Genomic DNA, 56523 nt, shown 5'->3' with positions numbered 1-56523 from the left:
ATGTAGATGCGGTAGACGGCGATGCTGGGGATCAGCTGCAGGAAGCCCGACAGGGTCTGCAGCACGATCTCCGGCACCGCGGCCTCGGCGAAATGCCGGGTGATCCAGGCGTCGAGCAGCCAGGCCGGCAGGACCGTGGCCAGGATGCACGCCAGCAGGGTGAAGAAATGCCCGCGGCTCAGCCGGAAGCTGCCGCGCAGGGCGTCCAGCGGCGCCCGTCCCTCCAGGACCAGCAGGTTCTCGGCAAAGGCCAGCTTGGCCATGATCAGAAAGCCCGGCACGATCAACAGCGAAAAGCCCAGCATCACCAGCCCCGAGGTCACGGCTGCGAGGACGGCGAAGCGCGGCCAGAGCAGCAGGGCGGCGCCCCACACGCCGCTCAGGCGCGGGGTGTTGCCCTGGGTGCGCGCCTCCAGAAAGATCAGCAGTGCGGCGGTGTAGAGCGGATAGCAGAGCAGACTGACCAGCATGTCCCACAGGCCGCCGTTGGCGCCGAAGCGCTCCAGCACCTGATAGCGCAGCAGGGCTTCGAGCAGCAGCCAGGGCAGGGTGAGGACGGCCAGGGGGCGCAGATTGCGGGCAAAGAAGGACAGCGAGTCGCGCAGGATATCGACAGGGTTCATGCAACGCTTCCAGACGGGCAGGGGGGCAGTCTAGCAGGGCGACCCGCTCGCTCGCAGGCGTTCGAGCATGGCCGCGGTGGAGGTGACGGTGGCGTACTCGCCGTGCAGGTTGGCCATGGCCATCGCATGGACCTCCTCGGCACTGCGGGGCCGCCCGGCGAAGTCGGTCTTGGCAAAGGTGTAGCAGGCGTCTTCGGCGACCCAGGTGGTGAAGTCCAGATTGCCGGCGCTGCGGGCCGTGGCCTCCACCGAATTCTCGCTGGCCACGCCGCAGATCAGCAGCGACGCGATGCCGCGCTGGTGCAGCCAGCGCTCCAGCCCGCTGTTGGCGAAGGCGTCGGGGACCTGCTTGTCGAACACCGGCTCGCCGGGCAGGGGCGCCAGGGCCGGCTGGAACTCCACGCCGGGCTGCCCTGGCCAGAACACTGAATGCGGATTGCGCGACAGGTGCCGGACATGCAGCAGGGGCGCCCGGGCCTGGCGCCAGGCCGCCAGTAGCTCGGCCAGGCGCTGCTCGGCTTCGGGGTGGTTGCGTGGGCCCAGGTGCGGGGCGCGGATGCCCTGTTGCTGGTCGATCAGGATGAGCAGGGGCGGCATGCGCAGGCCTCGCGGGCAAAGACTCAGACTCCCGCAGCGCCGGCCGGTTGTCCAGTCCTGGACGCCACCCGGAACTCCCTGGCAGGGCCGCTCTTCAGATGGGAAGGGCGCCAGTGGACCTCTGGCTGAACCTGTGCTGAATGCCGTGCGAACGCAACTTGAAAAGCAACCGCTGCGCCTTTATCTGGCATAACAGTGCGCAGCCTTGCGCCTTTCGACATCCAGGCCGTTCCCCGGGGAAGGCCGCCAGTAGACCGTCTGCGGGAGGGTCATCATGCAACGCGAAGAAAGCCAGCTGATCGAAGGTCTGTTCGACCGTCTCAAGACCACGGAAGCCCAGACCGCGCCCCGTGACCGGGAAGCCGAGGCGCTGATCCAGCAGCGCCTGCGCGAGCAGCCCGCGGCGCCCTATTACATGGCCCAGGCGATGCTGATCCAGGAAGCCGCCATCAAGCGGCTGGACCAGCGCGTCCGGGAACTGGAAAGCCAGATGGCCCAGGTCCAGCAGAATCGCCCAAGCAGCGGTGGCTTCCTGTCCAGCCTCTTCGGTGGCGGTAGCAGCCAGCCAGCGGGCGGTCAGGCAGCGGCCAACGCGGCGCCGTCGCGTGGCTGGAATGATCCGGGTCCGGCGGCGTCGCGGCCTGCCAATCCGGGGTATGCCCAGCCTAATCCCGGCTATGCCCAGCCCGCGCCCGGCTATGCCCAGCCCGCGCCCGGCTATGGCGCACCCCAGGCAGCGCCCTCGCGCATGGGCGGTTTCATGGGCGGTGCGCTGCAGACGGCGGCCGGGGTAGCCGGTGGCGTGCTGGCGGCTCAGGCGATTTCGGGCCTGTTTCACCATTCGCAACCCGAGGAGATCGTCAACGTCATCAATGAGACCCCGGCTGCCGACCAGGGCCTGGCCGATGCCGGCTCTCAGGGAGGCTGGGCGGACAACGCCAGCTACGACAATGGCGGCGGATTCCAGGACGCCGGTGGCTATCAGGATAACGGGGGCTTCCAGGACGCTGCCGACTATGGCGATACCGGCGGCGGTGGCGGCTTCTTCGACGACAGTGGCGACGACGACTCCTTCATCTGACGGGGCGTCGCTCCGCCAGCCCTGGTGCCGCGAGGCGCCGGGGCTTTTTTCTGCGTGCCGTCAGCCGGGCAGGAGCGGCAGGGGGCGCTCGAAGGGCGTCGACAGCACAACCACGGTACGGCTCATGCCGAACTGGTTCAGCTGATCGATGAGGCTCTCCAGTTCACCCATGTCGCGTACGGCGACGCGCAGCATCAGGCAGTCTTCACCCGTGACCCGGTGGCAGGCGAGCAGCTGGGGCAGGGCCTCCAGCTTCTTCAATACCGGGCCCTGACTGGTGCTGTGCAGGCGCAGGGAGATCAGGCATTCGGTGCCATAGCCCAGGGCGCGGCGATCGATACGGGCGCCATAGCCGGTGATGATCCCGGCGTCTTCCAGCTCGGCGATGGCTGGCGCGGAGAGTCCCAGCCGGCGACCCAGGTCCGCGTAGCTGGCGCGGCCCTCCACCAGCAGCAGGTCGATGAGACGGCGATCGATATGGTCCATGTCCGTTCCCCTGCCTTCGAATCGAAGGTCCTTGCTCCTAAAGTCTGCTGAATCAAAGCCTGATCGGCCCTTTATCCCCTGACTGTATCTTAGCCGTCCCGGCGTGCGCTCTTACAATGGCTGCCTGACCCCTCAGGAATCCCTCGCGCATGGACACCTCCGCCTCGCCCTGCCTCGCGCCGCGCCTACCCAGCTGGCTGCCCCTGCTGGCGGCCTTTTTCGCGCTCTATGTGGTCTGGGGTTCCACCTATCTGGTGATCCGCATCGGCGTGGCCCATTGGCCACCGCTGCTGATGGCGGGGCTGAGGTTCCTGATCGCCGGAAGCCTGCTGCTGGGCTGGCTGCGCCTGCGCGGGACCCCCTGGCCGACGGCGCGCGAGACCGCCGCGGCCGCGGTGATCGGCATCCTGCTGCTGGGTATCGGCAACGGCGGCGTGACTCTGGCCGAGCACTGGGGCGTGACCTCCGGCATCGCGGCCTTGTCGATCGCCACGGTGCCGCTGTTCACCCTGCTGTTCGGTCTGCTCTGGGGACAGCGCAATACCCTGCTGGAATGGGCCGGCATCGCCCTGGGTCTGGTGGGGATCGCCCTGCTCAACCTGGGCGATACCATGAGCGCCACGCCCCTGGGGGCGGCGGTGATCCTGCTCGCCGCGGCGGCCTGGGCCTTCGGCTCGATCTGGAGTCGCTACCTGCCGTTGCCGCGCGGAGCCATGGCCAGCGCCGTGGAGATGCTGGTGGCCGGTGCGGCGCTGCTCGGCGCCAGCTACCTCAGCGGTGAGCGCCTGCAGCACTGGCCGGCCCTGGGCGGCTGGCTGGCACTGGGCTATCTGGTGGTGTTCGGCTCCCTGATCGCCTTCAGCGCCTATCTCTATCTGCTGGGGCGGGTACGACCGGCGGCCGCTACCAGCTATGCCTACGTCAATCCGGTGGTGGCGGTGCTGCTGGGCACCCTGTTCGTCGGTGAACGGATCGGGCCGGCGGAGATGCTGGCCATGCTGGTCATCGTCGGCGCCGTGGTGCTGATTGGGCTGCCGCAGTGGCGACGGCGCTGAGAGCCTGATCAAAGTCTGCTGCGCGTCGGCCAAACTGCGTTGAAAATGGCCTGGAAGGCCAGCCCCGTCGGAATGCTCATTTACCGCTCGTAAACTCCGCTTCCTCAGCCATTTTCGCCTTGCTTGGCTCTAGCTCGCGAGACGTTGAACAGGCTCGGAGGGCAGGCTAGGCTGGCGCGTCATCCAAGCGGAGTCCGCCATGAGCCAAGCAGTCACCCCCGCCTTTGCCGAAGAGCCGCTGGAGGCCAACGAGATCCGCGTTCTCGGCAGCCTCATCGAAAAGCAGCTGACCACGCCGGAAAGCTATCCCCTGACCCTCAATGCGCTGGTGCTGGCCTGCAACCAGAAGACCAGTCGCGAGCCGGTGCTCAATCTGACCCCGGGCGAGGTGGGACAGGGGCTGCGGCGCCTGGAAGAACGCGGTCTGGCGCGCCTGGTGATGGGTAGTCGGGCGGATCGCTGGGAACAGCGGCTGGACAAGGCCCTGGAGCTTCCGCCACCCCAGTGGGTGCTCTGCGCGCTGCTGTTCCTGCGCGGACCCCAGACCCTGGGGGAATTGCTGGCCCGCAGCGGCCGGATGCATGCCTTCGACGACACCGAGCAGGTGCGTCACCACCTGGAGCGGTTGATCGCCCGTGGCCTGGCCACCGGTCTGGGGCGGCAACCCGGCCAGCGCGAAGAGCGCTATCTGCATCTGTTCGGCAACGCCGCGGAACGCGATGCCCAGGTCGCGCAACTGGGTAGCGCCGCCGAAGCCGGTGCGCCCGCGGGTGGACGCGAAGGACGGCTGGAGGCGCTGGAAGCCCGGCTCGCCGCGCTCGAAGAGCGGCTGGCGCGCCTGGAGGAAGGCGCTCAGCGCGGATAGAGCGGCGGCAGGGTGTCGTGCACGGCCGCGGGCGTCAGCGGCGGCAGGGCATTGATCGCCTGCCACAGCGTCTCGCCCTGCCAGCGCTGACCGGCTTCGCTGTAGAGCGCGCCGTTGAGGTCATCGAGGGCCGCGGCCAGGGGTTCGAAGCGCGCGCCCATGGCCGCCAGGGTCTCCGGCTGCTGTCGCGCCCAGGCGTCCAGGGCGTGACGGGTCGCGTGGGGGTCGTTGCTCTGGCAGGCGCGGCGCAGCTCTTCGCGCTGCAGGCGGCTGTCGAGATCGGGCACCGTCGGCAGGACCGCCGGCTGCCGGCGGGCACGCCACCAGAGGCCGAAGCCGAGCAGGGTGGTCAGGGCGAAAAAGGCCGTGGCCAGCTGCCAGCGCCAGAGGCCGCGGTCATTGCCGCTTATCTTGGCCGCGGCGGTCGCCACCGGCTGCAGCGTCGGATCCTCGGCGACCACCAGGGTCTGGGCGGGCAGGGTGGCGCGTTCGAGGGTGTCGGTCTCGGTGTTCCACCAGACCACCTCCACTGGCGGCAGGACCTTGTCCCCCGTGGAGGTGGGAATCAGGGCGACACGCTCTTCGCGTTGCCCGACCAGCCCACGCGCCTGGGTCTGCATGGACAGCCGCGGCTGTTCGGCATAGCGCTTCACCCCCTCGGTCTCGGGCAGCACCAGTGGGGGCAGCTGGCCAGGCGCCAGGCCTTCGGCACGCACCTGCAGGGTGCGGGTCAGGGCACTGCCTTCGCGAGCCTCTGCCGGTGCGGGATTCCATTGCTGCGTCAGGGTCAGGTTGCGCGCCGGCACCCAGGGCGTCTGTGGCGGATAGCTGGCGGGCTGTGGCAGGACGTCCAGGGTCAGGGCCGGCGTGCGCAGCTGGATCGGCTGGCCGGCCCTGGAGCTGTCGTCGAGACCGCCGGCCAGGGTGGCGCTGAAGGTCTGGGGCGGCAATACCAGGGTGCCGCTCTGCAACGGATGGATGGCGTAGCGCCACTCGATCACGCCATGGCGTACGCCCTCGACGTCACGTTCGTAGACCTGCGGCGTACCGAGCAGATCCACCCGCGCCTCGCTGGGATTGGGCGGGGTGAGCACATGATCGTCATAGAGCGCCACGGCGTGGTAGAGGCGAATGGTCAGGATGGTTTCCGCCTGCACATAGAGCCGGGTGCGCTCCACCGAGGCTTCCAGATAGACCGGCTCACGGGCCTGGCGTTTGGCGGCGCTGGCCTCCACGGTGACGGTCAGCGGCTGGCTGCGGGCGCCGTCGAGGGTCAGGGCGGGAATGGTCAGGGCACCGCTGGCCTTGGGTTGCAGGGTGACGTTCCAGCGGGTGGTCACCCGCTCGCCGGGCGGCAGGCTGTTCTGGCGGACCCCGAGCACCCGGAAGTCCTGCTCCAGCGGGCCGAGATCGGGCTTGCCGAACTGCGCGGGATCGGTGGTTTCGAGAATGAGTTCGAGCGTCTCGTTCTGGCTGAGCTGAGTGCGCTCCAGGCGGGCGCTGAGGTCCGCCGCCTGCACCAGGGGCGCGAGCAGCGCGAGGGGCAGCAGCAAGGGATAGGCCTTCATTGCAGCGCGTTCTCCTCGCGTTGTTGTTGCTGGTACCAGAACTTGCGGCGCAGCAGCTCGGCCGGGTTGTCGGGAATCTCGCGCAGCCACTGTTCGGCCGCCTGACGCTGTTCCTCCGCCAGGGGATCTTCGGCGTAGGACGGACTGACGAGCCAGTCCGCGCCGGCCTGGGCCTGCTGCTGCGGGCTGGCCGCAGCGGCAGCGGTGGACGGCGGGGTACTGCTGCTGGCCGGCTCGTCCGCCTGGGCGCTGCTCTGACTGGCGCTCTGGGCCTGGCGACTGCGGGCGGCGGCCTCGGCCTGGGCCGCGGCGCGCTGGGCGAGCAGGCGTTCGAGGCGGTTGCGATTGCGCAGGGCGGGGGTCAGATCCGGACGCAGCACCAGCGCCGCCCGGTAGGCGCGCAGGGCCTCGTCCAGGCGTCCGGCCATGGCCAGGGCATTGCCGCGATTGTAGTGGCCGTCCGCCGAGGGATCCCGGGCGAAGGCCGCGGCGGCGCCGCTGAAGTCGCCGGCGCGATAGAGCGCCACGCCGCGCCAGCGCTCGTCGGTAAAGAGGTCGGCGGCCGCGCCAGCCTGGTCGTCGGCCAGCAGCTGAAGGGCCTGCTGGTCGCGACGCAGCCAGAGATCGTCCCAGCTGCCGGCCTGCGCCGGAGGCGGCGTCAGCAAGAGGCAGAAGGGCAGACATAGCAGCCAGCCGCGGCGTGCGCCACAGGCGACCAGGACCAGCAGGGGCAGGAGCAGCAGGTAACCCTGGTCGCGCCAGTCGGAAGGTCCCTGACCCTCGCTGGCCCGCACATCGTCGGGTCGCTCCAGCAGACCGAGGCGACGCAGGTCGCTGTCATCGCGTTGCAGGCGCTGATAGCGGCCACCCAGCTCGCGGGCGACGTCCTGCAGGCGGCCTTCGGCCAGGCGGGCGATGCGGATGCCGCCGGCGGCGTCGCTCAGGTAGTTGCCGGTCTCGGCGGCCACCGGGGCGCCCTGGGGCGTACCCGGGCCGAGGATCGCCAGCTGGCGCAGCCGACCCTGCAGCTGGCGCTCGAGGCCCAGCCGCTCGCGGTCGTCCAGGTCGCTGGCGATGAGCAGCAGCCGGGCGCTGGCGCTGGGCGCCGGGCCGAGCAGCTCCAGGGCCTGGGCGATACCCAGGTCGGCGCGCTGGCCGGGCACCGGCATGATCGACGGCCGCAACGCCTTGAGCAGGTTGTCCATGGTCGGCAGGTCGTCGGTCAGGGGCACCAGGGTATGGGCGCTGCCGGCATAGACGACGATGGCGGTCTCGCCGTCCTGGCGCGCCTTGAGCAGGTCCTGCAGCTTGCGCTGCACGGCCAGCAGGCGATTGGGGATGACATCGGTGGCGAGCAGATCGGGCGTCAGCGCCAAGACCACCACCAGCGGATCGTTGCGCCGAAAGTTCTGCGCTTCGCCCTGCTGCCAGCTGGGACCGGCCAGGGCCAGACAGGCCAGCACCCCGGCCAGACCCAGCAGCACCAGCCCGAGGGGCGAGCGCTGGCGATCGCTGTCGCTGAGCAGCCAGGGTTGCAGCGCCGGGGGCAGCAGCGCCTGCCAGCGCCCGTGGCGATGCCGGCGCCGACGCAGCGAGCCGATCACCAGGGCGACCGGCACCAGGGCCAGCAGCCACCAGGGACGCAGGAGCAGCGGCAGCCAGTCGCTCATCGGGCCTTGCCTCCACGCTGCCAGCGTGTCGGCCACGGCAGGCGGCCAAGCGCCAGGGCCAAGCCGAGCAGCAGTGCCCCGGCCAGCGGCCAGGCATAGAGTTCGCGGGTGGGGCGGGCCTGGTCCGGTTGCTGGCGGATGGGTTCGAGACGATCGAGCTGGCGTGACACGGCGGCCAGCTCGGTACTGGATCTCACCCGGAAATAGGCGCCGTTGGTGACCTCGGCGAGGTGGCGCAGCATGGGTTCGTCGAGATCGCTGGGCGTCGCGCCGGCGCCCAGGGTGTCCGGATCGGCGCCGATGCCCAGGGTATAGACGCGGACCCGCTCGCTGGCCGCCAGGCTGGCCGCCACCTCGGGCGTCACCACGCCGCCGTTGCTGGCGCCGTCGGTGACCAGGATCAGGGTGCGACTGTTGTCCGGGCGCTTGCGCAGGTGCTTGACCGCCAGGCCCACGGCGTCGCCCACCGCGGTGTTGCGCCCGGCCAGGCCGATCTGGGCTTCTTCCAAGAGCGCATGCACGGTGCGCCGGTCGGCGGTCAGCGGTGCCTGCAGATAGGCCTGGGAACCGAACAGGATCAGGCCGACGCGATCGCCCTGGCGACTGTCGATGAAGCGGCCGAGCAGTTGCTTGACCAGGCTCAGGCGGCTGACGTTCTCGTCGCCCAGTTGCATGTCCGGGGTGTCCATCGAGCCGGAGACATCCACCGCCAGCAACAGATCGCGCCCGCTCACGTCCAGCGGCTGGGGTGGCCCCACCCACTGCGGACGCGCCGCGGCGGCCAGGATCAGCAGCCAGCCCAGCAGAAAGGGCAGCAGACGGCGGGCGCCGCTCAGGCCGCCGGTGTGGCGGGTGCGCCCACCCAGGTGTTCGAGTTCAGCGAGGAATTCCACCCGTAGGGCCGCCTGGCCGCTGTCGGCCGCCGGCAGGAGCACGCGCAGCGCCCAGGGCAGCGGCAGCAGCAGCCACAACCAGGGCCAGGCGAATTCAAACATGCTTGCGGATCCAGGTGGCGACGGCGTCCTGCAGGCCGTCGATGGCGCGGTCATCCAGCCGGCAATCCGGGCGATAGCCGCCGTCGACCAGGATCATGTAGCGCGTCAGGCCGGCCGCCGGACAGCGCGAATCGAGAAAGGCCAGCCAGTCGCGGCCGCTCAGGGTCTGGCTGAGCTGATCCGGATAGCTGGCGCGGCAGAGGCGCTTGAGCAGGGCGTTGAGCGCCTGCAACCAGGGTCCGGCCGGCGCGCCATAGGGGCGCGGCAGGCGGGCCAGTTCGGCCAGGGCAGTGGTGCGCAGATCCTCTTCGGTGGTCGCCTCGGCGAGGGGCGCGCTGACCAGCGGCCGCCGGCCATGGCGATGGCGCAGAAAGAAGCCCAGCGCCACCACTACCAGCAGCAGCAGCCACCAGCCCGGCGCCGGTGGCCAGAGGGTCGGCTCCGGCGGCAACCGCAGCGGCTCCAGATTCGGCAGGCCGGGGGTCACGAGGTGTACCCCGGACGGTGCTGGCGCAGAAGGTGCCGCAACTGCTCGACCAGGTCGTCCGCTGTGGACAGCGGCAGCAGCGGAATACCCAGGCGCAGGCTGAGTTCGGTCCAGCGTTCGCGGCGCTGCGCGGCCTGCTCGGCGTAGCCCTGGCGCACGTCGGCGCGGTCGGTGTCCAGTTCCACTTCCGCCGGACCGCTGGTGAAGCGCAGCAGGCCGGCCTGGGGCAATTCGTGATCCAGCGGATCGGAAAGCGGCAGCAGGACCAGGTCGCTGTGCCGCGAAAGCAGCGTGAGGTGCTGCTCGGTGGCCACGTCCAGGCTGCGCTCGTCGCAGATTACCAGGGCCAGGCTGCCGGGACGCAGCACCTCGCGGGCGCGGCGCAGGACCTGGTTGAAGGTGATGCGCGGCACCTGGGCCAGGGCCGGATCCTGCAGCGCCCGATTGGCGTTGATCAGGTGATCGAAGAAACGCAGCAGATTCTGCTTGCTGCGCCGTGGCCGTACCTCGTGCAGGCGTTCGCCGCCAAAGATCATGCCGCCGATGCGGTCGTTGTGCTCCAGCACCGCCCAGCCGATCAGCGCGGCCAGGCGCCCGGCCAGCACCGACTTGAATTGCTGGCGGGTGCCGAAGAAGGTGCGCGGACTCTGTTCCAGCAGGAGATAGACCGGCCGCTCGCGTTCTTCGTGGAACAGCTTGGTATGGGGCTCGCGGGTGCGGGCGGTGACGCGCCAGTCGATGGCGCGCACGTCATCGCCGGGCTGGTAGGCGCGCACCTGGTCGAAGTCCACGCCGCGCCCGCGCAGGCGCGAGTGGTGCAGGCCGATCAGCGGACTGCGCCGTCCGGCGGCGGAAAACAGCTGCACCTCGACCACCCGGTGGCGCATCTCGATGAGCTCGGCCAGGCCCAGGGTCACGCCGTTGCGCTCGGCCATCTCAGGCCACGGCCACCAGATCGAGGATGCGCTGCACCACCCGGTCGTGGTCGATGCCGGCGGCTTCCGCCTCGAAGGACAGGATGATGCGGTGGCGCAGGACATCGAAGACCACCGCCTGGATATCCTCCGGGCTGACGAAATCCCGCCCGGCCAGCCAGGCGTGGGCGCGGGCGCAGCGATCCAGGGCGATGGAACCGCGCGGACTGGCGCCGTAGGTGATCCAGTGCGCCAGGTCCTGATCGAAGCGCCCCGGGGTGCGGGTCGCCATGATCAGCTGGACCAGGTATTCCTCCACGGCGTCGGCCATGTACAGCCCGAGCACCTCGCGCCGGGCCGCATTGATCGCCGCCTGGGTGACCCGCTCGGTCGGCAGGGTCTCGCCGTCCAGGGCTTCGCCACGGGCCTGGGCGAGGATGCGGCGTTCCACCGAGGCGTCGGGGTAGCCGATCTTGACGTGCATCAGGAAGCGGTCGAGCTGGGCCTCGGGCAGGGGATAGGTGCCTTCCTGCTCGATGGGATTCTGGGTGGCCATCACCAGGAAGAGGTCGGGCAGGGCATAGGAGGTGCGACCGATGCTCACCTGGCGTTCGGCCATGGCTTCCAGCAGCGCGGATTGCACCTTGGCCGGCGCCCGGTTGATCTCGTCGGCCAGCACCAGGTTGTGGAAGATCGGTCCCTGCTGGAAGGAGAAGGTCGCCGTGTCGGGACGATAGATCTCGGTGCCGGTGATGTCGGCCGGCAGCAGGTCGGGGGTGAACTGGATGCGGTGGAAATCCGCTTCCAGGCCTTCCGCCAGGTCCTTGATGGCCTTGGTCTTGGCCAGCCCGGGGGCGCCTTCCACCAGCAGATGACCGTCCGCCAGCACCGCGATGAGCAGGCGCTCCACCAGGGTTTCCTGGCCAAGGATCTGGCTGGTGAGGTAGGTGCGAAGCACCTGCAGAGCGTCACGGTGAGCCATGGGGCATCCTGAATACGGCGCTGGAACGGTCGAGGGTGCTGGATTTTACTGCAAGCGGCGGCTGCCGCCCATGCCTGCGCTGACGTCGCATCCAGAGCAGTCCTTGACGAAATTTTGACGAGCTCCTGCTCAGGCTGGGCGCTGGTCGGCGCGGCAGAGGTCTCGCTTCGCCCACGTTGCGGAGGCCAGGACTGGCGCGATCGTGCCGGATGGTTAAACTCCCACGCCTGCCGACCGCGCCCGAGGCCTCTGCGTGGCCGATCCCGAGCCGCTGGCCACGCGCCGCGAATCCCTGCTGCTTTTGACAAGGTGTTTTCATGTCGCAAACGGAAGTCCCCCACACCCCGCGCGCCGCTGGCATCCGACCGGTGCCGACGCTGGGCAGCCACCTCAGCTTCGTGCTGGGTTGCGCCCTGGCGCTGATGGTCATGTTCACCCTGCTGCGCTTGGCGCTGCTGGGCTACAACACCGATCTGATCGGCGACTCGCCCTTCGCCACCTTTGCCGAGGCCTTCTTCAACGGCGCTCGCTTCGACCTGCGCCTGGTGGTCTATATCTGCGTGCCCTCGCTGCTCTGCCTGCTCAGCGCCAGAGCCATGGCCGCCCGCCGCCTGCAGGCCGGCTGGTTCACCCTGGCCGCCAGCCTCTGTCTGCTGCTGGGTGTCGGCGAGCTGAATTTCTACCGCGAATTCCACCAGCGCCTGAACAGCCTGGTGTTCCAGTACATGCAGGAAGACCTGCACACCGTCACCAGCATGATCTGGAACGGCTTTCCGGTGCTGCGGCTGCTCCTGGCCTGGGCGGTGGCGACCCTGCTGCTGGGCCTGGTGTTCTTTGGCGTGGAGCGAGCCACCCGCCGGTATGCCGCGGCGCGGCCGGCCGCCTGGTATCGCCGGGGCGCGGTGTTCCTGCTCTGCCTGGTGGTGGCCGTCATCGCCGCCCGCGGCACCCTGAGATCCGGGCCGCCGCTGCGCTGGGGCGACGCCTACACCACCGATTCCATGTTCGCCAACCACCTCGGTCTGAACGGCACCCTGACCCTGATCAATGCCGCCGAGAACAGCTTCTCCGACCATCGCGACAACAGCTGGAAGGCCACCATGCCGGCCGCCGACGCCCTGGCGGTGACCCGGCAACTGCTGCTGACCCCGCGTGACGAGCTGATCGACGCCGACAAGGCCGCCATCCGCCGGATCTACACCCCGCCCACCGATGGCCAGTTGCCCAAGGTGCGCAACGTCGTGGTGATCCTCATGGAAAGCATGGCCGGTCGCTATATCGGCGCCCTCGGCAACGAAGACGGCATCACCCCGAACTTCGACGCCCTGGCCAAGCAGGGCACGCTGTTCACCCGCTTCTTCTCCAACGGCACCCATACCCACCAGGGCATGTTCGCCACCATGGCCTGCTTCCCCAACCTGCCGGCCTTCGAGTACCTGATGCGCATGCCCGAGGGCGCGCACCAGTTCTCCGGTCTGCCGCAACTGCTCAGCACCCGCGGCTTCGACGACGTCTACGTCTACAACGGCAACTTCCAGTGGGACAACCAGTCCGGCTTCTTCAGCAACCAGGGCATGACCCGCTTCGTCGGCCGCGAGGACTTCGTGAATCCGGTGTTCATGGATCCGACCTGGGGCGTTTCCGACCAGGACATGTTCGACCGCTCGGTGCAGGAGCTGGACAAGCTGGCCAAGGCGCCGGACGGCAAGCCCTTCTATGCGCTGCTGCAGACCCTGTCCAACCACACCCCCTATGCGCTGCCCAAGGACCTGCCGGTCACCCCGGTCACCGGTCACGGCTCGCTCGACGAACACCTCACCGCCATGCGCTACGCCGACTGGTCGCTGGGTCAGTTCTTCGCCAAGGTCAAGAACGAGCCCTGGTACCAGGACACCCTGTTCGTCATCGTCGGTGACCACGGCTTCGGCAACAACGAGCAGATCACCGAGATGGACCTGTCGCGCTTCAACGTACCGCTCCTGCTGATCGGTCCGGGCGTGCAGGAAACCTTTGGCGCCCGTCGTGACACCGTGGGTAGCCAGATCGACGTGGTGCCCACGGTGCTGGCCCGCTTCGGCAAGCCGACCCAGCACCAGTGCTGGGGCCGTGATCTGCTGGGTCTGCCCCAGGGCGATCCGGGCGTCGCGGTGATCAAGCCGTCGGGCAGCGACCAGACCGTGGCCCTGGTCACGGGCGATCGCATCCTGGTCAAGCCGCGCGACCGCGACGCCGTGCTCTATCGCTATCACCTGGGCACCCAGGCCGGTGGCGAGGTGCTCAAGGGCGACGCCAGCGCGCCCGAGCTGCAGAAGCGCCTGGAGGCCTTCATCCAGACCGCGACCGCCAGCCTGCTGGGTAATACCACCGGCATGACTGACAGCAAGGCCGCCGAGGCTCAGCGGCAGTAGTCTCGTCGCCCATGAAAAAGGCCGCCCGAGGGCGGCCTTTCTTTTTTGCCGGCAGCGATCAGGCCGCGATGACCACGTCTTCGGCCTGCAGGCCCTTGTCGCGCTGGATCACCGAGAATTCCACGCGCTGGCCTTCCATCAGCACCCGATGACCTTCGCCACGGATCGCGCGGAAGTGCACGAAGATGTCGTCGCCGGTGTCGCGGGAGATGAAGCCGAAGCCCTTGGAGGTGTTGAACCACTTCACCGTGCCGCGCTCGCGGTCATCGGCCAGCGGACGGGCCGGAGCGGCGGCGGCAGGGGCGGAACGCGCCGCCTGACGCGGACGAACCTCGCTGTCGGCCACCGCGGCGTTGCCCGCCGGGGCACGAAACTTTTCCGGCAGGCTGGCCAGGGCGGCGACCAGGGTCAGCCCCAGCGGCAGCAATTCGGCCGGCAGGCCGCCGATCTGCTCGAGGGGCGCCAGCAGGATAAAGGTCTGGGCCACCACGGCGATCACCAGCAGGGCGCTGGCGAGTTTCTGGGCACCGCTGCTGCGGCTGCGGGAGAAAGGCGTGAAGAGGAGGGTGGCAAGACCCAGCAGGGCCAGATGGATGGACTCGGGTTGATCGAAGGACGAGGTGTCGGACTGCAGTCCGGGAATTGCCGATAACAGGAGCGCAGCAGCGCCCACCACGACATGGACAGTAGATAACGTGTTCAATGTGAAATCACCTTGGGATAGAGAACACGGGTCTGCCGAAACTGCCGGAGCGGTGCCCGACAGCGGAGTGACCCGGCGCGAAAAGCGCGTCCTTATTTAACCCAAAAGGTGAGGGCCGCTCAATCGTGGCACCGTCGCGGGCCTCGGCCCGCGACGGCAGCCGGAGCTAGGCGGCGAGCAGGCTGCGCAGCATCCAGGCGGTCTTCTCGTGGGTCTGCATGCGCTGGGTTAGCAGATCGGCGGTGGGCTCGTCGCTGACCTTGTCCAGCAACGGGAAGATGCCCCGCGCAGTCCGCACCACGGCTTCCTGACCCTGCACCAGCAGGCGGATCATGTCCTGGGCGTCCGGCACCCCTTCCTCTTCCTTGATGCTCGACAGGCGGGCATAGGCGGCGTAGGTACCCGGCGCCGGGAAGCCCAGGGCGCGGATGCGCTCGGCGATGTCGTCCACCGCCACGGCCAGCTCGGTGTACTGGGTCTCGAACATCAGGTGCAGGGTGTTGAACATCGGCCCGGTCACGTTCCAGTGGAAGTTGTGGGTCTTCAGATACAGGGTGTAGGTGTCGGCCAGGAGGCGCGACAGGCCCTCGGCGATCTGGGCACGATCCTGTTCGGCGATTCCGATGTTGATTTCCATGCTGACGGCTCCTGTGCGTCGGTTGCGAAGGGCTCCGAGGCTATCACAGAACCGCTGGCCGTTTAGCCAGTGTTCGCACGTCGAGCTGCGTGCCCGGCTACGGTAAAATCGTGACGGATGATATAGAATCTCCCGTTCAGTCGAGCGCCCGGTCTTGCCGGCCCGGCGCCTCCACGCATTCAGCCTGTTCTAGAGAAGCGAAACCACGACCATGATGCGCAGCCACTATTGCGGCCAGTTGAACGAGAGCCTGGACGGCCAGGAAATCACCCTCTGCGGTTGGGTCCACCGCCGCCGTGACCACGGCGGGGTCATCTTCCTCGACATCCGCGATCGCGAAGGCCTGGCCCAGGTGGTGTTCGATCCGGATCGCGCCGAAACCTTCGCCAAGGCCGACCGCGTGCGCAGCGAGTACGTCGTCAAGCTCACCGGCAAGGTGCGCCTGCGTCCCGAAGGCGCGCGCAACGCCAACATGGCCTCCGGCGCCATCGAGGTGCTGGGCTACGAGCTGGAAGTGCTCAACGAGGCGGAAACCCCGCCGTTCCCGCTTAACGAATACACCGATGTCGGCGAAGAGACCCGCCTGCGCTATCGCTTCATCGATCTGCGCCGTCCGGAGATGGCCGAGAAGCTGAAGCTGCGTTCGCGCATCACCTCCAGCATCCGCCGCTACCTGGACGAGAACGGTTTCCTCGACGTGGAAACCCCGATCCTGACCCGGGCCACTCCCGAGGGTGCCCGCGACTACCTGGTGCCCAGCCGCACCCACCCCGGCAGCTTCTTCGCCCTGCCGCAGTCGCCCCAGCTGTTCAAGCAGTTGCTGATGGTCGCCGGCTTCGATCGCTACTACCAGATCGCCAAGTGCTTCCGCGACGAAGACCTGCGGGCCGACCGCCAGCCGGAATTCACTCAGATCGACATCGAGACCAGCTTCCTCGATGAAAAAGACATCATGGACATCACCGAGACCATGGTGCGCAACCTGTTCAAGGAAGTCCTGGACGTCGAGTTCGGCGAGCTGCCGCACATGACCCTGGCCGAGGCCATGCGTCGCTTCGGTTCCGACAAGCCGGACCTGCGCATCCCGCTGGAACTGGTGGACGTGGAAGACCAGCTCAAGGACGTCGACTTTAAGGTCTTCGCCGGTCCGGCCAACGATCCCAAGTGCCGCGTCGCCGCCCTGCGCGTACCGGGCGGGGCGAGCATGCCGCGCAAGCAGATCGACGACTACACCAAATTCGTCGGCATCTACGGTGCCAAGGGCCTGGCCTACATCAAGGTCAACGAGCGCGCCGCCGGCGTCGAGGGCCTGCAGTCGCCCATCGTCAAGAACATCCCCCTGGACAACATCAACGTCATCCTCGACCGCGTCGGCGCGGTGGATGGCGACATCGTGTTCTTTGGCGCGGACAAGACCAAGATCGTTTCCGAGGCCCTGGGCGCGCTGCGCATCAAGCTCGGTCACGACCTCAATCTGCTGACCTGCCAGTGGGCGCCGCTGTGGGTGGTCGACTTCCCGATGTTCGAGGAAAACGACGATGGCAGCCTGACCGCCATGCACCACCCCTTCACCTCGCCCAAGTGCGGCCCGGACGAGCTCAAGGCCAACCCGGGTGCGGCGCTGTCGCGCGCCTACGACATGGTGCTCAACGGCACCGAGCTGGGCGGCGGTTCCATCCGTATCCACGACAAGAAGATGCAGCAGGCGGTCTTCGAGGTGCTGGGGATCAGCGCTGAGGAACAGGAAGAGAAGTTCGGCTTCCTGCTGGACGCCCTGAAGTTCGGCGCGCCACCCCATGGCGGCCTGGCCTTCGGCCTGGATCGCCTGGTGATGCTGATGACCGGCGCCTCGTCCATTCGTGAAGTCATCGCCTTCCCGAAGACCCAGAGCGCCGCCGACGTCATGACCCAGGCGCCCGGCGCCGTCGACGCCAAGGCGCTGCGCGAGCTGCACATCCGCCTGCGCGAGCAGCCCAAGGCGGAATAAGCCTTATCGGAGGAGGGCGCCCGGACGGGTGCCCGCCGTTTCCCTTTTCAGTGCGCCGCGGTCATCGCCGCGGCGCCGTCTTCGTCAAGACATTGGAGTAGCTTATGGCCGGTCATTCCAAATGGGCCAACATCAAGCATCGCAAAGAGCGTCAGGATGCCAAGAAGGGCAAGATCTTCACCAAGATCATCCGTGAGCTGACCGTGGCCGCGCGCCAGGGTGGCGGCGTTCCGGCCGACAACCCCCGCCTGCGCCTGGCGGTGGACAAGGCGCTGACCGCCAACATGACCCGCGACACCATCGACCGGGCCATCGCCCGGGGCGTGGGCGCCGGCGAAGGCGAGAACGTCGAGGAACTGACCTATGAAGGCTACGCCCCGAGCGGTGTCGCCATCATCGTCGAGGCCATGACCGACAACCGCAACCGCACCGCGGCCGAAGTCCGCCACGCCTTCAACAAGTGCGGTGGCAACCTGGGCACCGACGGTTCTGTGGCCTATCTGTTCGAGCGCAAGGGCCAGATCAGCTACGCCCCCGGCCTGGACGAGGACGCCCTGATGGAAGCCGCCCTGGAAGCGGGTGCCGACGACGTGGTCGCCAACGACGATGGCTCCATCGACGTCTTCACCAGCTTCGCCGACTTCATCGCCGTCAACGAAGCCCTGACCGCCGCCGGCTACAAGGCCGACGAAGCCGAGGTGACCATGATCCCCTCGACCTCCGCGACCCTGGACCTGGAAACCGCGCAGAAGGTGCTCAAGCTGATCGACATGCTCGAAGACCTGGACGACGTGCAGAACGTCTACTCCAACGCCGACATCCCCGAGGATGTCATGGCGCAGCTCGGCTGATGTCCCTCTACGAGCGCCTGCCGCCCGATGCGCCCGGCACCCTGGTGCTGGGCATCGACCCGGGTTCGCGGCTGACCGGCTTCGGCGTGGTGCGCGACACCGGACGCGGCTGCGAGTACGTCGCCTCCGGCTGCATCCGGACCGGTAACGGTCCGTTGCCGGAGCGGCTGCAGATCGTCTATCGCGGCGTGCGCGACGTCATCGCCCAGTACGGGCCGGTCACCATGGGCATCGAGCAGGTGTTCATGGCGCGCAACGCCGATTCGGCGCTCAAGCTGGGTCAGGCCCGGGGAGCGGCCATCGTCGCCGGCGCCGAAGGTGGTCTGGAGATTTCCGAATACACCGCGAGCCAGGTCAAGCAGGCCGTGGTCGGCAACGGTGGGGCGGACAAGCAGCAGGTGATGCTGATGGTCATGCACCTGCTGCGCCTGACCGAGAAACCCCAGATCGACGCCTCCGACGCCCTGGCCATCGCCCTGTGCCATGCCCACACCCGGCAGAGCCTGGTTCCCCATGGCCTGCTGGCGACCCGCCGCCGCGGCGGTCGCCTGCGTCTCTAGCGCCATCCGCTCTCTCATCTCGCTCCAACGTTAGGAAGGTATCCCAGTGATCGGTCGTCTACGTGGCACCCTGGCGGAAAAGCAGCCGCCCCATCTCCTGCTCGACGTGGGCGGAGTCGGCTACGAGGTCGAAGTGCCCATGACGACCCTTTATCGGCTGCCGGCCCAGGGCGAAGTCGTCACATTGCATACCCACCTCGTGGTACGGGAAGATGCGCACCTGCTCTATGGGTTCGGGGAAAAACGCGAGCGAGAGCTGTTTCGCGAGCTGATCCGACTCAATGGTGTCGGCCCCAAGCTGGCCCTGGCGTTGATGTCCAGTCTCGAGGTGGATGAATTGGTTCGCTGTGTGCAAGCCCAGGACACGGCCGCCCTGGTCAAGGTGCCCGGGGTGGGCAAGAAGACCGCCGAGCGTCTGCTGGTCGAGCTCAAGGACAGATTCAAGGCCTGGGAAAATCTGCCCGCCATCGCCCCCCTGGTCCTGCCGAACCAGGCCGCCGTCGCGGCCAGCGCCGAGGCCGACGCGGTCAGCGCCCTGGTCGCCCTGGGCTTCAAGCCCCAGGAAGCCAGCCGCGCCGTCGCCGCCGTGGAAGGGGAAGACCTTTCCAGCGAGGAACTCATCCGTCGCGCCCTGAAGGGCATGGTCTGATCCCATGATAGAAACCGATCGTCTCATCTCGGCCGGTGGCCGCGACCGCGAGGAAGTCCAGGATCGCGCCATTCGCCCGGTGCGGCTGGCGGACTACATCGGTCAGCCGGTGGTGCGCGACCAGATGGGCCTGTTCATCCAGGCGGCGAAGGGCAGGGGCGAGGCCCTCGACCACACCCTGATCTTTGGCCCGCCCGGTCTGGGCAAGACCACCCTGGCCAACATCATCGCCCAGGAAATGCGGGTGTCCCTGAAGAGCACCTCCGGTCCGGTACTGGAACGCCCGGGCGATCTCGCCGCGCTGCTGACCAACCTGGAAGCCGGCGATGTGCTCTTCATCGACGAGATCCATCGCCTCTCGCCCATCGTCGAGGAGGTCCTCTATCCGGCGATGGAGGACTACCAGCTCGACATCATGATCGGCGAAGGGCCGGCGGCGCGCTCCATCAAGCTGGATCTGCCGCCCTTCACCCTGGTCGGCGCGACCACCCGTGCCGGCATGCTGACCAATCCGCTGCGCGACCGCTTCGGGATCGTCCAGCGCCTGGAGTTCTACGGCACCGCGGACCTGGCCACCATCGTCACCCGCTCCGCCGGCATCCTCGGCCTCGCCATCGAAGCCGAGGGCGCGATGGAAATCGCCCGCCGCGCACGGGGCACGCCGCGGATCGCCAATCGCCTGCTGCGGCGGGTGCGCGACTTCGCCGAGGTGCGTGGGCAGGGCCATATCAGCCACGACATCGCCAGTCGCGCCCTCGACCTGCTGGACGTGGATGCCCAGGGCTTCGATCACCAGGATCGCCGGCTGCTGCTGACCATGATCGACAAGTTCGACGGCGGTCCGGTGGGCGTGGACAGCCTGGCGGCGGCCATCAGCGAAGAGCGTCACACCATCGAAGACGTGCTGGAACCCTATTTGATCCAGCAAGGCTATATCATGCGCACGCCGCGCGGGCGGGTGGTGACCCGGCATGCCTATCTGCACTTCGGACTCAACCTGCCGACGCGTCTGGCCCAGGGCGGTACGCCCGATCTGTTCGAGGTCAATGGTAACTAAATGCAGTTGCGAACATTTCTGATTGGCAACGGCGAGGCTAGGTTCTAGAGTATGCACGCGCAATCGCGGAGCCCGTCGCCGTCCGTCCTCAGGTGTCGTGTCTACTACGAAGATACCGATGCCGGCGGCATCGTCTATTACGTCAACTACCTCAAGTTCATGGAACGCGCCCGCACCGAGCGACTGCGCGCGCTGGGCTATGCCCAGTCCGAACTCGCCCGGGACGGTCTGCTCTTCGTCGTCCACAGCAGCGAAGCGCGCTACCATGCGCCCGCGCGACTGGATGACGAGTTGCTGATCGGTGCCGAGGTGGTCGAAGCGAAGCGCGCCAGCCTCAGGTTTCACCAGGAGGTCCGGCGTGCTAAGGACGATGTCCTGCTCTGCGAAGGGTGGGTAACGGTCGCCTGCGTGCGTGCTGACAGCTTCAGGCCGAGGGCCATGCCCGAAGCCATGCGAACGGTTCTTGCCGGAAGTCCGGCGTCAATTCAATCAGGAGATTAAGCGTGCAACCCAACGTCGACCATACGTCCATGTGGAGCCTCATCGCCAACGCCAGTCTGGTGGTGCAACTGGTGATGCTCATCCTGGTCGCAGCCTCTGTCACGTCCTGGATCATGATCATCCAGCGTGGCAACGCCATGCGCGCCGCCAAGCGTTCCCTGGATGCCTTCGAAGAGAAATTCTGGTCGGGCATCGATCTGTCCAAGCTGTACCGCCAGGCCGGCAGCAACCCCGATCCGGATTCCGGCGTCGAGCAGATCTTCCGCGCCGGTTTCAAGGAGTTCTCCCGTCTGCGTCAGCAGCCCGGCGTGGATCCCGATGCGGTCATGGAAGGTGTCTCCCGCGCCATGCGCGTGGCCATCTCCCGCGAGGAAGAAAAGCTCGAACAGGCCCTGCCGTTCCTGGCCACCGTCGGCTCCACCAGCCCCTACGTGGGTCTGTTCGGTACCGTCTGGGGCATCATGAACTCCTTCCGCGGCCTGTCCACCGCCCAGCAGGCGACTCTGGCCACCGTGGCACCCGGCATCGCCGAAGCGCTGATCGCTACCGCCATCGGTCTGTTCGCCGCCATTCCCGCCGTTGTGGCCTACAACCGTTTCGCCGCCCGCTCGGAAATGCTGATCAACCGCTACTACACCTTTGCGGATGAATTCCAGGCCATCCTGCACCGCAAAGTCCACACCAGCGACGAATAAAGAGGTATCCGATGGTCCCTCGCCGCCAGAAACGCAAGCCCGTCGCCGAGATGAACGTGGTGCCCTACATCGACGTGATGTTGGTGCTCCTCGTCATCTTCATGGTGACGGCGCCCATGCTCAACCAGGGCGTCAAGGTCGACCTGCCCAAGGTCGACAGCCAGGCCCTGCCGCAGGACAACGACAAGCAGATCCTCACCGTCTCGGTGAAAGCCGACGGTACCTACTACTGGAACGTCGGTTCCGAAGTGGATACCGATCAGAAGGCCAAGTCCTCCACCGCGGTGTCCCTGCCGCAACTGAGTCAGCAGGTCGGTGCCATCATGCGTCAGCGTGCGGACACCCAGGTGTTCATCCGCGGTGACAAGGCTGCCAACTATGGCGTCGTCGCCGGCGCCATGGGTGCCTTGCAACAGGCCGGCGTCCCCAACGTCGGGTTGATTACCGAGGCGCCTTGATGCGACACCGCGAGCGTTCGTCGTCCGAAAGTTATTTCTGGCCGGTCACCTGGGCAGTCGCCCTGCATGTGCTGATCTTCGGCCTGCTGTTTGTCAGCTTCGCCTTCACCCCTGAATTGCCCCAGTCGCGTCCGGTCGTCCAGGCGACCCTGGTCCAGCTCAAATCCAAGAGTTCGGCGCAGGTGCAGACCGAGCAGAAACTGGCGGGGGAGGCGAAGAAGACCGCGGCCAAGCAGTACGAGCAGGAACAACTGGAGCAGCGTCGTCAGCAACAGGAAGCCCAGCGTGAAGCGGCGGCGGCCAAGGCGGCTCAGCAACAGAAGGAAGCCCAGCAACAGGCCGCGGAACAAAAGAAAGCCGACGACGCTCGAAAGGCGCAGCAAGCGGAAGCGGCGGCCAAGGCCGCCGAAGCCAAGGCTGAGGCCGAGAAACAGTCCGAGGCCGCCAAGGCGGCTGCGGAAGCCAAGCAGGCCGCCGAGCAGAAGAAGCAGGCGGACATCGCCAAGAAGAAGGCTGACGAAGCAGCCAAGCAGAAAGCGGCCGAGGAAGCGGCGAAGAAGGCTGCGGCAGAGGCAGCCAAGCAGAAGTCGGCCGAAGAAGCCAAGCAGAAGGCTGCAGCCGAGGCGGCCAAGAAAGAGGCTGCTGCGGAGGCCGCCAAGAAGAAAGCGGCGGACGACGCCAAGAAGAAGGCTGCCCAGGCGGCTGCGCGCAAGGCGGCGGAAGACAAGAAGGCGCAGGCCCTGGCCGAGTTGTTGTCCGATGATACCCAGCGGCAGCAGGCACTGGCCGAAGAGCAGGGCGACGAGGTGGCATCGAGTTTCGATGACCTGATCGTGCGACTGGTCAGCGAGCAGTGGACGCGTCCGCAGTCGGCGCGCAACGGCATGAGCGTCGAGGTGCAGATCAACATGCTGCCGGACGGCACCATCACCAGCGCGACGGTGACCCGCTCCAGTGGCAACAAGGAATTCGATAATTCAGCGGTATCGGCCGTGCGTAACGTCGGTCGTATCCGTGAGCTGCAGCAGCTGGATCGCAAGACCTTCGATCAGCTGTACCGTCAGCGCCGCATGATCTTCAAACCGGAGGACCTGAGTCTGTGAACACCCTGATCCGTTACATCCTGCTGGGCCTGGTCCTGGTGGTGGGCTCCGCCCAGGCGGCCGATCCGCTGGTGATTTCCAGCGGTAGTGATCGCGCCATCCCGATCGCCGTCGTGCCCTTCGGGTGGCAGGGTGGTCAGCCACTGCCGGAAGACCTGGCCAACATCGTCAGCGACGACCTGCGCAATTCCGGGGTGTTCTCGCCGATTCCGCGCCAGAACATGCTGAGCCAGCCAAGCCAGGCCAGCGAAGTCATCTTCCGTGACTGGAAGGCCCTGGGTGCCAACTACGTGCTGGTGGGCAGCATCGTGCCCAATGGCGGTCGGCTGCAGATCAACTACGCCCTGTTCAACGTTTCCACCGAACAGCAGGTTCTGACCGGCAACGTCGGCGGCGGCACCGATCAGCTGCGCGACATGGCCCATTTCATCTCCGACCAGGCCTATGAAAAGCTGACCGGTGTGAAGGGTGCCTTCTCGACGCGCATCCTCTATGTGACCGCCGAGCGCTTCTCCGCCACCAACACCCGTTACACCCTGCAGCGCGCCGACTATGACGGTGCCCGTGCCGTTACCCTGCTGCAATCGCGCGAGCCGATCCTGTCGCCGCGTTTCGCGCCGGATGGCAAGCGCATCGCCTATGTCTCCTTCGAGCAGCAGCGCCCGCGCATCTTCATGCAGTACATCGACACCGGCCGCCGCGAGCAGCTGACCAACTTCGAAGGCCTGAATGGCGCGCCGGCGTTTTCGCCCGATGGCAATCGCCTGGCCTTCGTGCTGTCCAAGGACGGCAACCCCGAGATCTACGTGATGGACCTCGGCTCGCGTGCCATTCGTCGTGTGACGAATGACTCGGCCATCGATACCGAGCCCTTCTGGGGCAAGGATGGTCAGACCATCTATTTCACCTCCGACCGTTCCGGCAAGCCGCAGATCTACAAGACCAACGCCAATGGCGGGGGTGCTGAGCGCGTGACTTTCGTCGGTAACTACAACGCCAATCCGAAACTTTCGGCGGATGAAAAGACGCTGGTCATGGTGCATCGCCAGGAAGGTTTCACCAACTTCCAGATCGCTGCGCAAGACCTCCAACGCGGCTCTGTGCGGGTACTTTCCAACACCAGCCTGAACGACTCGCCCACTGTTGCGCCCAATGGCACCATGCTAATCTACGCCACCCGCCAGCAGGACCGAGGCGTCCTGATGCTTGTCTCCATCAATGGTCGCGTCCGGATTCCTATTCCCACCGCCCAGGGTGACGTGCGCGAGCCTTCCTGGTCTCCTTACCTGAACTGACGGCTAATTAGAAAAGTCCTTAGTTACACCAACATTGCGGTTCTTTTAGGAGTTACATGATGGAAATGCTGAAATTCGGCAAGTTCGCTGCACTGGCTCTGGCCATGGCCGTGGCCGTGGGCTGTTCCTCCAAGGGCGGCGACGCCTCCGGTGAAGGCGCTGGTGCTGGCGCTGGCGCCGGTGCTGTCGACCCGAACGCTGGCTACGGCGCGAACTCGGGTGCCGTTGACGGCAGCATGGGCGACGAAGCCGCTCTGCGCGCCATCACCACCTTCTACTTCGAGTACGACAGCTCCGACCTGAAGCCGGAAGCCATGCGCGCTCTGGACGTTCACGCTCGTGACCTGAAGGCCAGCGGCCAGCGCGTCGTTCTGGAAGGCAACACCGACGAACGCGGTACCCGCGAGTACAACCTGGCTCTGGGCGAGCGTCGTGCCAAGGCCGTTCAGCGCTACCTGGTACTGCAGGGCGTGTCCCCGGCTCAGCTGGAGCTGGTTTCCTACGGTAAAGAGCGTCCGGTTGCCGTCGGTCACGACGAAGCTTCCTGGGCTCAGAACCGTCGCGTCGAGCTGAAGAAGTAATAAACGATGTCCAAGCGCCTGCAGTTCTTGATCGCCCTGACCCTTGGTGTACCGGTTGTCGCCGGGGCTCAGGTTCCCGTACAGGATGGTAGTTATGGCGTTGCCCAGTCCGCTGGGCAAGGCTATGGCAATGCAGGCGCGGCCAGTGCCGGAAACGGGGCTCCCGTTTCCGGCATGGGTCAACTGTTCATGCAGTTGCAACAGATGCAGGACGATATCGCTCGCCTGCGTGGCCAGGTCGAGGTTCAGGAAAACGAGATCCGCCAGCTCAAACAGGAAGGATTGGATCGTTACCAGGATCTGGATGGCCGTATTTCCCAGCTTTCTTCCGCGCCTGCCAATGCGGGCGGCGGAGCCGCTGCCGGTGCTGCCCAGGGTGGTGCCATCGCGGCCAACAATGCGCCGACGCCGCCTGCTTCCGCAGGGGCACCGGCCGCCAGCAGTGAACCGGGTGATCCGGCGAAGGAAAAGCTGTACTACGACGCTGCCTTCGATCTGATCAAGGCCAAGGATTTCGACAAGGCCAGCCAGGCGTTCAATGCCTTCCTGCGCAAGTATCCCAATAGCCAGTATGCGGGCAACGCCCAGTACTGGCTGGGTGAAGTGAATCTGGCCAAGGGCGATCTGCAGGCTGCTGGCCAGGCCTTCGCCAAGGTCAGTCAGGCCTATCCCACCAGCAACAAGGTGCCGGATTCGTTGTACAAACTGGGTGGCGTCGAGCAGAAGCTCGGCCGCACCGATCGGGCCAAGGGCATGTACCAGCAGGTCATCAGCCAATATCCCGGAACCTCCGCTGCGCAACTGGCGCAGCGGGATCTGAAAAGCCTGCCCTAGCGCAGGCTTTTTTCTTCTATCTACCGCAACGGAGGCGGATGGCCTGTGTAGCCGTCACGCCCGTGGCTTCCATGCAAAAAGATACCCTACGTCTTACCGAGATTTTCTATTCGCTCCAGGGTGAAGCCCGCACCGCCGGTCTTCCTACCGTCTTCGTCCGGCTCACCGGCTGCCCGCTGCGCTGTCACTATTGCGACACGGCCTATGCCTTCACCGGCGGCGAGATCCATCACCTCGATGCCATCCTGGAGCAGGTCGCGAGCTACCGCCCGCGGCACATCTGCGTGACCGGCGGCGAGCCGCTGGCCCAGCCCAACTGCCTCAAGCTGCTCGAGCAGCTGTGCGACGCCGGCTACGAGGTGTCGCTGGAAACCAGTGGCGCCCTGGATGTCAGTGGCGTGGACGGGCGTGTCAGCAAGGTCGTCGACCTCAAGACGCCGGGCTCGGGGGAGGTGGGGCGCAACCTGTACGCCAACCTCGACCACCTGACGCCCAACGATCAGGTCAAGTTCGTCATCTGCTCCCGCGAGGACTATGACTGGGCCATCTCCAAGCTGATCGAATATCGCCTGGAGCAACGGGCGGGCGAGGTGCTGTTCTCACCCAGCCATGGCCAGGTGGCGCCGCGTGAGCTGGCGGAGTGGATCGTGGCGGACAACCTGCCGGTGCGCTTCCAGCTGCAGCTGCACAAGATTCTCTGGAACGACGAACCGGGACACTGAGCATGAGTCAGCCTAAAGCGGTCATCCTTCTTTCCGGCGGCCTGGATTCCGCCACCATCGTCGCCATGGCCAAGGCCCAGGGCTTCGCCTGCTACACCATGAGCTTCGACTACGGCCAGCGCCATCGCGCCGAGCTGCAAGCCGCCGAACGCGTGGCGCGCCAGCTGGGCGTCGTCGAGCACAAGGTGATCGGCCTGGATCTCAATGGCATCGGTGGCTCGGCGCTCACCGACCCGGACATCGCCGTCCCGGAGACCCCGGGCGAGGGCATCCCGGTCACCTACGTGCCGGCCCGCAATACCGTGTTCCTGTCCCTGGCCCTGGGCTGGGCCGAGGTGCTCGGTGCCCGTCATCTCTTCATCGGGGTCAATGCGGTGGACTACTCCGGCTATCCGGATTGCCGGCCGGAGTTCGTCGAAGCCTTCGAGCGCCTGGCCAATCTCGCCACCAAGGCCGGTGTGGAAGGGGATACCTTCAAGATCGAAGCCCCGCTGCAGTTCCTTTCCAAGGCGCAGATCGTCCAGGCTGGCAGCCAGCTGGGCGTCGACTATGCCCTGACCGTCTCCTGCTACCAGGCCGACGATGAAGGCCAGGCCTGCGGTCGCTGCGACAGCTGCCGCCTGCGCGCCGAAGGCTTCAAGGCCGCTGGAATTTCCGATCCTACGCGCTACCAGTAAAAAATTTTATCTAGGGTGTTGATTCTCCTGAGAAAATCGCTAGAATGGCGCCCACTAACGGGTCGTTAGCTCAGTCGGTAGAGCAGTTGGCTTTTAACCAATTGGTCGTAGGTTCGAATCCCACACGACCCACCATCTTCACCAGAAACCCTCCGCAAGGAGGGTTTTTGCGTTTCAGGCCTATGGCCAGGAAAACTAAAAGGCTCTCTCAGACTGCGAGTAGTTCTTGCCCTGAGGTGTAATCGCCAAGTCAGGCGTGTGGCCGGCCTGGGTTGTACGCTTGAAGGCTGGGCCTGCTGCCAACGCTAGACGCTCAGACAGTGCCGCTCTCGTCTGGGATGGAACGGCTACCGGCACGGTAGTCGCCGAAAAGGTGCCCGGCGCCTGAGGGACGGTTGGAGATTGCCGGACAGGCAGCGTCACCTCGGGCGTCTGAACCGGCGCGGATGTCAGCGCCACGCCGGTGGGCACGGATTCGACTGCGACAGGAGAGAGGTGTTCGGTAGGGGAGGCGTCATGCGCCCTGGCGTGGCGAACGGTTGGCTTCATATCGGCAAAAAAAAGCCCCCGCGCAGGGCGGGGGCAGATTCAGTGTGAAGCCTTCAGATAAGCCAACCTGAAAGATGAGCTGGAGCACTCTCTCTAGCTGACTGCACCGCCAGTTGGCGGTTCAGGCCAGGCAGCCAAGGCGTGCGCACCGTCACTGTTGAATCATGGTGGCCGCCCGCTGCGTCGCTTCGGACGTGCGCGTAGCCAGCTTGCGAACTTCGTCGGCTACCACCGCAAAGCCTCGTCCGGCCTCGCCGGCTCGTGCCGCTTCGATCGCGGCATTGAGCGCCAGCAGGTTGGTCTGGGCGGCGATGCCCTGGATCGAGCTGACGATATCGGTGACGTTCTTCAGGTTTTCTTCCATCTCGCGATGCTGGGCCTGCTGAGAATCGCGAAGCGCATTCTGCTCATGGGTGGCATGGATATCGGTCAGGGCGCCTACCACCCGCAGTGGCGTGCCGTCCTGGGCGCGTCGGGTCTGACCTCGTGCCCGGAACCAGCGGTAGCTGCCATCCTTCAATTTCAGGCGGTAGGTGATATCGAAGCCCGTCTTGCCACTGCGGTCATTGAGGTGGGCACCAAAGGCCTCGATGCTGCGTTGCTTGTCCTCGGGATGCAGGCGGGACGCCCAGCTGTCGAGAACATCGGGAAACTCTTCGACTGTCTCGAATCCCAGCAGGCGGCGGAACTGGGGCGACCACCAGAAGGGATTCTGCGGATTGACCGGATCGCCCGCTATCACCTCCATGTCCCAGAGACCATCATTGAGCATTTCGCGGGCAAGCTCGAAACGCGTCAGGGTCACCTCGAGTTCAGCGTCGCGCTGGCGCTGATCGTGGATGTCCCTGAGGGAGCCCGCCACACGCAGCGGCGTACCCTTGGCGTCGCGGAGGGTCTCGCCGCTCGCACGAAACCAGCGATACTCGCCGCTCTTGGTCGCCACGCGGTATTCGATGTCATAGGGGGTGTTGCCGCTGCGATCATTCAGGTGCCGGGCGAATGCGTCCAGAGTCGGTTTGCTGTCCTCCGGGTGTAGCCGATTGGCCCAGCTTCCGAGCTCGTTCGGGAAGTCCTGCTCGTTGCGAAAGCCCAGCAGGGCACGAAACTGATCCGACCACCAGAACGCATTACGCGGGTTGACCGGATCTCCAGCGACCACTTCCATATCCCACAGGCCTTCACTGGTAGCACGATTGACCAGGTCAAAGCGGGTTGCCAAACGGTCAGCCGCGGCTTCGCGCTCGGCGAGGCGAGCGGTCAGCTGTTCGATCTCGCTTTGCATCTCGTGCAACTGGGCGTCGAGTGTCCCCTGGCGAGCCAGCAGTACCTTCAGGCCTTCAGCTACCCTGCGCACCGGGGCTGGCCCGGTGAGCGAATCGAGCCTGGCTGCGGCCTCGGGTTGCTCGACAGCGGAAGCGATTACGTCGAGACCACGCATGATGGACAGATGCTGAAGGATGGACATAGGGCGGTTCCAGGTAGGTGATATGGCCGGACATGCGATGTCTGTTTGATATCAAATGTCGGCACGAGCGCAATTATCTTTAACGCGATATTAAAGCTGGGTTGCAGATCGAGCGTGCGGTCAATGTGTGGCGACGGCGCAGAGACTCGCGGAGGCCCATCGGTAAAACACAGACGATAGGGCGGTTTCAAACGGCCCAGCGAGTCCATTACGGAATGGGCCAGCTGCACCGGGCCCTGAGCCATCCGCTGCTTGTACTACAGCATTCGCCACAGCTGCGGATCGATGCTGAGCTTCATCAACGGGATCTTGACCGCCGGCGGTGCTGCGTAACGTGGTCGGGCGGCCCACAGGCGGCAGCGGGAAGACGCGAAAGGCCGCGTTGAGGTGAGGGCAGCGCGCAGCCTCCATCTGCCTGACGATGGCCCGCAGTTGGATATGGAGGAGGGCGAACGGGTGCTGCTCGAGATGCCATCGATCTGTCGACGCGGCGGCATCGCTTATGCATTCTTCACGCCGGTGTAGTTGGACACAGGGAGGATCTAAACAACGCAACCACGGCCCCACTGGGGCCCCTCTATCTCCGAAAGCCGACCTGAACGGAGCGATGAGTGGTCGTCCGCCAGGTCGTCTTTGAAACCAGAGCGAGAGGGGATATCGGCTTATTTCGAGGTGAAGCTGATGTCACTGAAACAAGGGTGATCAGAGGTTCATGGCTGTTACCCAAGCGCTGGTGTCAGCTCTTCAGCATTTCTGAACAACCAGGGCTGACGGGCACGGTGCTTGACCTCGAACGCTCGGATCGCATCGGCTTCCAGCAAGGTCAGGCCGATATCATCCAGTCCTTCGACCAGGCAGTGTTTGCGGAAGCCGTCGATCTCGAAGCTTAGAATCTTGCCATCGGGGCGGGTCACGGTCTGGGCCTGCAGGTCGATGTGCAGCCGATAGCCCGGATTGGCTTCAACCTGCTTGAAAAGCTCGTCCACTTCGCTATCGCTCAAAACGATCGGCAGCAGGCCGTTCTTGAAGCTGTTGTTGAAGAAGATATCGGCGAAACTCGGCGCGATGATGCTGCGGAAACCGTATTCCTCCAATGCCCAGGGCGCATGCTCGCGACTGGAGCCACAGCCGAAGTTCTCCCGGGCGAGCAAGACGCTGCTGCCCTGATAACGCTCGGCGTTAAGGACGAAATCCCGGTTCAGTGGCCGCTTGGAATTGTCCTGGTACGGCTGTCCCTCATCCAGGTAGCGCCATTCATCAAACAGATTGGGGCCGAAACCCGTCCGGTAAATCGACTTCAGGAATTGCTTGGGAATGATCTGGTCGGTGTCGACGTTGGCGCGGTCCAGAGGGGCGACCAGTCCTGTGTGCTGGGTAAAGGCTTTCATGCTTGTCTCCTTCAGATCAGATCGCGGACGTCGACGAAACGACCGTTCACCGCCGCGGCGGCGGCCATGGCCGGGCTGACCAGGTGGGTACGACCACCGGCTCCCTGACGCCCGGCGAAGTTGCGGTTGGAGGTGGAGGCGCAATGCTCACCGGACTCCAGGCGGTCTGGGTTCATTGCCAGGCACATCGAGCAACCTGGCTCGCGCCATTCGAAACCGGCTTCGAGGAAAATCTTGTCCAGGCCCTCCGCTTCGGCCTGGGCTTTCACCAGACCCGAGCCCGGCACGACCAGGGCCTGCTTGATGGTCGAAGCCACCTTGCGGCCCTTGGCGATCACGGCCGCAGCACGCAAGTCTTCGATCCGCGAATTGGTGCATGAGCCAATGAACACGCGATCGAGCTGGATGTTGGTGATGGCCTGGTTAGGGGTCAGGCCCATGTACTTCAAGGCATGGACGATGGAATCGCGCTTGATCGGGTCCAGCTCCTGGGCAGGATCGGGAATGTTCTGGTCCACGGCCAGGACCATTTCCGGCGAAGTGCCCCAGCTGACTTGTGGCTTGATCTGCGCGGCGTCGAGCTCGACGACCTTGTCGAAATGGGCGCCGGCGTCAGACACCATATCTTTCCAGGCTTCGACGGCCATCTCCCACTCCACGCCTTTCGGGGCGAACGGGCGACCCTCGACGTAGGCGATGGTCTTTTCGTCCGTCGCTACCAGGCCGACGCGGGCGCCGGCCTCGATGGCCATGTTGCAGATGGTCATGCGGCCTTCCATGGACAGGTCCCGGATGGCGCTGCCCGCGAACTCGATGGCGTGGCCGTTACCCCCGGCGGTACCGATCTTGCCGATTACCGCGAGGATGATGTCCTTGGCGGTGACGCCGAACGGCAATTGGCCATCGACGGAAACCAGCATGTTCTTCATCTTCTTGGCGACCAGGCACTGGGTCGCCAGCACATGCTCGACCTCGGAGGTGCCGATACCGTGTGCCAGCGCAGCAAAGGCGCCGTGGGTGGCGGTGTGGGAATCGCCGCAGACCACGGTCATGCCCGGCAGGGTGGCGCCCTGTTCCGGTGCGATGACATGGACGATACCGTGGCGAACGTCGTTCATCTTGAATTCGGTGATGCCGTACTGATCGCAGTTGTCGTCGAGGGTCTGCACTTGCAGACGCGAAACCGGATCGGTAATGGCGGCGATGCCGCCCTTGCGCTCCGGCGTAGTCGGCACGTTGTGGTCCGGGGTCGCAATGTTGGTATCGACTCGCCATGGCGTGCGGCCACTCAGACGCAGGCCTTCGAAGGCTTGCGGGGAAGTCACTTCGTGAATGATGTGACGGTCGATGTAGAGCAGCGCCGAGCCATCGTCGCGCTGTTTCACCAAATGCGAATCCCAGAGTTTGTCGTAAAGCGTTTTGCTAACCATCGCAATATCCTGCTTTGAGTTTTTGTCTGCCAGGAAACTGGCTCTTAGATCGAGTCGAGCAACGAGCGCGTATTTTTCATCTACAGGTACTGAACAAAACTGAACCTTTATCAATGTTTGAGCGCCCGACTTGTAACATCGGGCAGTTGCACGAGAGTCTCGCTCGGTGACGTGGCCGATTTGGCGGTCTCGGATCGTGCAGCATCACGGGGTTCTTCCAGGTCTTCGCCATCAAGGGCTCTATTCATCTTGGCGGTGTCCAAGGCGCCTACCCATTTGGCGATGGCCATGGTTCCTACTCCATTGCCGATCGTGTTGGTGATCCCTCGCGCCTCGGACATGAAACGATCCACGCCCAGCAGCAGCACCATGCCGGCCACCGGGATGGTGTCGAGCGAGGCCAGGGTCGCGGTGAGGATGATGAAGCCTGCGCCGGCCACGCCCGCAGAGCCCTTGGAGGTAAACATCAGAACGGTCAGCACGATCAGCTGATCGGTCAGTGTCAGAGGTGTATTGGTCGCCTGGGCGATAAAGATGGCGGCAATGGTGTAATAGATGGCCTGTCCATCTGGATTGAAGGTCAAGCCCGATGGGATGACGAGTCCTGCCACCGGCTTGGATACACCCGCTCTTTCCATCTTCGAGATCATTTGCGGCAACACCGATTCGGAGGAGCAGGTCCCCAGCACGGTGAACAGTTCTTCCTTGATGTACCTCAGGAACTTCCAGAGGCTGAAGCCGCTGTAGCGGCAGATCGGCCCCAGCACGAAGATCACGAAGAGGGCGCAGGTGAGATAGACGCAGGCCACCAGCTTGCCCAGCGAAAACAGCGAGCCGAATCCGTATTTGCCGATGGTGAAGGCGATCGCCCCGAAGGCACCGATAGGCGCCAGGCGCATCACCATGCTGACGATCCGAAACATGCCTTGCTTCAGGCTGTCGAGCGTGTCCACGAAGAGCTTCGCCCGAGGCCCGGCATTGGCCAGGGCTACCCCCAGCAAGACGGAAAAGAGGAGGATCTGCAGCACGTTGCCTTTCGCGAAGGCATCGACGATCGTGTGGGGAATGATGCCCATCAAGAAGTCCATGGCCGACGTATGCTTGGCCGCCGTGGCATAGCCGCTGAGACTTGAGGTATCCAGGGTCGAGACGTCGACATTCATTCCACTGCCGGGGCTCAATACATTGGCCACCACCAGACCGACGACAAGCGCCAGGGTGGAAACCACTTCGAAATAGATCAGGGCGCGAAAACCGACCCGCCCCAGTTCTTTCATGTTTTCCATGCCCGCGATGCCGGTCACGACCGTGAGGAAGATGACCGGCGCCAAGAGCATCTTGATGAGCTTGATGAAGGCGTCACCCAGAGGTTTCAGCGCGGCGCCCGTTTCGGGAAACAGTACACCGACAAGGGAGCCGGCTATTACGGCGAGCAATACCTGTACATATAGCTTTCCGAGCGCTTTTTTCATTATGGAATCCTGCATTGTTATTTTTGTCAGGAGACATCGCGAGAACAGTTTTCTGTCCGGCTGCGGGATGTCTGAATCATCACTTGAGGCAATCAAGCCGATCAGCGATCAATCATCTTCAGTAATGCGTTCGTCTAATGCGAGTTGGGCTTTCAGGCTTTTTACGGACGAGCGGAATGGGTGCAGCTATCTCCTCGGTTAATATCAAGAGTTTGGATATAGCCTGGTTATAACAGGCATATTTCGCCGCTGACTTTCTTCGCCGGAATAGGCGGGCCTATGATCCGGTGGCCTGGTTCTTAGTTCGCTACGCACGCCTGAAAGCTGCTTCGGTCGTAATTGTCCCGATAACAGGATCTGGCTCGCCAGCAGGCTCGTGACCTGGCTGGCCGCAGGCTGTTCAGCAGAAGGTGATAGGAGTATATATAGTGATCGCTACAGTGTGAGTGCTTAGAAATTACTACTTAATTAACTCTGGGTTAACAATGAGTCAGACCCTCGATCTCGCCTTCTTCCATCTGCTCGCGGAGAAGGGCAGCCTGGCGGCGACAGCCCGTGATCTGGGCGTAACGCCGCCGGCGGTGAGCAAACGTCTGAGCGCGCTGGAGGCACGCCTGGGTATTCGCCTGGTCAACCGCACCACCCGCTCCATGAGCCTGACCGCTGAAGGTGAGATGTATTTCAGCCACGCCGAACGCATCCTCACTCAGATCAACGAGGTGGAGCAGCTGGTCAGCAGTTGTCGCGCCACACCCAAGGGCCTGATACGCGTCAATGCGACCCTGGGTTTTGGCCGGCGCTATATCGGCCCGGCCCTAGCGGCCTTTCATACCCGTTATCCGGAAGTGAAGGTGCAACTCGAGCTCAGCGATCACCCTCTGGATCTTGCGACCCATGGTTTCGATCTGGCCATCCGCATCGGCAACCTCCCGGATGCGGCTTTCCACGCACGCAAGATCGCCGCCAATCGCCGACTGCTATGCGCCTCCTCCCTGTATCTGGAAAAGCATGGCACCCCGACCCGACTCGCGGACCTGCAGAACCATAGCTGTATCTTTCTACGCCAGAATGAGGCGACCTACGGCGTCTGGAACTTCAATCATGGCGGGCGAACCCAGAATGTTAAGGTCCATGGCGTACTGAGCTGTAACGACGGCGAGGTGGCCCTGAATTGGGCGCTGGAAGGGTATGGGATTCTGCAGCGTTCCGAATGGGATCTGGCCCGCTATGTACGCAGCGGTCGCCTCAAAGTCGTGTTGGAAGACTACACCGAGCAGGCGGATATCTATGCGGTGTATCCGCAACAACTGCATCTGTCGGCTCGAGTGCGCAGCCTGATTGATTTCCTGGTCGAGCGTTTCTCCAACATCAACGCCATGGGTGAAGATTCAGGCCATCCTGAAGACTGACTACATCCTGCTGAACTCCGGCCAGGTGGCGAAGGATGGCCGTCTTCGCCGAAGCAGGGATTTCCAAGTGGTCAGCGCCAGGGCGCCGAATCTCAAACTGGCTGCCGCAGATCTCCCGAAGGATCTCGTCGCGCTCGCTCCAAGCCCGACGGCGACCAACAGGGTGGCATTGCCGCGGGTATTGCCCAGGTCATTACTCGATGCCCGAGAAGGTAGCGGTAGCGGAGACACTGACTACTGCGCTGCGCTACCGCCACGCTGGCAACGCCCAGCAGCCTTGCTGCTGGGCAGGGATGGGCTGAGGCTGGCCTGTCTCAGACGTCGACGATCCCCAGGACCTTGGCGGTCTCGGCGCGACTCTGCCGGCAGGCCGCCGCATCGGTCTTCAGATCGAGGCCGTAGGTGGGCAGGATGAGTCGCAGCGCCGGCAGCCAGGCGTCTTCGGTGAGGCGCTCCGGGAAGCAGGTTTCCAGCACCTCCAGGGCGATGGCCGCCGCCGTCGAGGCACCGGGCGAGGCGCCCAGCAGCGCGGCGATGGACCGATCCGCAGCGCTCACCAGTTCGGTGCCGAATTCCAGTTCACCCTTCTTGCTCAGCAGGCCGTGCTGGCCGGTGGGCTTGATGGTCTGCACCCGCTGCCCGGCCACGGCTTCCTGCCAGTCGCGCTTCAGCGCCAGGGGGAAGAATTGCTGCAACATGGCGAACTGCTGGTTGGCGCTCTGGAAGATCTGCCCGATCAGGTACTCGGTCAGGTCCATATTGTCCTTGGCCACGTTCAGCAGCGGCAGGATGTTGTCGTGGCGTAGCGAGGTGAAGAGATCGGTCAGGGCGCCGTGCTTGAGGAAGCGTGTGGAAAAGCCCGCATAGGGTCCGAACAGCAGCGAGCGCTGGCCACCGACGATGCGGGTATCCAGGTGCGGTACCGACATCGGCGGCGACCCCGAGGGCGCCTTGCCGTAGACCTTGGCCTGGTGCCGTTCGGCCAGCGCCGGCACATCGCAGCGCAGCCAGATGCCGGAGATGGGAAAGCCGCCAAAGCCATGGCCTTCGGGGATGCCGGACTTCTGCAACAGCGGCAGCGAACCGCCACCGGCGCCGATGAAGACGAACCGAGCGGTGACCTCCGTCCGGCCGCCGTGCTCGACGTCCTCCACCGTCACCCGCCAGCGACCGCCGTCGGTACGGGCCAGGTCGACCACCCGCTGGTGATAGTGCACGGCGAAGCCCGATTGCTGGCGCAGCTGGCGCACCAGCAGGTGTGTGAGGGCACCGTAATCGACGTCGGTCCCGGTGACCATGCGGGTCGCGGCCACCGGTTCGTCGGCGCTGCGTCCCTCCATGATCAGCGGTGCCCACTGGGCGATCTGCATGCGGTCTTCGCTGAATTCCATGCCGTGATAGCAGTGATGGGCGCTCATGGTTCGGTAGCGCTCACGCAGGAAGGCGACGTTGTCCGCGCCCCAGACGAAACTCAGGTGCGGGCAGGCGTGGATGAAGGCCTGCGGATCGGGGATCGCGCCCTTGCGGACCAGGTGGGCCCACAGCTGGCGCGAGAGGTCGAACTGGGTGTTCACCTTGAGCGCCTTGGCGATGTCGACGCTGCCGTCGTGCCGTTGCGGGGTGTAGTTCAGCTCGCAATTGGCGGCATGGCCGGTGCCGGCGTTGTTCCAGCCCTGGGAGCTCTCCTGGGCGCAATCGTGCAGGCTCTCGAACAGGGTCACGCTCAGGCTGGGGTCCAGCTCCTTGAGCAGGGTGCCCAGGGTGGCGCTCATGATGCCGGCGCCGATCAGCACGACGTCGGGTGAATCCGTGGAAGACAGGGACATGATCGGTTGCTCCAGGTCAGGCGGCGGTATGGGGGACGAAGCGCAGGTCGGCGCCGGGTTCGTAGAGGACATAGGCACGACGCCAGGGCTCGTCGCCGAGCAGCTTCCAACGGTGCCCGGAGCCGGTGTCGTCCTGGGCCAGCAACACGTCGCCGGGCCGCAGCACGAAGGTCTGGCCCGACTTCACCTCGAATTCCAGGGTGCCGGTGAGGGTGATGACGAATTGGGGCTGCGGGTCCTGGTGCCAGGCGAAGGAGCCCCCCGCGGTGGTTTCCTGAAAGGACAGTTCGGTGACCGCGATCGGCAGGCCCGACGCCTTGCCGTGCAGGCCTTCGCCCAATTCCAGATGGCCTTCCTCGAACAGCGAATCACCCTCGCTGCCGGTCCAGAGCCGTACACATCGAATAGCCATTTCCGTCTCCTGAAGCCTGGGTGAGTGATCGGAGTGGGCGGATTTGCCGGATGGCACAGGGCATCCGCCAGGCCCTGAATGCGGGTGCGCCGCCTGCTACAGATGGGCGGCCAGCACGATGCCCAGCGCTATGCCCGGGATGGCCAGCAGGGTGCTGAACAACACGCTGCGCGCCGCGTCCTCGCTGTAGACGCCATGGGCCATGGCCAGGGTGGGCGCTGCCGTGGCGGCAGGCAGCACGCCGAGCAGGAACACCTGCTGGAGCAGCTCGCCCTGCAGGCCGACGGCTACGCCCACAGCGAGCATCACCAGCGGTTGCAGCAGATTCTTCAGCCCCAGGTTGAGGACGATGTCGCGATCGAGGCTCGGCCGGATGCCGGACAGGATCAGGCCCAGGGTGAACAGGGCAACGCCGCCGGCTGCCCGGCCGATCTCGTCCGTCGCCGACACCAGCAGCTGCGGCAGCCGGATACCCAGCAGCGCGCAGGCGAGGCCCAGCAGGGGCAGCAGTACCAGGGGCTGACGCAGGGCCTTGCCGAGCGCCTGGCGCGCGCCGCCGCCGCTCAACAGCACCAGCGACAGCGGGAGCACCAGCAGGGTGTAGATCAGGTTGCCGACGATCACCGCCAGCACGGCGGAGGGGCCGACTGCAGCGATCAGGACGGGCGGCCCGCAGTAGGCCATGTTGGGAAAGGACACCGTGATGGCGCGCATGGTCGCTTCGCGCCAGGTGTGCCCGCCCCGGTAGCGACCGAGCAGCAGACCCAGCAGCCAGATCCCGATCAGGCCGGACGCCAGGGTTGCCACATAGGGCAGGTTGAGAATCTGCTCGGGACGGGTTTTGGCGGCGGCGAGCAGCAGCGCAATAGGCAGGGCGAAGGTGACCACGAAGGTGGCGAGAGGCTTGCTCGCCGTCTGTTGCAGGATGCCCCAGCGGCCGGCGCACCAGCCCAGGGCGGTGACGAAGATAATGGGGGCGAGTGCCTGGGAAATGGTTTCGATCATGGCCGCTGCCTCGCCGTCACGGAGACAAAGAGCGCATTGCCAGAGTGCCTTGGATCAGCGAATGAACGGCTTGACATCCGAAACTCCCAATTCCGCGTAAGGCTGTCGGTAGTGGAGGAGGGCAAGGCGGTGTAGGCACGCAGGTAAGCGATACAGCAGGCTCCGCTGCGTTTGAAAGGCTCTACAAAGGCCCTCGGCCTTTTCTAGGATGGCAAAGGGACACATTCGTTTACAGAGATGAATGACCGTTCGTCTGAATTAGACGTTGGTCTAATTTCAATATCAGGCAGATAGATATTTCACCGTACGACGGCCAGGCCGGGACGACTTAGGACGTTACGCAGGCCGCCTAGATGGCTCCGAGGTCCTAGACGCTGCATTCCGCAGGGCTAGAGGTCCAGAAGTCAGGTTGGCGCGCTCCGCCGATTACGGCGACGCCGTCCTCTCACTCGAACGACGTCATCGTTACTCCGTCCTAGCGCTCGCTCGGTACCGCTCGGAGCCCGTCGAGTATCACCCGGATCGGGTCGTACTCGACGGGTCGCAACCCTGCGTCAGCCTGCCGGCCGGTTGCCGACAGGACCCGGGAGGGGAGGTGGTATCTGGAGGGTCGGCGACATCTACACGCGGAATCGCCGAATCTGCCCATTCAGCTCAACCGCTAGTTCAGACAGCTGCTGGCTGGCGGCGCGGGTCTGTTCCGCGCCGGTCGCCGTCTGGACCGACAGATCGCGGATCCGTACCAGATTGCGGTCGACCTCGCGGGCCACCTGCGCCTGTTCTTCCGCGGCACTGGCGATCACCAAATTTCGCTCATCGATACCCGACACCGACTGGGCGATGGTCTCCAAGGCGCCACTGGCGGCCTGCGCTTGTTCGCGGGTCTGGCGCGCCTGGTCGGCACTGGTCAGCAAGGCATTCACGGTCTGGCCGGTGCCGTGCTGGATGCTGCCGATCATCTTCTCGATTTCGCGCGTGCTGTCCCCGGTACGCTGGGCCAGGCCCCGGACCTCATCCGCCACCACCGCGAAGCCGCGACCGGCATCGCCTGCCCGCGCGGCCTCGATGGCCGCATTGAGCGCCAGCAGGTTGGTCTGCTCAGCCACCGAGCGGATGACGTCGAGGACCTGGCTGATATTGCGGGTCTGTTCGGCCAGCTCGCGAGCGCGATCGCTGGCGCTCATCACGTTGTCGGTCAGGGTCTCGATCGCAACCAGGGTATTGCCCAGCTGCTGCTGGCCGTCACGCGCGCTGGCCGCGGCCTGGCGCGAATCGGTGGAGGTGGAGGTGGCGTTGCCGGCCACTTCCTCGACCGCCTGGCTCATCTCGGTCACCGCGGTGGCGGCCATCTCGATCTCGCTGTTCTGCTGCTGCAGGCGGTTGGCGCTCTCCTGCATGACGGCGGTCATTTCCTCGGCGGCGGAGGCCAGCTGGGTGGCCGACTGGCCCAGATGGCCCAGGGTGTCGCGCAGATTGGTCTGCATCTGCTGCATGGCCTGCAGCAGTTGGGCAGCCTCATCGTGACCACGGGCGTCCAGGGTCTGGGTCAGGTCGCCGCTGGCAATGACCCTGGCCGCGGCCACCGCGGTGGCTATGGGGTAGGTCAGGCTGACCGTCATGCGCCAGGCCAGCAGGAGGGTCAGGCCCAGCGTGAGGCCGATGGACAGCCAGGTGATCGTCTTGGAGTGGCTATAGGTGATGCCCGCGTCCTCGGTGGCTGCCTTGACGTCCTCCTGGTTCACCTTGCGCAGGGCCTCGGTGCTCTCGTTCATCTTGGTGCCCAGTTGGGCCATGGCCGCCTGCACCAGGGCCCGGCCTTCTTCCACCTTGCCGGCGGCGACCAGATCGGCCAATTGGTTGACGTTGTTGAGGTAGTCCCGGTGGACCTGGCGCAGGGTCTCGAAGGCCTGGCGCTCACGGTCGGAGCTGACCATGCCGGCATAGCGGCCGAAGGCGTCGGCGACCTCGCCACTGATGCTCTCGATCTTCTTGCGCGTGTTGGCGACGGTAGCGGCATCAGGTATGGCCAGCAGGCGCAGCACCTCGATGCGGGTCCGGGCCAGTTGCAGGGCCAGGTTATCGGCTTCCACGATCCCCGGGATGCTGCTCGTTTCGATCACCAGACTCTGGTCCCTGATCTGCGACATCTGGGTGATGCCGAAAATACCCAGCCCGGCTACCAGCAAGGCGAGGAGGCCGAAGCACAGCAGGCTGCGGGTGGCGATGTTGAACGCGCGAAGGGTCATATCCATGTACCGGTTGAGGAGTGTGAGAAACGTAACGGCAAGGGTTGCGGTAACTTGAGAAAAAAGCGGTCTAGAAAGCGGGTTTCAGCCGATTTTCGTTGTGAGGGCTTGAATCCGGGCAGTCGGTACGGGCTTCCGCCGGAAGAGCGACAGTCGTCTGCGGGATGAGTGACCCCGACCGTCACTCCAGGCGGTTGGGGCGGTCCCGATCGGACCTGCGCTCGAGGCTGCCCAGGAAAAGCCTGGACTAGGCTGCGAAGCGCGCTTGTTGTTAGCCTGTGCTTTCTGTGGCTATGGCCGTGAGCGCGAAGACGATGACAGACCGCCAGTTGATCATCCCTGACAGCATGAGCCTGCTCGTGGAGCGTGCGGGTTATGTCCCCGCCGTGAAGGTCGGCAAGACGCTCTATTGCGCAGGGCAGGTGGGCCGCACGCCGGACCTGGAGGTTATCGAGGACCCCGAGCAGCAATTCCGGGCAGCCTGGGAAAATCTTCGCACTGTCCTGGCCGCGGGTGGCTGCACCTTCCAGGACGTGGTCGAGCTGACGACTTTCCACGTCGACCTGTCCAGGCACATGCCGGTGTTCAGGCGCGTGAAGGATGCGCTTTTTCCCAGGGGGACGTGCGCCTGGACCTGCATCGGCGTCGCCGAACTGGCCCATGCCGGACTCCTCGCGGAGATCAAGTGCATCGCCGTGCAGCGATAGACCTGGCCGGCTGCGGCAGATGGGGCTGGCATTCGGGGTGATCTGTGCCTTACCGCCCCCACTTCACACGTCACGGCAGGTGCGGTTTCCACAAGCGAATTTGCTGCGTTCAGCTGCCTCGAGAGCACCGGTCTGCTCGCGCGAGCGATCTTTCCTGCCTAGCGATCGACAGCGCCGGCAGAATGTCGGCCGTAGCACTCACCGCGCGACCCACGAGCGCGATTCTTCAACCGATTCAGGAAGCACTGAGATGCGGGCAGATGGCAGTGAAACGTCAACGAATTACCTCTTGCTGGGCTATGTCGATGCCGAGCTGTTGGCCCTGTACCAGGCCGGGATAGTGCCCACCCTCGAACTGACGCGCACCCAGGCGGCGTTGACCGCCAAGGGTCAGGGCGAGGGGACAGCGGTACCGCTGTACCTCCAGCAGGGCGCTGCGCCCGAGCGCATGGGTAGGCCGGACCCGAGCGAGGCCGCCCAGGCGGCTGAAGGGGGTGAGCCGCTGCCCGTTCCCTCGCTGGAAACCCTGGCCCACCATTTCGCCGAGGACCGCGCTGAAGTCCGAGAATTGCCGTCCCTTGGCGGCGCTGAACCACAGTTGGATCTGCCTGACGATGGGGAGGACTACTCGGCACAGGAGCGGCTCGAAGCCATTCACCTGGCGCTGGCCGCGCTCGAGGCCGAAGAAGAAATCAGCGTTCCGCTGCTCAAGCAGGTACCGGCGAAGTCAGCACCCTGAGGTCCTCCTGAGGCGAGTTGTCGGTCTGTCGAAAGGCGCTCAGGCAGATTCGTACCCAGGCCGCCTCTGACTTGCCGGAACCAGGGCCGTTGGGCACTCATTGCGCACCCAGGGCTTGCTGCAGGAAAAGAGGTGGTGGCAATTAGCCATGCACGCGATTAAGGTTAACAACCCTAACCTCAGTCTGTGTCATTCTAAGCGCCTTCTCCGCCGTTTCTTGCACTATGACCGCCTCACGAAGACCTCCTCGCGGTGCAGGCCGCACGGCCAAGCCCGATTCCCTCCGCGCTGCTCATGAGCAGATCACCCGCAACAGTGGCACCCTCGCCGATATCGCCAACCTGATCGAGATGGAAGGCAAGGCCAGGCCCGGGCGTGAGCAGCCTGCGCCCGCCACGCGCTCCCGTTCCGACGCCGGCAACCCGGCAGCGGCGTCCAAGGCCAAGGCGGCCGGGCAGACCGACCCTGACCACTTTCTGGTGCAGCCCGTGTTCGGGATACCGTTGGTGGCGCTGCTGGTCTGCGCCCTGATCCTGGGCGCCGCCGTGGGGGTGCCGCTCGGCGTGGTCACCTACGGGACCGCGCTCTACACGGCGGTCCTGGATAGCCTGGCGATCTTCTAAACGGGCCGGTGGCCGCTCTGCAGGCTGCCGTCATGGGCGGCCAGCGGCTGGGCCTCAGGCTTCCAGGGACGCCATCAGCTGCAATTGCTGACCGCTCGGCGCGGCCGCCGGCCTGCCCAGCAGATAGCCCTGGGCGAGCCGGACCCCCAGCTGCTGCAGCAGCGCCAGTTGTTCCGGGGTTTCCACGCCTTCGCAGAGCACCTCCAGCTTCATGGCCTTGCCCAGCAGCAACAGGGAGCTCAGCACCTCGCCGCGCTGTTCCTCATCCTGGATCGCCAGGATCCGCCGATCGATCTTGATCAACTGGAAGGGCAGTTCGAGGATGGGGCCCAGGCCGGCGAAGCCGCTGCCGAAGTCGTCCAGGGCCATGCGGATGCCCAGCAGCTGGAGGAGGGCGAAGGACTGGCGGGTCCGGGTATCTATGACCAGTTCCACCCCTTCGGTGACTTCCAGCACCAGACGATTCGGCGCCAGGCGCGAGAGTCTGAGGGCCGCGGACACCCGCTCGTGCAGCATGGGATCGGCGAATTGCAGCGGCGAGAGATTGATGGAGACGCTCAGGTGCGGGGGCCACTGACTGGCCGCGAGACAGGCCTCCTTCACCACCCATTCGCCCAAGGCGATGATGAAGTTGCCCTGTTCGGCCAGCGGGATGAACACCTCGGGCGAGACCAGGCCCAGGGTTGGGTGCTGCCAGCGCAGCAACGCCTCGTAACCCGTCACCTGCCTGGGCTCGACGCGGTAGATGGGCTGGTAGTGCAGCAGGAATTCGTTGCCCACCAGCCCCTTGCGGACATCTTCCGGCGTGAGCAGCTCGGCATGGTCCAGGGGCGCGCCGAGGATGGCATCGATGCCGCCCTCGAAGACCCGGTCCCGGCCATCGCGCTTGGCGCGATAGAGGGCGCGATCCGCACAGTCCAGCAGGTCCTCCGCGGTGCTCAGGCCGGCAAGACCGCTGCGGGCGATGCCGATGCTGACGGTGACCTGGGTCTTGTCATCCTGGCGGCCCTGGTGCGGGATCCGCAGGTCGCGAACGCGTTGCAGGATGGTCTCGGCCACGTCCAGCGCGGCGGCCGGACCGATCCGCTCCAGCAGCACGACGAATTCCTCGCCGCCATAGCGACCGACCCTGTCACCCGGGCCCAACCCGACCGCCAGGGCCTTGGCCACGGTGCGCAGGCAATCATCCCCGGCAAGGTGGCCGTAGTAGTCGTTGTAGCGCTTGAAGTGATCCACGTCGATCAGCAGTACGGCCCCCTGTTCGCCGGCCAGGCGCCGCTGCCAGAAGGCCTCCAGCAGCAGATGGAGCTGACGCCGATTGGCGAGGCCGGTGAGGGAATCCGTTTCCGAGAGGATCTGCAGATCCTGGTTGGCCGAATTGAGTGACGCCAGGCGGACTTCTTCACGCAGCTTGTAGAGATAGGAGCGGCGCCCTTCGACGTTCAGCCAGTAGCTGGCCAACAGGGAAAAGAAGGCCATGACGATGGCGTTGGTCATCATCAGCCCACCCACGATCGGTGACACTGGCGCTTCATGGACGGCCAGGGCGATCACCGACAGGGCGAAGCCATTGAATAGCAGGGCCGGCAGCAGCGGACTCTTCATGCAGGTGTTGACGAAGGCCAGCATCAGCGGCCAGGTAAAGATGAACAGCGTCTGATTCATCTCCCTGCCCGAGGGACCGTTGATCACCAGGTTGTAGACCACCAGCAGGCCGACGTAGAACGGCAGCGAGGCCAGGGTTTCGCGCCAGCGCGTCGGTACCCCGCGCAGCAGCACCACGACCAACAGTGCGAAGGGGGTGGCGATCCCCAGCATCTGGGCGGCTGCCCAGGGCAAGGCGTCTTGCAGCAGGAGCCACCACCAGATCAGAAAGCTGTTGTAGCTCAGGGTGCCGATGAGCAGGCAGCGCGTGAGGTGACGCGTGCGCTGCTTGTGGATGTCCAGCTGAAACAGGCGCTCCAGCACCGGGGCGAAGGCAAAGGGCCCGACCGGCTGGGCAAGCGTTTGATCGACGAGCCGACCCAGCTCTGGGGAGGTTTTCATGGCAAGCCCGGGCTGACAGGATGGATAGCGACGTCCGAAGATAGACGTGTAATGTCAATATGATGGCATTCTGTGACCGCCTTCTCGTTTGGAGATTCGTCCCAGATGACCAGTGGTTGAGTTGGAGAACCTGACGGTCCGAGCCCCCTGTCACAGGTCGCTGTGCAGGGGGCTGGGCGTTTTTCAGACCTTGAAGCGGGTGGTCATCTCCTGCAGGCGTACGCCGATGCGGGCCAACTCCATGCTCGAGGAGGCCGTCTCTTCGCTGGCGGCCGCGGTCTGGTCGGAAATGTCGCGGACATTGGTGACGTTGCGACTGATCTCTTCGCCCGCCGCACCCTGCTGTTCCGCAGCGCAGGCGATCTGATCGTTCATCGATTCGATGTCCTTGACCGAGCGGGTGATGCGCTTGAGCATCTCGCCCGCCTCGCGCGACAGGCTGACGCTGCTGTCGGTCAACTGCACGTTGTGGTCGAGCACGGTCGCCATGCGATCGGTGCTCTGATGCAGGCCGGTGATGAGCTGGGCGATCTCGTCGGTCGAGGAGCGGGTGCGCTGGGCCAGGCCGCGGACCTCGTCGGCGACCACCGCGAAGCCGCGGCCCGCCTCGCCGGCCCGAGCGGCTTCGATGGCGGCATTGAGCGCCAGCAGATTGGTCTGCTCGGAGACGGCCTTGATCACGTCGAGCACGCCGCCGATGCTGTCGGCATGGCCACGCAGGGTGGCCATGGCCGCCTTGGTGGATGCCATTTCCTGCGCCAGCAGTTCGATCTGGGCGACGGCCTTGTCGACCGCCTGGTCGCCCTGCTGGGCCTGCTGACTGGCCTCCTGTGCCGAGCGGGCGGCTGCCCCGGCATTGCGCGCCACCTCGTGGGTGGTCGCCGTCATCTCCTGCATCGCGGTGGCGATCTGATCGGTCTCGATCTTTTGCGCCTGCACGCCAGCGCTGGTCTGCTCGGTCACCGCCGACAGCTGCTCGGCGGCACTGGCGACCTGGACGACGCCGTCCTTCATCTCGCCAATGAGTCCACGCAGGTTCGTGGTCATCTGCAGCATGCTGAGCTGCAGCGCGCCCAGTTCATCCTTGCGGGTCACCTCCAGCTGATGGGTGAAGTCGCCGTTGGCGACCGTCTGGGCCAGCAGGACGGTGTCCTTCAGGGGTCGGACGATGGAGCGGGTGATCAGCCAGGCGCCCAGCAGGCCCAGGGCGATCGCGATGGCCAGCCATACCAGCAACAGCTGACGTGCACCGCTCACATCCGCCAGCTGGAATTCCTTCTGGATCGCGGTCAGCTTGTCGGCCACCGACAGCAGCGTGGTGATGGTGGTGGTGATACCGGCCTGGCCCTGATCCACCTGGACCTGGGCGGTGATCAGCTGTTGCAGGCGCTGCTGGTAGCCGGCGAGTTCCTTGCCAAGCGTCTGCAGCGTCTCGGTCGGCAAGGCGCTGGTCGTGGCGAGTCGTTTGACCTTTGCCTGGATACCGTCCAGGGCACCCTGGGCCGCGGCCTCGCTTTCCTTGGTAGGCGTGGTGGCATAGCTGCGCAGGGCAATGCGCATCTGCTGCAGGTCGATGAAGAGGGCCGCCACCTGCTGGCGGTCTTCGACTCGCCCATCCGGGGCGTTGGCCGCCGTGGCCAAGGCCAGCACATAGGTGTTGGCCGCTTCCGCCGTGGCGGTCGCCGCCTGCTGGATCGCCGCACGCTCCCGCGTGGCGGTCACGACCTGGGTGTAGAAGTCCCGATAGCGCTTGAGTGCGCCCTGGGCTTCGCTCAGCAGGGCTTCGTTGGCCTTCGAGTTGAAGTTGGGAACGATGCTCTGCAATTGAGCTTCGATCTTGTCCAATGCGGCCAGCCATTTTGCCGCCTGGGCATCGTCGGCCTTGACGATATAGACGAGGCGCTCGATGCGCATGTCGCGCGCCAGAGTGCTGTAGCCGGAGATGTCGCCGATTCGTTCGCTGCGATCGCGCAGGGCGTCCGTGGCTTGCCAGCCGGTGTAGGCCACCAGCAGGATCATGCCGATGAGCAGGGAGAAGCCAAGCGCCAGCTTGGCCCGGACGCTGATGTTGCTGAGGAAATTCCAGCCATTGTGCTGCATTAGGACTACCTGGATAGAGGCCGGCGAGGACGAGTCTCCGGCGGACATGCGGTAATTGTTATCGCGATAGTTTTTCGCCCGCGGACGGACGTTGAATACCTGCCACCCTGGACGTAGCCTCCAGGGCCGTCGGTTAATCGCCGAGGCGAAGGCAGGTGCGAGTGCCCGCCAGGGGCGACCTGGACATAGCGGGTAAGTCTGACCATAACGGCGAAAAAGTGATCCATGTCACATCTTTCCCGGGGATGGTTGGTGCCAATTTATGGATGGACGGCGCCTGGTCTGCCGAGGGGAGCTCGGGTATCCGCCTGGTCAGCCGGATACAAGCCGGGTAGGGTCCAGGGACGGGGTGTGGACTGTTCGCTGATGGACCGGAGCGGACAGCAACTTGCCAATTACCCGAATCGGGAAATACTGTATAAAAAAACAGGTATGGAGGCTGCGCCCATGGCATACAGCCAGTCGTCTCAGCTGACTTCCTATGACCGTCTGACGATGAGGGTCTCGCGGCTGGTCAACAACGCCCGCGGGGTCCTCGACAGGCACGTCCATGTGGAGCGCCTGGAGGCCAGCAGCGAAGACTGGGCGCTGTTGCTCGAGGCCTTCGAGGAGACCGAGGGGCTGATCGTGGCCCACCGTGACGACGGCAGCATCGACCTGTTCTGGAAGGTCTGCTACGACGATTTCTGAGCGGACGCGATAGGCTCGTCCCACGTATTCGCCCTGGCTTCGGTAAGCGGATTGTCGATTGAAAGGGAGGTTGGCAATGAACATCCAGCGTCTGGGCCCGACCTGGGCTCCCGCCTATCGCCAGTTGATGCTGGACGCCTATGCCAGGCATCCGGAAGCCTTCACCTCCAGTCCTGCAGAGCGGGCCGGGCTGCCGCTCGGGTGGTGGGAGCGTCGTCTGCAGGCGGGTGACGGAGCAGGGGAACGGGTCTGGGGCGCGACCCAGGGCGCGGAGCTGCTGGGCGGGGTGGGGCTGAGCCGCGAGACGCGGGAAAAGGCTCGGCACAAGGCGACCCTGTTCGGCCTGTACGTGCCCGATCGATACCGGCGGCTGGGCCTGGCGAAAGGTCTGCTCGGTGAATTGCTGGCCCAGGCAGCGACCTGGCCCGACCTGAGGGTCGTCCAACTCACGGTCACCGAGGGCAATCAGGCCGCTCTGGCGCTGTACGAGCAGGCAGGCTTCAGCGTCTTCGGCAGAGAGCCGCTGGCGGTCGCCGTGGGAGATACCTGGTTCACCAAGCTGCACCTCTGGTGCGATCTGGACAGGTTGCGCCTCGGTTAGGACCCGCTCACCACATACGAAGCACCGTTGCCGCTGCGGCCTGCGAGTCGTGGTGCTGGGCTTCATAAGATGTCGTAAAACTGCCTTCGAACCGCCGCCACACCGTCACATCACCGCTCTAGGCTCGCCGCCCCAAGACAGCTTGTAACAAGTTGTATCCACAGGCCCAAGGGGAAGCGCTGGTGAAACGTTCAGGTAACAAACCCGCGGTGTTGACGATCGCATTCGCGGCGTCGCTGTTGGCACTTTCGGTGCAGGCAGCCAGCCGTTCGGGCAACAACGCCATCAATGGCGTCGATCTGCTATCCGGCTACAACAAGCTCTGGACGCCCGGCGCCAGCTGGAACACCGGCACGCCCACCGCCTTCGGGGCGCCCATCCTGCAGCGCAATATCCAGTACGTGGTCGACCTCGCGAAGACCCGCACCCAGGCCCAGGAGATAGCGGCCTACTACGATGACCGCCGCGACCAGAGCTACAGCCTGATCAGCGGCCTGGGTTCCCTGGCCAATGGCTACCTGGCCGGCTCCGGCGCCTTCACCACCATCCCGGTGTTCGACGCCTCCACCCAGACCACCAAGTACAGCGACAACGGCAACGGTGCCGGCGACGCCAATTCGCAGCTGGGCAAGGTGGTGCAACTGGTCCAGGCGATCCGCAACGATGCCTCCACCACCCCGGCCAAGAATGCCTACCAGTATCCGCGGCCCTGGCGCCAGGCGGGCGTGGACATCGTGCCGCTGTCGTTGCGCCCGGCCCTCAGCACCACACCGCAGAGCGACGGCGGCTTTCCCAGCGGCCACACCAACGCCGCCTATCTCGCCGGGATCGGCTTCGGCTATGCCGTGCCCCAGCGCCTGGGCGAGGAACTGTTCCGCGCCTCGGAGCTGGGCAACAACCGCATCGTCGCCGGCATGCACTCGCCGCTGGACGTGATCGGCGGGCGCATCACCGCCACCTATTTCGCAATCGACAACCTGGTCAATAACGCCCAGCTGCGCAGCGATGCCTTCGCCCAGGCCCAGGCCTACTTCGCCCAGCAATGTGGCGGCGACATCAACAACTGCGTGGACAGGATCGATCCAGCCACCGATCGGCAATCCCAGCATGCCCAGGACAAGGCGCTGTACACCGCACGCCTGACCTACGGCTTCGCCCCCGTCGGCCCGACCAACCTGGCGCCGGTGGTGCCGGTCAACGCCGAGGTCTTGCTGGAAACGCGCTTTCCCTATCTCACCGCCAGTCAGCGCCGCGACATCCTGGCCAGCACCGAGCTGTCTTCGGGCTATGCGGTCATCGACGAATCCAACGGCTACGGCCGGCTCAATCTGATGGCCGCGGCCGACGGCTACGGCGCCTTCAATGGCAATGTCAGCGTCAACCTGGACGCCAGCCAGGGTGGCTTCAACGCCCGCGACGCCTGGCGCAACGACATCGGCGGCCCTGGCAGCCTGACCAAGAACGGCAGCGGCGAACTCACCCTCAGCGGCTTCAACACCTACAGCGGCGGCACGCTGATCAATGGCGGTACCCTGCGCGGTCATGCCCGGGCCTTTGGCAGCGGCGACATCACCGACAACGCCACCCTGGTGCTGGATCAGTCGGTCAACGACAGCCTGGCCAACAACCTGCACGGCAACGGCAGCCTGGTAAAGACCGGGGTCGGCTCCCTGAGCCTGACCGGCAACAGCGACTTCGCCGGCACCACCCGCGTCGACCAGGGCCGCCTGGCCATCAACGGCAACCTCGGCAATTCGGCGGTCACCGTCAACTCGGGCGCCACCCTCGGTGGCAATGGCAGTCTCGGCAGCCTGCGCGTGGCCCAGGGCGGTATCCTCGCCCCCGGCAACTCCGTGGGGCAACTCAACGTTAAAGGCAACGCCACCCTCGACCAGGGCTCCGTCTACCAGGTCGAGACCGATGCCAGCGGCCGCGCCGATCGCCTGGTGGCCACGGGCGGTATCACCGTCAATGGCGCCACGCTGGCGCTGGTTTCCAGCCCCTACTGGCAGCCGCTGGGCAGCTATCAGCTGCTGAGCGCGGGCAACGGGCTGAGCGGCCGCTTCGGTCCCATCCAGTCCGACTTCGCCTTCCTGACCCCGACCCTGAGCTATGGCGCCAACCAGGCGACCCTGAGTCTGGCGCGCAATGGCGTGGCCTTCGCCGACCTGGCCGAGGGCCGTAACGCCCGGGCCGCCGCTGCGGGTCTGGATCGCGCCGGCGCCGGCAATGCACTCTGGAATCAGGTCGCCGCGACCAATCCCGCGGGTGCAGGCTCGACGTTCCAGAGCCTGGGCAACGAACTGCACGCCTCGACCAAGACCGTGCTGGTGGAAAACAGCCGGCTGGTGCGCACTGCCATGAGCGATCGCCTGAGCGATGCCCAGAGCGAGCTCCCGTCCAGCTCCGGCATCCAGGGTCTGGCCGGCAGTCGCGAGCGCGGACTGGTCTGGACCCACGCCCTCGGCGCCTGGGGCCACAACGACGGCAGTTACGACGCCAGCAGCCTGGACAGCCACAGCCGCGGCCTGCTGATCGGCAGCGACGTACCCCTGGACGGCGGCTGGCGCGTCGGCGGGCTGGTGGGCTTCGGCCACACCGATCTCGACCTGCGCGGCAAATCCGGCTCGGCGGACAGCACCGACTACCACCTGGGCCTCTATGCAGGCCAACAGTGGGATGCCCTCAGCCTCAAGCTGGGCCTGGCCCATAGCTGGCACCAGGTGGAGGCACGGCGCAACCTGGCGATCCTCGGCACCGACCAGCGCCTGGCGCCGGACTACGACGCCGGCACCACCCAGGCCTTCGGCGAGCTGGCCTATCGGATCGAGGCGGGGAGCCTGAATCTTTCGCCCTTTGCCAGTCTGGCCCATGTGCACCTGCAGACCGACGGCTTCCACGAGCGTAGCGGGGCGCTGGACCTGGACAATCCGCGGCAGAATACCGATGTGACCTTCAGCACCCTCGGCCTGCACCTGGCGAGCAAGCCGCTGGGTGACTGGAAGCTGGTGCCGAGTGCCACCCTGGGCTGGCGCCACGCCTTTGGCGACACCACCCCCGAGCATGAGGCGGCCTTCGCCGGCGGCCCGGACTTCAAGCTGGTGGGGGCGCCCATCGCGCGTGACGCGGCGGTGGTGCGCGGGGCGCTGGACCTGGCGTTGAGCGAGACGGTCTCGCTGGGCCTGGGTTATGACGGACAACTGAGCGGTCGGACCAGGGACCAGGACCTCGACGCGCGACTCAGCTGGCGCTTCTGAAAATAGGCGTCCCGAGTGCCCGAGCGAATCGGGCATCTGGTACTGGGTACTGAAGACGGGCGAGGCCACCGGAGACGGATGGCCTCGCCTGCTTTCCGGGCTAGAAGGACGCCAGGTTGTCCGGCGTGATCAGCTGGAAGGGGACCCGGGTGAGATTGCTGCTGGTGGAGCCATTGGCCAGGCGCAAGGCCATGTCCACCGCGCCCTGACCCTGGCCCTTGGCATCCTGCAGCACGCTGACCGCCAACTTGCCCTCGCGCATCTCTTGCAAGCCGTCGGGCGTACCGTCGATGCCGCCCACCAGATACTTCGTCAGCGGCTTGCCAGCCTTTTCCAGGCCACGGATGGCACCGATGGCCATCTCATCGTTGTTGGCGGCGACGATGTCGAAGGCCACGCCCTTGTCGACCCACTGCAGGACGCGTTCGGTCGCCTCGCTGCGCTGCCAGTTGGCCGAGGCCTTCACCACGACCTGCATGTCGGGATACTTGGCCACTACCTTCTCGACGCTCTCGGTGCGCAGCTTGGTCGCTGGGTGGCCCGGTTCGCCCATGAGGATCGCCACCTTGCCCTTGTAACCGGCGCGGCGGGCCAGCTCCTCCATCTGCATCGTCGCGGCTTCCACCTCGTCGGAGCCGACGAAGCCGGCATAGGCGGGCAGGGGAGAGACGCTGGGGCGGTAGTTGATGAACACCAGCGGCACCTTGCTGCTCATCGCCAGCGCCAGCATCTCCTGGGTGTTGCTGTCGTCGATCAGATTGACGATGACCGCATCGACGTGGGCGGCGATCAGGTTGCGGTACTGGCGCAGCTGCAGGGCGCTGTCACTGTTGGCGTTTTCCAGGAAGAGGTCCGCGTCCAGGGTATGGGCGCGCTCCTCGACGTTGTTGATCAGCAGGGTGCGGAAGTTGTCGCGCTTGGAGGTCAGGACACCGATGAGCGGCGCGTTGGCCTGGGCCAGGTTGACCCAGGTGGCGGCCAGGACGAGACCGGCGAGAAGACGAAGCTTGGGCTTGAACATGAGTCGGTCCCCGATCAGACACTGAAGCGTTGCAGCAGCTCGCGCTGCCGGCTGGCCATGAGCGAAAGGTCCTCGCTGCTGCGGGCGGCGCTGTCGGCGCCCTCCGCGGCGCGGAGCGCGGCGTCGTTGATCTGCACCATCATGCGACTGGTCTCCTGGACGGTGGCGCTCTGTTCTTCGGTGGCGGCGGCGATCTGGGTGTTCATTTCACGGATGGTGCCGACCGCCTGGCTCATGCTCTGCAGGGCTTCCCGGGCGGAGGAGGCCAGTTGCACGCACTCGCCGGACTGGGCACGACTCACCCCCATGATCTCCACCACCGAATGGATCTTCTGCTGCATCTGTTCGATCTGCTGCTGGATTTCGGTGGTGGAGGCCTGGGTACGACTTGCGAGGGAACGCACCTCGTCGGCGACCACGGCGAAACCGCGCCCCTGTTCACCGGCGCGAGCCGCCTCGATGGCGGCGTTGAGGGCCAGCAGGTTGGTCTGCTCGGCGATGTTGCGGATGGCATCGACGATGCCGTCGATGCTCTGGCCATAGCCCTGCAGCTCATCGGTGGCCTGGGCGGCGACCTGGATCTGCCGCGCCTGGCGCTGGATGCTGTCGATGGTCTCGGCGACGGTGGTGCCGGTCGTGGTGCTCAGCTGGAAGGTGTGGTCGACGGCATCCTTGGTGTCGAGGGCGCGCTGGGCCACCTCGGCCACGGTGCTTTCCATCTGGGTCATCGCCGAGGCGGCGGAGCCCAGACGCTCGGTCTGCTCTTCCACGGCGCGGGTGGTGCTGGCACTGATGTCGGCATTGGCCTGGGAAGTGCGCCGGAGGTCGTCGGCCGACTGGGTGAGGGTCTGCACCGTGGTCTGCAGCGAGCGGATCAGTTCGTTGAGATAGCCGCCGAGTTCGCTGAATTCGTCCTTGCGGCGCACATCGAACTGGACCCGCAGATCGCCGGCCGTGACCTGGCGCAGCGACTCGCGGAAGGCAAGCAGCGGGCGCCGTAGGCCACGCGCGACCCAGACGCCGATGATCAGGGCCGCGCCAATCGCCAGCAGGGTGACGATGGCGAGCACCTGGCGGCTGGTGGCCACGGTGGCGTCGGTATCGCTCTTGGCCTGCTGGGCCACGGCCACGGCGCCGGCGCTGAGGGTACGCAGGGCGTCCAGGGTCGCCTGCAGGGCGGTGCCGGTGCGCTGGCGCTGGGCGTCGAACTGGCCTTCGGCCGCGGCCTGCCGCTGATAGGCCTGGCGCAGGCCATCGGGCGCGGTCATCTCGTGCAGGAGGCGGATGACCATTACCCCGACGATGCGCGCGCTGCGCTCGTCGATGGCGGCCAGGGCGCGCAGGCGATCGGTGATGACATCCTGCTGCTGGTTGAGCACCACATCCAGGCCGGGCAGATCCAGACGCGCCGCCTGGGCGGCAAAGGCGGCGTAGGTCTTGTCCGTTTCGATCAGCAGCATCTGGGCGGCGCGGACGGCGGCGGTGGCGCCTTCGGCCTTCTGTTGCGCGCTGTAGGCCTGCAGATAGCTGGACAGCCGATTGGCTTCCGGCGTGGCATAGCCCTGCAGGGTGCGGGTTTCGCGGCGGATGGCGACCAGCTGGCGGTAGCTGTCGATGAGGGTCTTCGCCTGGTCGCCATAGGCATTGCCCAGCTTCCGCTCCTGATCGAGCGCCTGGGTCAGCTGGTCATGGTCGCGCAACAGCGCCGGCAGGCGCTGGTGCAGCTGCAGGTAGTCGGAAAACTGCTGCTGGAATTGCTTTTCACCCGTGGCGATCGCCGCGGCGTCGGTCTCGGCCAGCAGGCCGAGCAGGGTCTGGTTGGCCCCCAGCAACTGCACGTTGATCTCGCCAACGGCCTGGCCAAGCGGCGCGGATTGCTCGGTGATGACCGCCAGCCGCTCATGGATGGACTGGGTACTGTTGAAGCTCACGGCGACGATGCCCAGCAGCAGGAGCACCAGAAGTGCAATGCCGCCGACCACGCGTTGAAGAATCGTCATGCTGGTTCCCTGCTTTTGTTATCGGTGTCGAGGCAGGAGGCCATCAGCGCCGGGACCCGATCGAGCGTCCCGCTACCGTCCATGGCCAACGTGCTGTCAGCCTAGTCTTATCACCGGACCTGGCCGCATCGTCTGCGGACGTGCGGCCTTGGCCAGGCGATCAGCTGTCGTGGGCGGCGTCCGCCACCCGTTCCAGGGGCTGGCGGGCCGGTTCGCTCTTTGGGAAAGGCGCGAGGGGCCCTCCCTGGCGATCCTAGATCCGCCACCTCCAGGCATGCGGCGCTCGTTCCTCCGTAGCTGCCATGCGACGGACACCTCAGGTCGCAAAGCCGGCGCGGCGGGGCAGAAACCAACCGGTGCTTCTCCAGGTCCCTGAAAGGTCTCTTTTTTCAGGAATACCCGATGTCCAAAGCTCTGCTGTGCTCCCTCGTACTGGCTACCGCCGCAACCCTGACCGCGTGCGACAAGACCTCCGAAGACCATGCCCAGGACGCCCAGGCCCATAGCCAGAAGGCCCAGGAGAAGGCGGCCGAGGGCAAGGTCGAGCGGGCCTCCAAGGAGCAGGCCAAGGCGCAGGAAGACCGGGCCCAGGCCAATGAAGCCGCGGCCACCGAAGGGCGCAACACGCCCCCCGATTCCGCCGTGCCCGGCTATATCAAGACGCCCAGCAAGGAAAATCCCTGACGTAGGCTCTGCCTCCCTTGCCGGCCGGCAGTGGGCGAATTGCCGCGCTGCTCGCGGCCGCTGGGCGCAGGGTAGGGCGGTCACGGTTACCGGTGGCTCAGGCGGATGACGAAGCCCGCCGGCTACCGCGCCCCGGGATCCCGGGGCGGATGGTCAGGGTGGCGCACTGACGAGCTGCCAACCGGCGGCCGTTGACGAGCCGACGACAGCTGTCGTCCAGGCGAGCAACGGCTGTTTACATCCGGGCCAGGACGATTAGAGTAGGAGCCACTTCGCCACTATTCGTCCATCCTCCGGAGCCGCCATGAGCCCTTCGCGACCGATCCACTGGTATCGTGCCCGCAGCACGTTCGAAATCGTCGCCCTGGGCCTGGGGGTGATCGCCCTGGTGGTGGCCCTCGATCAGGGCCTGCGCAACTCGCCCTCCGAGCACCTTGCCGATTACCACGCCTGCAAGGGTGACGGTGGTCTGGCGCGGATGAACGCCATCGGCGAAATCGTCTGCCGGCTGCCCAGTCCGGTGATTGGCCAGGTAGCGGCCAAGACGCCGGCGGTTTCCGGTCTCTAACGACCGCCGGGCTTCTCCCTCCGGCCTGCTCACACCTGGCCTGCTCTTGTGACTGGACCCTCCCGGTCCGGTCGATCCGTCTTTTTCCGCATCCTTTCCTGATTGCGTCCTGACCCCTGGGCGTGGATCACGGCTGCCTGGCGTTGGCAATGCGAACAGCTATTGCTTAACGTAACATTTGATAATGAGAGTTTTTATCATTTAAAGTGCTGGCCCTCGCGACGACGCGAACAGCAGCCTTCCAGTGCACGGCGTCGGCTGCAACGCCACGGTCACAAGGATCACCATGAACACCCAAGGAACCCTCTGCCAGCCCGTCCGCCTTCGCCGCGGGGCCCTTCGTCAGCTGCTTCTGATCGGCGCGCTGATTCCCTTTCCGCTGACGGCCCTGGCCGCCACGGTGGCCGAGCAGAACGCCACGGAACTGGACACCCTGACCATCGAAGGCAATCGCCTCTACGACATGGCGCCCTCGGAACAAACCGGCGGCTATACCGTGGATTCGGCGACCGTGGGCACCAAGACGCCGGCCGCCCTGCGTGACATTCCCCAGTCGATCACCTCCTACACCAGCGACTACATCAAGGATCGCAACTTCAACACCCTGGACGAGCTGGCCAAGTCCACCGCCGGCCTGCGGGTGCTGACCAACGACAGCGGGCGCTCCTCCATCTATTCGCGCGGCTACGAATACGACGAATACAACATCGACGGCCTGCCGGCGCCCATGACCAGCATCTTCGGCACCGTGCCCATTCTCTCGCCCTTCGACCGGGTCGAGATCATGCGCGGGCCCTCGGGGCTGTTCAACAGCACCAGCGAGCTGGGCGGCATCGTCAACATGGTGCGCAAGCGCGGCACCGAGGACTTCCAGGGGCACATCACCGGGCGCTACGGCTCCTGGGACACCAACTACCAGGAAATCGACCTGGCCGGTCCGCTCACCGAAAGCAAGAATGTCCGGGGTCGCTTCGTCGCCTCCCGCGCCGACACCAATGGCGAGGTGGACTACAACGCCAACACCGACCAGAGCTATTACGGCGACCTGGACATCGACCTGTCTGACGCCACCCAGATCTCCTTTGGCCTGATCCATCAGGTCAAGAACCTCACCCCGCACAATGGCTATCCCACCGATGCCCAGGGCAATCTGCTGGACTTCAGCCAGTCGCGTTTCCTGGGGGCGGACTGGAACTACTTCGACGGCAAGACCACCGACGGCATCTTCGAGCTGACCCATAGAT

General features: G+C 65.4%; 51 protein-coding genes, 1 tRNA gene and 1 pseudogene (2 of these 53 only partly in view). 29 read left to right on the top strand and 24 right to left on the bottom strand.

Translation table 11 applies throughout. The features are described from left to right. Together DBY63_RS02045 and DBY63_RS02040 are read right to left on the bottom strand one after the other, a co-directional pair. A protein-coding gene (locus DBY63_RS02045) for a YciC family protein (RefSeq protein ID WP_027601697.1) crosses the window boundary here: on the bottom strand, positions 1 to 623 show its 5' portion. 22 nt of this gene lie to the left of the window's left edge; the window shows 623 of its 645 coding nt (coding positions 1-623); its start codon is at positions 621 to 623; the stop codon falls past the left edge of the window. A 30-nt stretch (positions 624 to 653) separates the two neighbouring features. After that, positions 654 to 1220: a cysteine hydrolase family protein gene (locus DBY63_RS02040; protein WP_027601698.1), complete on the bottom strand. Its 567-nt coding sequence runs from the start codon at positions 1218 to 1220 to the stop codon at positions 654 to 656. A 274-nt stretch (positions 1221 to 1494) separates the two neighbouring features. Here DBY63_RS02040 and DBY63_RS02035 point away from each other — a divergent pair, with 274 nt between their 5' ends. Beyond that, the gene (locus tag DBY63_RS02035; protein WP_108581157.1) at positions 1495 to 2301 is read left to right on the top strand and encodes a DUF2076 domain-containing protein; all 807 of its coding nucleotides are present in this window, start codon (positions 1495 to 1497) and stop codon (positions 2299 to 2301) included. Positions 2302 to 2361: 60 nt separating this feature from the next. On the opposite strand, the gene DBY63_RS02030 is transcribed toward DBY63_RS02035, so the two are convergent. After that, positions 2362 to 2787 (bottom strand): Lrp/AsnC family transcriptional regulator, encoded by a 426-nt coding sequence (locus DBY63_RS02030; protein ID WP_108581156.1) that lies wholly within the window; start codon positions 2785 to 2787, stop codon positions 2362 to 2364. A gap of 149 nt (positions 2788 to 2936) precedes the next feature. Between DBY63_RS02030 and yedA the strand changes: the two genes are divergently transcribed. Both yedA and DBY63_RS02020 read left to right on the top strand, forming a co-directional pair. Then, entirely contained in the window at positions 2937 to 3842 is a 906-nt protein-coding gene (gene yedA, locus DBY63_RS02025) for a drug/metabolite exporter YedA (protein ID WP_007160349.1), read from the top strand. A 199-nt stretch (positions 3843 to 4041) separates the two neighbouring features. After that, positions 4042 to 4707: a DUF480 domain-containing protein gene (locus DBY63_RS02020; protein WP_108581155.1), complete on the top strand. Its 666-nt coding sequence runs from the start codon at positions 4042 to 4044 to the stop codon at positions 4705 to 4707. Here the strand turns inward: DBY63_RS02020 and DBY63_RS02015 are convergent. From DBY63_RS02015 to DBY63_RS01990, 6 genes are read right to left on the bottom strand one after another with little or no spacing between them, the layout of a single operon-like run. Next, the gene (locus tag DBY63_RS02015; protein WP_007160347.1) at positions 4695 to 6275 is read right to left on the bottom strand and encodes a BatD family protein; all 1581 of its coding nucleotides are present in this window, start codon (positions 6273 to 6275) and stop codon (positions 4695 to 4697) included. The two genes, DBY63_RS02020 and DBY63_RS02015, sit on opposite strands and share 13 nt — an antisense overlap. After that, a complete protein-coding gene (locus DBY63_RS02010) occupies positions 6272 to 7945 on the bottom strand; it encodes a tetratricopeptide repeat protein (RefSeq protein WP_058791643.1) in 1674 nt (557 codons plus the stop codon). The genes DBY63_RS02015 and DBY63_RS02010 overlap by 4 nt, the downstream gene beginning before the upstream one ends. Next, positions 7942 to 8940 carry a VWA domain-containing protein gene (locus DBY63_RS02005; protein ID WP_007160345.1) on the bottom strand — a complete coding sequence of 333 codons (999 nt, stop codon included), beginning with the start codon at positions 8938 to 8940 and terminating at the stop codon, positions 7942 to 7944. Before DBY63_RS02005 ends, DBY63_RS02010 begins: the two co-directional genes overlap by 4 nt. After that, positions 8933 to 9427 (bottom strand): DUF4381 domain-containing protein, encoded by a 495-nt coding sequence (locus DBY63_RS02000; protein WP_007160344.1) that lies wholly within the window; start codon positions 9425 to 9427, stop codon positions 8933 to 8935. The genes DBY63_RS02005 and DBY63_RS02000 overlap by 8 nt, the downstream gene beginning before the upstream one ends. Further along, positions 9424 to 10362 carry a DUF58 domain-containing protein gene (locus DBY63_RS01995; RefSeq protein ID WP_007160343.1) on the bottom strand — a complete coding sequence of 313 codons (939 nt, stop codon included), beginning with the start codon at positions 10360 to 10362 and terminating at the stop codon, positions 9424 to 9426. Before DBY63_RS01995 ends, DBY63_RS02000 begins: the two co-directional genes overlap by 4 nt. A gap of 1 nt (position 10363) precedes the next feature. Beyond that, complete coding sequence (locus tag DBY63_RS01990; RefSeq protein ID WP_007160342.1) at positions 10364 to 11323, bottom strand: MoxR family ATPase; 960 nt, start codon at positions 11321 to 11323, stop codon at positions 10364 to 10366. A gap of 317 nt (positions 11324 to 11640) precedes the next feature. On the opposite strand from DBY63_RS01990, the gene DBY63_RS01985 reads away from it, so the two are divergent. Beyond that, positions 11641 to 13731, top strand: a complete 2091-nt coding sequence (locus DBY63_RS01985) for an LTA synthase family protein (protein ID WP_108581154.1) — start codon at positions 11641 to 11643, stop codon at positions 13729 to 13731. A gap of 58 nt (positions 13732 to 13789) precedes the next feature. Here DBY63_RS01985 and DBY63_RS25130 read toward each other — a convergent pair whose 3' ends face one another. From DBY63_RS25130 to DBY63_RS01975, 3 genes and pseudogenes are all read right to left on the bottom strand, one after another. After that, positions 13790 to 14005 (bottom strand): cold-shock protein, encoded by a 216-nt coding sequence (locus tag DBY63_RS25130; protein WP_160923550.1) that lies wholly within the window; start codon positions 14003 to 14005, stop codon positions 13790 to 13792. A gap of 120 nt (positions 14006 to 14125) precedes the next feature. After that, a pseudogene (locus DBY63_RS25345) lies at positions 14126 to 14434 on the bottom strand (cold shock domain-containing protein membrane protein); the annotation flags it as partial. A 166-nt stretch (positions 14435 to 14600) separates the two neighbouring features. Further along, positions 14601 to 15071, bottom strand: coding sequence for a Dps family protein (locus tag DBY63_RS01975; RefSeq protein ID WP_007160339.1), 471 nt, complete (start codon positions 15069 to 15071; stop codon positions 14601 to 14603). 211 nt (positions 15072 to 15282) lie between these two features. Between DBY63_RS01975 and aspS the strand changes: the two genes are divergently transcribed. The 15 genes from aspS (at position 15283) to DBY63_RS01900 (ending at position 27176) form a co-directional block, all read left to right on the top strand. Continuing rightward, a complete protein-coding gene (aspS, locus tag DBY63_RS01970; protein WP_042133032.1) occupies positions 15283 to 17058 on the top strand; it encodes an aspartate--tRNA ligase in 1776 nt (591 codons plus the stop codon). Positions 17059 to 17162: 104 nt separating this feature from the next. Continuing rightward, positions 17163 to 17909: a YebC/PmpR family DNA-binding transcriptional regulator gene (locus DBY63_RS01965; protein ID WP_007160337.1), complete on the top strand. Its 747-nt coding sequence runs from the start codon at positions 17163 to 17165 to the stop codon at positions 17907 to 17909. Next, on the top strand, positions 17909 to 18469 hold the full coding sequence (gene ruvC, locus DBY63_RS01960) for a crossover junction endodeoxyribonuclease RuvC (protein ID WP_007160336.1): 561 nt from the start codon (positions 17909 to 17911) through the stop codon (positions 18467 to 18469). Before DBY63_RS01965 ends, ruvC begins: the two co-directional genes overlap by 1 nt. Positions 18470 to 18515: 46 nt before the next feature. After that, on the top strand, positions 18516 to 19118 hold the full coding sequence (gene ruvA, locus DBY63_RS01955; RefSeq protein ID WP_007160335.1) for a Holliday junction branch migration protein RuvA: 603 nt from the start codon (positions 18516 to 18518) through the stop codon (positions 19116 to 19118). A gap of 4 nt (positions 19119 to 19122) precedes the next feature. Further along, a complete protein-coding gene (gene ruvB, locus DBY63_RS01950; RefSeq protein WP_007160334.1) occupies positions 19123 to 20175 on the top strand; it encodes a Holliday junction branch migration DNA helicase RuvB in 1053 nt (350 codons plus the stop codon). Between the two features lie 51 nt (positions 20176 to 20226). After that, entirely contained in the window at positions 20227 to 20676 is a 450-nt protein-coding gene (gene ybgC / locus DBY63_RS01945; RefSeq protein WP_027601708.1) for a tol-pal system-associated acyl-CoA thioesterase, read from the top strand. Between the two features lie 2 nt (positions 20677 to 20678). Beyond that, entirely contained in the window at positions 20679 to 21371 is a 693-nt protein-coding gene (gene tolQ, locus DBY63_RS01940; protein ID WP_007160332.1) for a protein TolQ, read from the top strand. 11 nt (positions 21372 to 21382) lie between these two features. Further along, a complete protein-coding gene (tolR, locus tag DBY63_RS01935; RefSeq protein WP_007160331.1) occupies positions 21383 to 21829 on the top strand; it encodes a protein TolR in 447 nt (148 codons plus the stop codon). Next, positions 21826 to 22932: a cell envelope integrity protein TolA gene (gene tolA / locus DBY63_RS01930; protein ID WP_256594334.1), complete on the top strand. Its 1107-nt coding sequence runs from the start codon at positions 21826 to 21828 to the stop codon at positions 22930 to 22932. Before tolR ends, tolA begins: the two co-directional genes overlap by 4 nt. After that, entirely contained in the window at positions 22929 to 24227 is a 1299-nt protein-coding gene (gene tolB / locus DBY63_RS01925; protein WP_108581152.1) for a Tol-Pal system beta propeller repeat protein TolB, read from the top strand. Before tolA ends, tolB begins: the two co-directional genes overlap by 4 nt. A gap of 59 nt (positions 24228 to 24286) precedes the next feature. After that, positions 24287 to 24808 (top strand): peptidoglycan-associated lipoprotein Pal, encoded by a 522-nt coding sequence (pal, locus tag DBY63_RS01920; protein ID WP_007160328.1) that lies wholly within the window; start codon positions 24287 to 24289, stop codon positions 24806 to 24808. 6 nt (positions 24809 to 24814) lie between these two features. After that, entirely contained in the window at positions 24815 to 25642 is an 828-nt protein-coding gene (gene ybgF / locus DBY63_RS01915; RefSeq protein WP_108581151.1) for a tol-pal system protein YbgF, read from the top strand. 71 nt (positions 25643 to 25713) lie between these two features. Then, positions 25714 to 26364 carry a 7-carboxy-7-deazaguanine synthase QueE gene (queE, locus tag DBY63_RS01910; protein WP_108581150.1) on the top strand — a complete coding sequence of 217 codons (651 nt, stop codon included), beginning with the start codon at positions 25714 to 25716 and terminating at the stop codon, positions 26362 to 26364. 2 nt (positions 26365 to 26366) lie between these two features. Further along, complete coding sequence (gene queC / locus DBY63_RS01905; protein ID WP_042133038.1) at positions 26367 to 27041, top strand: 7-cyano-7-deazaguanine synthase QueC; 675 nt, start codon at positions 26367 to 26369, stop codon at positions 27039 to 27041. A gap of 59 nt (positions 27042 to 27100) precedes the next feature. Continuing rightward, a tRNA-Lys gene (locus tag DBY63_RS01900) sits at positions 27101 to 27176 on the top strand. Positions 27177 to 27741: 565 nt separating this feature from the next. Here the strand turns inward: DBY63_RS01900 and DBY63_RS25340 are convergent. The 4 genes from DBY63_RS25340 to DBY63_RS01880 form a co-directional block, all read right to left on the bottom strand. Continuing rightward, positions 27742 to 29055 (bottom strand): PAS domain-containing protein, encoded by a 1314-nt coding sequence (locus DBY63_RS25340; protein WP_052504074.1) that lies wholly within the window; start codon positions 29053 to 29055, stop codon positions 27742 to 27744. Positions 29056 to 29774: 719 nt separating this feature from the next. Then, a complete protein-coding gene (gene leuD / locus DBY63_RS01890) occupies positions 29775 to 30443 on the bottom strand; it encodes a 3-isopropylmalate dehydratase small subunit (RefSeq protein ID WP_044340805.1) in 669 nt (222 codons plus the stop codon). An 11-nt stretch (positions 30444 to 30454) separates the two neighbouring features. Then, positions 30455 to 31873 carry a 3-isopropylmalate dehydratase large subunit gene (gene leuC, locus DBY63_RS01885; protein WP_108581149.1) on the bottom strand — a complete coding sequence of 473 codons (1419 nt, stop codon included), beginning with the start codon at positions 31871 to 31873 and terminating at the stop codon, positions 30455 to 30457. Between the two features lie 110 nt (positions 31874 to 31983). Next, positions 31984 to 33345 carry a dicarboxylate/amino acid:cation symporter gene (locus DBY63_RS01880; protein ID WP_108581148.1) on the bottom strand — a complete coding sequence of 454 codons (1362 nt, stop codon included), beginning with the start codon at positions 33343 to 33345 and terminating at the stop codon, positions 31984 to 31986. Positions 33346 to 33830: 485 nt separating this feature from the next. On the opposite strand from DBY63_RS01880, the gene DBY63_RS01875 reads away from it, so the two are divergent. After that, a complete protein-coding gene (locus DBY63_RS01875; RefSeq protein ID WP_027599942.1) occupies positions 33831 to 34754 on the top strand; it encodes a LysR family transcriptional regulator in 924 nt (307 codons plus the stop codon). A gap of 314 nt (positions 34755 to 35068) precedes the next feature. Here DBY63_RS01875 and mqo read toward each other — a convergent pair whose 3' ends face one another. The 4 genes from mqo to DBY63_RS01855 all read right to left on the bottom strand — a co-directional run bounded on the left by mqo (position 35069) and on the right by DBY63_RS01855 (position 40243). After that, positions 35069 to 36580, bottom strand: a complete 1512-nt coding sequence (gene mqo, locus DBY63_RS01870; RefSeq protein WP_108581147.1) for a malate dehydrogenase (quinone) — start codon at positions 36578 to 36580, stop codon at positions 35069 to 35071. Positions 36581 to 36596: 16 nt separating this feature from the next. Next, positions 36597 to 36992, bottom strand: coding sequence for a cupin domain-containing protein (locus DBY63_RS01865; protein WP_027601818.1), 396 nt, complete (start codon positions 36990 to 36992; stop codon positions 36597 to 36599). 96 nt (positions 36993 to 37088) lie between these two features. After that, complete coding sequence (locus DBY63_RS01860) at positions 37089 to 37997, bottom strand: AEC family transporter (protein ID WP_027601819.1); 909 nt, start codon at positions 37995 to 37997, stop codon at positions 37089 to 37091. 620 nt (positions 37998 to 38617) lie between these two features. Then, positions 38618 to 40243 carry a methyl-accepting chemotaxis protein gene (locus tag DBY63_RS01855; protein ID WP_108581146.1) on the bottom strand — a complete coding sequence of 542 codons (1626 nt, stop codon included), beginning with the start codon at positions 40241 to 40243 and terminating at the stop codon, positions 38618 to 38620. Positions 40244 to 40557: 314 nt separating this feature from the next. Between DBY63_RS01855 and DBY63_RS01850 the strand changes: the two genes are divergently transcribed. The 3 genes from DBY63_RS01850 (at position 40558) to DBY63_RS01840 (ending at position 42312) form a co-directional block, all read left to right on the top strand. Beyond that, positions 40558 to 40950 carry a RidA family protein gene (locus DBY63_RS01850; RefSeq protein ID WP_108581214.1) on the top strand — a complete coding sequence of 131 codons (393 nt, stop codon included), beginning with the start codon at positions 40558 to 40560 and terminating at the stop codon, positions 40948 to 40950. 250 nt (positions 40951 to 41200) lie between these two features. After that, positions 41201 to 41689, top strand: a complete 489-nt coding sequence (locus DBY63_RS01845; RefSeq protein WP_108581145.1) for a hypothetical protein — start codon at positions 41201 to 41203, stop codon at positions 41687 to 41689. A 224-nt stretch (positions 41690 to 41913) separates the two neighbouring features. Further along, on the top strand, positions 41914 to 42312 hold the full coding sequence (locus DBY63_RS01840) for a hypothetical protein (RefSeq protein ID WP_027599935.1): 399 nt from the start codon (positions 41914 to 41916) through the stop codon (positions 42310 to 42312). Positions 42313 to 42366: 54 nt separating this feature from the next. Here DBY63_RS01840 and DBY63_RS01835 read toward each other — a convergent pair whose 3' ends face one another. Together DBY63_RS01835 and DBY63_RS01830 are read right to left on the bottom strand one after the other, a co-directional pair. Then, entirely contained in the window at positions 42367 to 44358 is a 1992-nt protein-coding gene (locus tag DBY63_RS01835; RefSeq protein ID WP_042133214.1) for a GGDEF domain-containing phosphodiesterase, read from the bottom strand. 183 nt (positions 44359 to 44541) lie between these two features. Beyond that, positions 44542 to 46458: a methyl-accepting chemotaxis protein gene (locus DBY63_RS01830; RefSeq protein ID WP_108581144.1), complete on the bottom strand. Its 1917-nt coding sequence runs from the start codon at positions 46456 to 46458 to the stop codon at positions 44542 to 44544. Between the two features lie 447 nt (positions 46459 to 46905). Between DBY63_RS01830 and DBY63_RS01825 the strand changes: the two genes are divergently transcribed. The 3 genes from DBY63_RS01825 (at position 46906) to DBY63_RS01815 (ending at position 51006) form a co-directional block, all read left to right on the top strand. Next, on the top strand, positions 46906 to 47148 hold the full coding sequence (locus tag DBY63_RS01825) for a DUF1654 domain-containing protein (RefSeq protein ID WP_100168972.1): 243 nt from the start codon (positions 46906 to 46908) through the stop codon (positions 47146 to 47148). Between the two features lie 76 nt (positions 47149 to 47224). Continuing rightward, complete coding sequence (locus DBY63_RS01820) at positions 47225 to 47749, top strand: GNAT family N-acetyltransferase (protein ID WP_108581143.1); 525 nt, start codon at positions 47225 to 47227, stop codon at positions 47747 to 47749. Between the two features lie 209 nt (positions 47750 to 47958). Further along, positions 47959 to 51006: an autotransporter domain-containing protein gene (locus DBY63_RS01815; protein ID WP_146750236.1), complete on the top strand. Its 3048-nt coding sequence runs from the start codon at positions 47959 to 47961 to the stop codon at positions 51004 to 51006. A gap of 100 nt (positions 51007 to 51106) precedes the next feature. Here the strand turns inward: DBY63_RS01815 and DBY63_RS01810 are convergent, their stop codons facing one another. Then, on the bottom strand, positions 51107 to 52027 hold the full coding sequence (locus tag DBY63_RS01810) for a substrate-binding domain-containing protein (RefSeq protein WP_108581141.1): 921 nt from the start codon (positions 52025 to 52027) through the stop codon (positions 51107 to 51109). 14 nt (positions 52028 to 52041) lie between these two features. Beyond that, a complete protein-coding gene (locus DBY63_RS01805; RefSeq protein ID WP_108581140.1) occupies positions 52042 to 54027 on the bottom strand; it encodes a methyl-accepting chemotaxis protein in 1986 nt (661 codons plus the stop codon). Positions 54028 to 54429: 402 nt separating this feature from the next. On the opposite strand from DBY63_RS01805, the gene DBY63_RS01800 reads away from it, so the two are divergent. The 3 genes from DBY63_RS01800 to DBY63_RS01790 all read left to right on the top strand — a co-directional run. Continuing rightward, positions 54430 to 54711 carry a hypothetical protein gene (locus DBY63_RS01800; protein WP_027599928.1) on the top strand — a complete coding sequence of 94 codons (282 nt, stop codon included), beginning with the start codon at positions 54430 to 54432 and terminating at the stop codon, positions 54709 to 54711. Between the two features lie 304 nt (positions 54712 to 55015). Continuing rightward, on the top strand, positions 55016 to 55279 hold the full coding sequence (locus tag DBY63_RS01795) for a hypothetical protein (protein WP_007160310.1): 264 nt from the start codon (positions 55016 to 55018) through the stop codon (positions 55277 to 55279). 286 nt (positions 55280 to 55565) lie between these two features. Next, positions 55566 to 56523, top strand: partial view of a TonB-dependent siderophore receptor gene (locus tag DBY63_RS01790; protein WP_108581139.1) — the beginning only. Its footprint extends 1229 nt past the window's final position; the window shows 958 of its 2187 coding nt (coding positions 1-958); it begins with the start codon at positions 55566 to 55568; its stop codon lies beyond the right edge, outside the window.

This window comes from Pseudomonas sp. RIT411, assembly GCF_003057735.2.
Taxonomy (GTDB): Bacteria; Pseudomonadota; Gammaproteobacteria; order Pseudomonadales; family Pseudomonadaceae; genus Chryseomonas; species Chryseomonas oryzihabitans.
This window is presented reverse-complemented; position numbering and strand designations above follow the sequence as displayed.

Excerpts from the sequence above, each read along its gene's own strand:
- ybgF (WP_108581151.1), top strand. The coding sequence starts at position 24,815 with ATGTCCAAGCGCCTGCAGTTCTTGATCGCCCTGACCCTTGGTGTACCG.
- DBY63_RS02010 (WP_058791643.1), bottom strand. The coding sequence starts at position 7,945 with ATGAGCGACTGGCTGCCGCTGCTCCTGCGTCCCTGGTGGCTGCTGGCC.
- DBY63_RS01820 (WP_108581143.1), top strand. The coding sequence starts at position 47,225 with ATGAACATCCAGCGTCTGGGCCCGACCTGGGCTCCCGCCTATCGCCAG.
- DBY63_RS01875 (WP_027599942.1), top strand. The coding sequence starts at position 33,831 with ATGAGTCAGACCCTCGATCTCGCCTTCTTCCATCTGCTCGCGGAGAAG.
- DBY63_RS02020 (WP_108581155.1), top strand. The coding sequence starts at position 4,042 with ATGAGCCAAGCAGTCACCCCCGCCTTTGCCGAAGAGCCGCTGGAGGCC.
- DBY63_RS01845 (WP_108581145.1), top strand. The coding sequence starts at position 41,201 with ATGCGGGCAGATGGCAGTGAAACGTCAACGAATTACCTCTTGCTGGGC.
- ybgC (WP_027601708.1), top strand. The coding sequence starts at position 20,227 with ATGCACGCGCAATCGCGGAGCCCGTCGCCGTCCGTCCTCAGGTGTCGT.
- pal (WP_007160328.1), top strand. The coding sequence starts at position 24,287 with ATGGAAATGCTGAAATTCGGCAAGTTCGCTGCACTGGCTCTGGCCATG.
- ruvC (WP_007160336.1), top strand. The coding sequence starts at position 17,909 with ATGTCCCTCTACGAGCGCCTGCCGCCCGATGCGCCCGGCACCCTGGTG.
- DBY63_RS01805 (WP_108581140.1), bottom strand. The coding sequence starts at position 54,027 with ATGACGATTCTTCAACGCGTGGTCGGCGGCATTGCACTTCTGGTGCTC.
- ruvB (WP_007160334.1), top strand. The coding sequence starts at position 19,123 with ATGATAGAAACCGATCGTCTCATCTCGGCCGGTGGCCGCGACCGCGAG.
- DBY63_RS01880 (WP_108581148.1), bottom strand. The coding sequence starts at position 33,345 with ATGAAAAAAGCGCTCGGAAAGCTATATGTACAGGTATTGCTCGCCGTA.
- DBY63_RS01840 (WP_027599935.1), top strand. The coding sequence starts at position 41,914 with ATGACCGCCTCACGAAGACCTCCTCGCGGTGCAGGCCGCACGGCCAAG.
- DBY63_RS01835 (WP_042133214.1), bottom strand. The coding sequence starts at position 44,358 with ATGAAAACCTCCCCAGAGCTGGGTCGGCTCGTCGATCAAACGCTTGCC.
- DBY63_RS02030 (WP_108581156.1), bottom strand. The coding sequence starts at position 2,787 with ATGGACCATATCGATCGCCGTCTCATCGACCTGCTGCTGGTGGAGGGC.
- leuD (WP_044340805.1), bottom strand. The coding sequence starts at position 30,443 with ATGAAAGCCTTTACCCAGCACACAGGACTGGTCGCCCCTCTGGACCGC.
- DBY63_RS01855 (WP_108581146.1), bottom strand. The coding sequence starts at position 40,243 with ATGACCCTTCGCGCGTTCAACATCGCCACCCGCAGCCTGCTGTGCTTC.
- DBY63_RS01865 (WP_027601818.1), bottom strand. The coding sequence starts at position 36,992 with ATGGCTATTCGATGTGTACGGCTCTGGACCGGCAGCGAGGGTGATTCG.
- tolR (WP_007160331.1), top strand. The coding sequence starts at position 21,383 with ATGGTCCCTCGCCGCCAGAAACGCAAGCCCGTCGCCGAGATGAACGTG.
- DBY63_RS01975 (WP_007160339.1), bottom strand. The coding sequence starts at position 15,071 with ATGGAAATCAACATCGGAATCGCCGAACAGGATCGTGCCCAGATCGCC.
- DBY63_RS01825 (WP_100168972.1), top strand. The coding sequence starts at position 46,906 with ATGGCATACAGCCAGTCGTCTCAGCTGACTTCCTATGACCGTCTGACG.
- leuC (WP_108581149.1), bottom strand. The coding sequence starts at position 31,873 with ATGGTTAGCAAAACGCTTTACGACAAACTCTGGGATTCGCATTTGGTG.
- yedA (WP_007160349.1), top strand. The coding sequence starts at position 2,937 with ATGGACACCTCCGCCTCGCCCTGCCTCGCGCCGCGCCTACCCAGCTGG.
- DBY63_RS02015 (WP_007160347.1), bottom strand. The coding sequence starts at position 6,275 with ATGAAGGCCTATCCCTTGCTGCTGCCCCTCGCGCTGCTCGCGCCCCTG.
- DBY63_RS01990 (WP_007160342.1), bottom strand. The coding sequence starts at position 11,323 with ATGGCTCACCGTGACGCTCTGCAGGTGCTTCGCACCTACCTCACCAGC.
- aspS (WP_042133032.1), top strand. The coding sequence starts at position 15,283 with ATGATGCGCAGCCACTATTGCGGCCAGTTGAACGAGAGCCTGGACGGC.
- DBY63_RS02040 (WP_027601698.1), bottom strand. The coding sequence starts at position 1,220 with ATGCCGCCCCTGCTCATCCTGATCGACCAGCAACAGGGCATCCGCGCC.
- DBY63_RS01860 (WP_027601819.1), bottom strand. The coding sequence starts at position 37,997 with ATGATCGAAACCATTTCCCAGGCACTCGCCCCCATTATCTTCGTCACC.
- DBY63_RS01985 (WP_108581154.1), top strand. The coding sequence starts at position 11,641 with ATGTCGCAAACGGAAGTCCCCCACACCCCGCGCGCCGCTGGCATCCGA.
- DBY63_RS01965 (WP_007160337.1), top strand. The coding sequence starts at position 17,163 with ATGGCCGGTCATTCCAAATGGGCCAACATCAAGCATCGCAAAGAGCGT.
- DBY63_RS25340 (WP_052504074.1), bottom strand. The coding sequence starts at position 29,055 with ATGTCCATCCTTCAGCATCTGTCCATCATGCGTGGTCTCGACGTAATC.
- DBY63_RS01830 (WP_108581144.1), bottom strand. The coding sequence starts at position 46,458 with ATGCAGCACAATGGCTGGAATTTCCTCAGCAACATCAGCGTCCGGGCC.
- DBY63_RS01795 (WP_007160310.1), top strand. The coding sequence starts at position 55,016 with ATGAGCCCTTCGCGACCGATCCACTGGTATCGTGCCCGCAGCACGTTC.
- queE (WP_108581150.1), top strand. The coding sequence starts at position 25,714 with ATGCAAAAAGATACCCTACGTCTTACCGAGATTTTCTATTCGCTCCAG.
- queC (WP_042133038.1), top strand. The coding sequence starts at position 26,367 with ATGAGTCAGCCTAAAGCGGTCATCCTTCTTTCCGGCGGCCTGGATTCC.
- DBY63_RS01850 (WP_108581214.1), top strand. The coding sequence starts at position 40,558 with ATGACAGACCGCCAGTTGATCATCCCTGACAGCATGAGCCTGCTCGTG.
- DBY63_RS01800 (WP_027599928.1), top strand. The coding sequence starts at position 54,430 with ATGTCCAAAGCTCTGCTGTGCTCCCTCGTACTGGCTACCGCCGCAACC.
- DBY63_RS01810 (WP_108581141.1), bottom strand. The coding sequence starts at position 52,027 with ATGTTCAAGCCCAAGCTTCGTCTTCTCGCCGGTCTCGTCCTGGCCGCC.
- mqo (WP_108581147.1), bottom strand. The coding sequence starts at position 36,580 with ATGTCCCTGTCTTCCACGGATTCACCCGACGTCGTGCTGATCGGCGCC.
- DBY63_RS02005 (WP_007160345.1), bottom strand. The coding sequence starts at position 8,940 with ATGTTTGAATTCGCCTGGCCCTGGTTGTGGCTGCTGCTGCCGCTGCCC.
- DBY63_RS02035 (WP_108581157.1), top strand. The coding sequence starts at position 1,495 with ATGCAACGCGAAGAAAGCCAGCTGATCGAAGGTCTGTTCGACCGTCTC.
- DBY63_RS01995 (WP_007160343.1), bottom strand. The coding sequence starts at position 10,362 with ATGGCCGAGCGCAACGGCGTGACCCTGGGCCTGGCCGAGCTCATCGAG.